Source organism: Corynebacterium pygosceleis (assembly GCF_016595275.2).
In the GTDB taxonomy this organism is placed as follows: domain Bacteria; phylum Actinomycetota; class Actinomycetes; order Mycobacteriales; family Mycobacteriaceae; genus Corynebacterium; species Corynebacterium pygosceleis.
This window is the reverse complement of sequence record NZ_JAENIQ020000003.1, coordinates 403,700-461,370: the sequence shown is the minus strand read 5'-3', so window position 1 is coordinate 461,370 and position 57,671 is coordinate 403,700. Positions and strand designations below refer to the sequence as shown.

Annotated in this window: 48 protein-coding genes and 4 tRNA genes (2 of these 52 running past the window's edge); 24 read left to right on the top strand and 28 right to left on the bottom strand. The window is 66.7% G+C overall.

Annotated elements, in window-relative coordinates:
• Positions 1–1,294, top strand: the 3' portion of a protein-coding gene (locus JIM94_RS08555) for a DUF2339 domain-containing protein (RefSeq protein WP_200252034.1). 734 nt of this gene lie to the left of the window's left edge; 1,294 of the gene's 2,028 nt are visible here — the last part of the coding sequence; its start codon lies beyond the left edge, outside the window; its stop codon occupies positions 1,292–1,294.
• A 19-nt stretch (positions 1,295–1,313) separates the two neighbouring features.
• On the opposite strand, the gene uvrA is transcribed toward JIM94_RS08555, so the two are convergent.
• A complete protein-coding gene (gene uvrA / locus JIM94_RS08550) occupies positions 1,314–4,175 on the bottom strand; it encodes an excinuclease ABC subunit UvrA (protein ID WP_200252031.1) in 2,862 nt (953 codons plus the stop codon).
• An 87-nt stretch (positions 4,176–4,262) separates the two neighbouring features.
• Here uvrA and JIM94_RS08545 point away from each other — a divergent pair, with 87 nt between their 5' ends.
• The 3 genes from JIM94_RS08545 (at position 4,263) to JIM94_RS08535 (ending at position 8,326) form a co-directional block, all read left to right on the top strand.
• Entirely contained in the window at positions 4,263–4,865 is a 603-nt protein-coding gene (locus JIM94_RS08545; protein ID WP_200252020.1) for an MBL fold metallo-hydrolase, read from the top strand.
• A 142-nt stretch (positions 4,866–5,007) separates the two neighbouring features.
• The gene (locus JIM94_RS08540) at positions 5,008–5,826 is read left to right on the top strand and encodes a DoxX family protein (RefSeq protein ID WP_200252018.1); all 819 of its coding nucleotides are present in this window, start codon (positions 5,008–5,010) and stop codon (positions 5,824–5,826) included.
• A gap of 292 nt (positions 5,827–6,118) precedes the next feature.
• Complete coding sequence (locus tag JIM94_RS08535) at positions 6,119–8,326, top strand: HelD family protein (protein ID WP_234039176.1); 2,208 nt, start codon at positions 6,119–6,121, stop codon at positions 8,324–8,326.
• Between the two features lie 33 nt (positions 8,327–8,359).
• Here the strand turns inward: JIM94_RS08535 and JIM94_RS08530 are convergent, their stop codons facing one another.
• A complete protein-coding gene (locus JIM94_RS08530; protein ID WP_200252013.1) occupies positions 8,360–8,800 on the bottom strand; it encodes a universal stress protein in 441 nt (146 codons plus the stop codon).
• 166 nt (positions 8,801–8,966) lie between these two features.
• Positions 8,967–11,072, bottom strand: a complete 2,106-nt coding sequence (gene uvrB, locus JIM94_RS08525) for an excinuclease ABC subunit UvrB (protein ID WP_200252011.1) — start codon at positions 11,070–11,072, stop codon at positions 8,967–8,969.
• Positions 11,073–11,186: 114 nt separating this feature from the next.
• Here uvrB and JIM94_RS08520 point away from each other — a divergent pair, with 114 nt between their 5' ends.
• A complete protein-coding gene (locus JIM94_RS08520; RefSeq protein WP_234039077.1) occupies positions 11,187–12,668 on the top strand; it encodes a DUF4185 domain-containing protein in 1,482 nt (493 codons plus the stop codon).
• Here the strand turns inward: JIM94_RS08520 and coaE are convergent.
• The 3 genes from coaE to rpsA form a co-directional block, all read right to left on the bottom strand.
• Positions 12,662–13,285, bottom strand: a complete 624-nt coding sequence (gene coaE / locus JIM94_RS08515; RefSeq protein WP_200252003.1) for a dephospho-CoA kinase — start codon at positions 13,283–13,285, stop codon at positions 12,662–12,664. The genes JIM94_RS08520 and coaE overlap by 7 nt on opposite strands.
• A gap of 148 nt (positions 13,286–13,433) precedes the next feature.
• Complete coding sequence (locus JIM94_RS08510; RefSeq protein WP_200251994.1) at positions 13,434–15,476, bottom strand: glucose PTS transporter subunit IIA; 2,043 nt, start codon at positions 15,474–15,476, stop codon at positions 13,434–13,436.
• Between the two features lie 810 nt (positions 15,477–16,286).
• Entirely contained in the window at positions 16,287–17,753 is a 1,467-nt protein-coding gene (gene rpsA / locus JIM94_RS08505) for a 30S ribosomal protein S1 (protein ID WP_200251991.1), read from the bottom strand.
• Positions 17,754–18,060: 307 nt separating this feature from the next.
• Here rpsA and JIM94_RS08500 point away from each other — a divergent pair, with 307 nt between their 5' ends.
• Positions 18,061–18,936, top strand: a complete 876-nt coding sequence (locus JIM94_RS08500; RefSeq protein ID WP_200251988.1) for a class I SAM-dependent methyltransferase — start codon at positions 18,061–18,063, stop codon at positions 18,934–18,936.
• An 11-nt stretch (positions 18,937–18,947) separates the two neighbouring features.
• On the opposite strand, the gene polA is transcribed toward JIM94_RS08500, so the two are convergent.
• The gene (gene polA / locus JIM94_RS08495) at positions 18,948–21,614 is read right to left on the bottom strand and encodes a DNA polymerase I (protein ID WP_200252195.1); all 2,667 of its coding nucleotides are present in this window, start codon (positions 21,612–21,614) and stop codon (positions 18,948–18,950) included.
• Positions 21,615–21,785: 171 nt separating this feature from the next.
• Here polA and JIM94_RS08490 point away from each other — a divergent pair.
• From JIM94_RS08490 to JIM94_RS08470, 5 genes are all read left to right on the top strand, one after another.
• A tRNA-Leu gene (locus JIM94_RS08490) sits at positions 21,786–21,862 on the top strand.
• Between the two features lie 354 nt (positions 21,863–22,216).
• Positions 22,217–23,167, top strand: a complete 951-nt coding sequence (locus tag JIM94_RS08485) for a DUF368 domain-containing protein (RefSeq protein ID WP_200251985.1) — start codon at positions 22,217–22,219, stop codon at positions 23,165–23,167.
• A 52-nt stretch (positions 23,168–23,219) separates the two neighbouring features.
• On the top strand, positions 23,220–24,137 hold the full coding sequence (locus JIM94_RS08480; RefSeq protein WP_200251983.1) for an ABC transporter substrate-binding protein: 918 nt from the start codon (positions 23,220–23,222) through the stop codon (positions 24,135–24,137).
• A 61-nt stretch (positions 24,138–24,198) separates the two neighbouring features.
• Complete coding sequence (locus JIM94_RS08475; RefSeq protein ID WP_200251973.1) at positions 24,199–25,122, top strand: amino acid ABC transporter permease; 924 nt, start codon at positions 24,199–24,201, stop codon at positions 25,120–25,122.
• Positions 25,123–25,131: 9 nt separating this feature from the next.
• Complete coding sequence (locus tag JIM94_RS08470) at positions 25,132–25,896, top strand: amino acid ABC transporter ATP-binding protein (protein ID WP_272493938.1); 765 nt, start codon at positions 25,132–25,134, stop codon at positions 25,894–25,896.
• Positions 25,897–26,152: 256 nt separating this feature from the next.
• Here JIM94_RS08470 and JIM94_RS08465 read toward each other — a convergent pair whose 3' ends face one another.
• The 4 genes from JIM94_RS08465 to JIM94_RS08450 all read right to left on the bottom strand — a co-directional run bounded on the left by JIM94_RS08465 (position 26,153) and on the right by JIM94_RS08450 (position 28,720).
• Entirely contained in the window at positions 26,153–26,908 is a 756-nt protein-coding gene (locus JIM94_RS08465; protein ID WP_200251970.1) for a sulfite exporter TauE/SafE family protein, read from the bottom strand.
• 450 nt (positions 26,909–27,358) lie between these two features.
• Complete coding sequence (gene coaD, locus JIM94_RS08460; protein ID WP_200252189.1) at positions 27,359–27,841, bottom strand: pantetheine-phosphate adenylyltransferase; 483 nt, start codon at positions 27,839–27,841, stop codon at positions 27,359–27,361.
• A 2-nt stretch (positions 27,842–27,843) separates the two neighbouring features.
• Positions 27,844–28,500, bottom strand: a complete 657-nt coding sequence (rsmD, locus tag JIM94_RS08455) for a 16S rRNA (guanine(966)-N(2))-methyltransferase RsmD (protein WP_200252187.1) — start codon at positions 28,498–28,500, stop codon at positions 27,844–27,846.
• A gap of 7 nt (positions 28,501–28,507) precedes the next feature.
• Positions 28,508–28,720, bottom strand: coding sequence for an acyl-CoA carboxylase biotin carboxyl carrier protein subunit (locus JIM94_RS08450; RefSeq protein ID WP_200251967.1), 213 nt, complete (start codon positions 28,718–28,720; stop codon positions 28,508–28,510).
• A gap of 576 nt (positions 28,721–29,296) precedes the next feature.
• Here JIM94_RS08450 and JIM94_RS08445 point away from each other — a divergent pair.
• The 3 genes from JIM94_RS08445 to pflA are packed head-to-tail and all read left to right on the top strand — an operon-like array spanning position 29,297 to position 32,636.
• Positions 29,297–31,417 carry a pyruvate formate lyase family protein gene (locus JIM94_RS08445; protein WP_200251965.1) on the top strand — a complete coding sequence of 707 codons (2,121 nt, stop codon included), beginning with the start codon at positions 29,297–29,299 and terminating at the stop codon, positions 31,415–31,417.
• A gap of 44 nt (positions 31,418–31,461) precedes the next feature.
• Entirely contained in the window at positions 31,462–31,713 is a 252-nt protein-coding gene (gene grcA2 / locus JIM94_RS11325) for an autonomous glycyl radical cofactor GrcA2 (protein ID WP_200251962.1), read from the top strand.
• Between the two features lie 44 nt (positions 31,714–31,757).
• A complete protein-coding gene (gene pflA / locus JIM94_RS08435; RefSeq protein WP_200251960.1) occupies positions 31,758–32,636 on the top strand; it encodes a pyruvate formate-lyase-activating protein in 879 nt (292 codons plus the stop codon).
• Positions 32,637–32,669: 33 nt separating this feature from the next.
• On the opposite strand, the gene JIM94_RS08430 is transcribed toward pflA, so the two are convergent.
• From JIM94_RS08430 to JIM94_RS08415, 4 genes are read right to left on the bottom strand one after another with little or no spacing between them, the layout of a single operon-like run.
• The gene (locus tag JIM94_RS08430; RefSeq protein WP_200251951.1) at positions 32,670–34,787 is read right to left on the bottom strand and encodes an ATP-dependent DNA helicase RecG; all 2,118 of its coding nucleotides are present in this window, start codon (positions 34,785–34,787) and stop codon (positions 32,670–32,672) included.
• Between the two features lie 4 nt (positions 34,788–34,791).
• Positions 34,792–36,462 (bottom strand): DAK2 domain-containing protein, encoded by a 1,671-nt coding sequence (locus JIM94_RS08425; protein ID WP_200251949.1) that lies wholly within the window; start codon positions 36,460–36,462, stop codon positions 34,792–34,794.
• Between the two features lie 11 nt (positions 36,463–36,473).
• A complete protein-coding gene (locus JIM94_RS08420; protein ID WP_410170968.1) occupies positions 36,474–37,178 on the bottom strand; it encodes a uracil-DNA glycosylase in 705 nt (234 codons plus the stop codon).
• Between the two features lie 13 nt (positions 37,179–37,191).
• Positions 37,192–38,199, bottom strand: coding sequence for a thiamine-phosphate kinase (locus tag JIM94_RS08415; RefSeq protein ID WP_248703007.1), 1,008 nt, complete (start codon positions 38,197–38,199; stop codon positions 37,192–37,194).
• Positions 38,200–38,272: 73 nt separating this feature from the next.
• Between JIM94_RS08415 and JIM94_RS08410 the strand changes: the two genes are divergently transcribed.
• Positions 38,273–39,244: a DUF3515 domain-containing protein gene (locus JIM94_RS08410; protein WP_200251945.1), complete on the top strand. Its 972-nt coding sequence runs from the start codon at positions 38,273–38,275 to the stop codon at positions 39,242–39,244.
• A gap of 55 nt (positions 39,245–39,299) precedes the next feature.
• Positions 39,300–40,280, top strand: a complete 981-nt coding sequence (locus tag JIM94_RS08405) for a hypothetical protein (RefSeq protein WP_200251942.1) — start codon at positions 39,300–39,302, stop codon at positions 40,278–40,280.
• Here JIM94_RS08405 and JIM94_RS08400 read toward each other — a convergent pair.
• Positions 40,273–41,418 carry a D-alanine--D-alanine ligase family protein gene (locus JIM94_RS08400; protein ID WP_248703006.1) on the bottom strand — a complete coding sequence of 382 codons (1,146 nt, stop codon included), beginning with the start codon at positions 41,416–41,418 and terminating at the stop codon, positions 40,273–40,275. The genes JIM94_RS08405 and JIM94_RS08400 overlap by 8 nt on opposite strands.
• Before the next feature lie 34 nt (positions 41,419–41,452).
• Positions 41,453–42,451: an NAD(P)H-dependent glycerol-3-phosphate dehydrogenase gene (locus tag JIM94_RS08395; RefSeq protein WP_200251936.1), complete on the bottom strand. Its 999-nt coding sequence runs from the start codon at positions 42,449–42,451 to the stop codon at positions 41,453–41,455.
• 255 nt (positions 42,452–42,706) lie between these two features.
• Between JIM94_RS08395 and JIM94_RS08390 the strand changes: the two genes are divergently transcribed.
• Positions 42,707–43,708, top strand: a complete 1,002-nt coding sequence (locus tag JIM94_RS08390) for an NUDIX hydrolase (protein WP_200251933.1) — start codon at positions 42,707–42,709, stop codon at positions 43,706–43,708.
• A gap of 57 nt (positions 43,709–43,765) precedes the next feature.
• Here JIM94_RS08390 and leuD read toward each other — a convergent pair whose 3' ends face one another.
• Positions 43,766–44,359, bottom strand: a complete 594-nt coding sequence (leuD, locus tag JIM94_RS08385) for a 3-isopropylmalate dehydratase small subunit (protein ID WP_200251929.1) — start codon at positions 44,357–44,359, stop codon at positions 43,766–43,768.
• 22 nt (positions 44,360–44,381) lie between these two features.
• Positions 44,382–45,866, bottom strand: coding sequence for a 3-isopropylmalate dehydratase large subunit (gene leuC / locus JIM94_RS08380; protein WP_200251913.1), 1,485 nt, complete (start codon positions 45,864–45,866; stop codon positions 44,382–44,384).
• Between the two features lie 101 nt (positions 45,867–45,967).
• Between leuC and JIM94_RS08375 the strand changes: the two genes are divergently transcribed.
• On the top strand, positions 45,968–46,690 hold the full coding sequence (locus JIM94_RS08375; RefSeq protein ID WP_200251910.1) for an IclR family transcriptional regulator: 723 nt from the start codon (positions 45,968–45,970) through the stop codon (positions 46,688–46,690).
• A 56-nt stretch (positions 46,691–46,746) separates the two neighbouring features.
• On the opposite strand, the gene JIM94_RS08370 is transcribed toward JIM94_RS08375, so the two are convergent.
• Positions 46,747–46,819, bottom strand: a tRNA-Glu gene (locus tag JIM94_RS08370).
• Between the two features lie 213 nt (positions 46,820–47,032).
• On the opposite strand from JIM94_RS08370, the gene JIM94_RS08365 reads away from it, so the two are divergent.
• The 4 genes from JIM94_RS08365 (at position 47,033) to JIM94_RS08350 (ending at position 50,166) form a co-directional block, all read left to right on the top strand.
• A complete protein-coding gene (locus JIM94_RS08365; RefSeq protein WP_200251907.1) occupies positions 47,033–48,040 on the top strand; it encodes an ATP-binding cassette domain-containing protein in 1,008 nt (335 codons plus the stop codon).
• A complete protein-coding gene (locus JIM94_RS08360; RefSeq protein WP_200251895.1) occupies positions 48,037–48,789 on the top strand; it encodes an ABC transporter permease in 753 nt (250 codons plus the stop codon). The genes JIM94_RS08365 and JIM94_RS08360 overlap by 4 nt, the downstream gene beginning before the upstream one ends.
• Positions 48,786–49,550 carry an ABC transporter permease gene (locus tag JIM94_RS08355; protein WP_200251878.1) on the top strand — a complete coding sequence of 255 codons (765 nt, stop codon included), beginning with the start codon at positions 48,786–48,788 and terminating at the stop codon, positions 49,548–49,550. Before JIM94_RS08360 ends, JIM94_RS08355 begins: the two co-directional genes overlap by 4 nt.
• A gap of 82 nt (positions 49,551–49,632) precedes the next feature.
• On the top strand, positions 49,633–50,166 hold the full coding sequence (locus JIM94_RS08350; RefSeq protein ID WP_200251874.1) for an ABC transporter permease family protein: 534 nt from the start codon (positions 49,633–49,635) through the stop codon (positions 50,164–50,166).
• A gap of 16 nt (positions 50,167–50,182) precedes the next feature.
• Here the strand turns inward: JIM94_RS08350 and JIM94_RS08345 are convergent, their stop codons facing one another.
• The 5 genes from JIM94_RS08345 to gltX form a co-directional block, all read right to left on the bottom strand.
• A complete protein-coding gene (locus JIM94_RS08345) occupies positions 50,183–50,728 on the bottom strand; it encodes a VanZ family protein (protein ID WP_200251865.1) in 546 nt (181 codons plus the stop codon).
• A gap of 158 nt (positions 50,729–50,886) precedes the next feature.
• Complete coding sequence (locus JIM94_RS08340; protein ID WP_200251858.1) at positions 50,887–51,684, bottom strand: histidine phosphatase family protein; 798 nt, start codon at positions 51,682–51,684, stop codon at positions 50,887–50,889.
• A 767-nt stretch (positions 51,685–52,451) separates the two neighbouring features.
• Positions 52,452–52,524, bottom strand: a tRNA-Glu gene (locus JIM94_RS08335).
• A gap of 26 nt (positions 52,525–52,550) precedes the next feature.
• Positions 52,551–52,622: transfer RNA gene (locus JIM94_RS08330), tRNA-Gln, on the bottom strand.
• Positions 52,623–52,780: 158 nt separating this feature from the next.
• Complete coding sequence (gltX, locus tag JIM94_RS08325; protein WP_200251855.1) at positions 52,781–54,265, bottom strand: glutamate--tRNA ligase; 1,485 nt, start codon at positions 54,263–54,265, stop codon at positions 52,781–52,783.
• A gap of 53 nt (positions 54,266–54,318) precedes the next feature.
• Between gltX and JIM94_RS08320 the strand changes: the two genes are divergently transcribed.
• The gene (locus JIM94_RS08320) at positions 54,319–55,440 is read left to right on the top strand and encodes an isochorismate synthase (RefSeq protein ID WP_200251851.1); all 1,122 of its coding nucleotides are present in this window, start codon (positions 54,319–54,321) and stop codon (positions 55,438–55,440) included.
• Here JIM94_RS08320 and JIM94_RS08315 read toward each other — a convergent pair.
• The 3 genes from JIM94_RS08315 to JIM94_RS08305 form a co-directional block, all read right to left on the bottom strand.
• A complete protein-coding gene (locus tag JIM94_RS08315; RefSeq protein WP_200251845.1) occupies positions 55,433–56,029 on the bottom strand; it encodes a class I SAM-dependent methyltransferase in 597 nt (198 codons plus the stop codon). The genes JIM94_RS08320 and JIM94_RS08315 overlap by 8 nt on opposite strands.
• 13 nt (positions 56,030–56,042) lie before the next feature.
• Positions 56,043–56,447, bottom strand: coding sequence for a hypothetical protein (locus JIM94_RS08310; protein ID WP_200251842.1), 405 nt, complete (start codon positions 56,445–56,447; stop codon positions 56,043–56,045).
• A 71-nt stretch (positions 56,448–56,518) separates the two neighbouring features.
• Complete coding sequence (locus JIM94_RS08305) at positions 56,519–57,316, bottom strand: fumarylacetoacetate hydrolase family protein (RefSeq protein WP_200251839.1); 798 nt, start codon at positions 57,314–57,316, stop codon at positions 56,519–56,521.
• A gap of 148 nt (positions 57,317–57,464) precedes the next feature.
• Between JIM94_RS08305 and JIM94_RS08300 the strand changes: the two genes are divergently transcribed.
• Positions 57,465–57,671, top strand: the 5' end (the start) of a protein-coding gene (locus tag JIM94_RS08300) for a sensor histidine kinase (RefSeq protein WP_200251836.1). The gene runs 873 nt beyond the window's last position; only the first 207 of its 1,080 coding nucleotides appear in the window; the start codon lies at positions 57,465–57,467; the stop codon falls past the right edge of the window.

Sequence of the window (57,671 nt, the reverse complement as noted above, 5' to 3'; positions counted from 1 at the left end):
CGTCGGCGTGACCCTGTTCATGATCGTGTGGAACTGGTCTCTCGTCGGGAACGACGTCACCGGGTTGGACCGGGCGTGGCCCGCAGGCGTCCCGGGTCTGCTCCTCCTCGTCACGACCGCAGGTCTCGGTTGGCGGCGGTCGAGGATCGTCGCCGCCGGATCGGCACTCGTCGCCACTGCACTCGTCTCGTGGACCCTCGTGTTGAGCCCGGAGAGTGTCGCGCTGGAATTCGCGGGGGCCGTCATCGTCGCGGTGATGTTCACGGCGGTGATCGTCAGGGACCCGGTGCCGACATCGGCCGGGGCCGAGAAGCTGGCTGCGGCGTGGGCTCCGGCACTGACCGTGCTCGTCATATTCATGAACCCGGTCGAGCACATGCCGCAGGTGGTGTACATGCTCCCCCTTCTCCTGGCGGTCGTGATGATGGCCGTCGGGCACAGGATCCGTTCGACCGGAGACACCGGGGCGGGCGTGTCCCCGGCCCGCTTCGTCGCACCGACGTTGATCGAGGTCGGCGCGGCTGCGGCCCCGCTGTCTTTCTTCATCATCACGGACATACTGCGGATTTCGTCGACGACGCCGTACGTCCCGTTCCTCCCCGCGTTCTTCCTGGCCGCCACCGTCCTCGCCGTCACCGTTCTGCCCCGGATTCTCCCCTCCCCCTGGCCGTGGATCACCTGGACGTTGGCGGTGCTGCTCTACACCCTGAACGTCTCGTTCATGGTGTGGTACCGGGACATCGCGGGGCTGCGGGAGAATCCACCGGCCGTCATGGGGTTGCTCATCATCGTCCTGATCGTCACGGTGCTGCTCACCCGGTCCCGTTTCACCGGGATACCGGTTCCGGGGAAGATCGTGCTCGCGGTGGTGGCTCTGCACCTGTCGGCTACCGCGGTGGTCGCCGTGTTCACCCGTGCCGGTGCCCTCACGGGGTCCCCCGAACTCGGTTTCCTGCTCGGACACGCCACGGTGTCGGTCCTCTGGATCGCACTCGCGGCCCACGTGCTCCTCCGTGCACGCGATCTCAGTCCACAGGCGTCACTGGGGGCGGGAACGCTCCTCGCCGCCGCAGGTACGGCGAAACTGATCCTCGTCGATCTGGGGACCATCAGTGGGGTACCCCGGGTGCTCGCGTTCCTGATTTCGGGCGTGGCCCTGCTCACCATCGCGACACTCCGTGCCCGTCGTGACCGGCCGGAACCGGTCGGTGACACCACCGTGCGGACGGAGCCACCGGTGCCGTCGTCCCGACCGGAGACGACCGGCGGTGACGGGGACGCGACGGGCCGGTGACCGGGTCACCGGCCGCCTGTCACCCGGAGGTGGTGAGCAGCGGGCGGAGGAACTGTCCGGTGTAGGACCCCTCCACCCCGGCGACGTCCTCCGGGGTTCCCTCCGCGACGACACGCCCGCCGCCGGCGCCTCCCTCGGGCCCCATGTCGACGATCCAGTCCGCCGCCTTGATCACGTCGAGATTGTGCTCGATGATCAGCACACTGTTGCCCTTGTCCACGAGGCCCTGGATCACCAGCATGAGCTTGCGGATGTCCTCGAAGTGCAGGCCGGTTGTCGGCTCGTCGAGGATGTAGATCGTCCGGCCGTTGGAACGCTTCTGCAGTTCACTCGCCAGTTTCACCCGCTGCGCCTCACCACCGGAGAGCGTCGTCGCGGACTGCCCGAGACGAACGTAACCGAGCCCGACATCGACCAGGGTGTTCAGGTACCGGTGGATCGAGGTGATCGGCCGGAAGAACTCCGCGGCCTCGCTGATCGGCATGTCGAGCACCTCCGCGATCGACCTGCCCTTGTATTTCACCTCGAGGGTCTCACGGTTGTACCGTGCCCCCTCGCACACCTCGCACGGGACGTACACGTCCGGGAGGAAGTTCATCTCGATCTTCAGGGTTCCGTCACCACGACACGCCTCACAGCGTCCCCCCTTGACGTTGAAGGAGAAACGGCCGGGCTTGTACCCGCGCACCTTGGCCTCGTTGGTTTCGGCGAACAGGGTCCGGATCTTGTCGAACACGCCGGTGTAGGTCGCGGGATTCGAGCGCGGCGTACGCCCGATCGGTGACTGGTCGACCTGCACGAGTTTGTCCAGGTGCTCGATACCGTCAACCCGCCTGGCTTTACCGGGCACCTGGCGGGCCTTGTTCAGCCGGTTCGCCAGAACCCTGGCGAGGATCTGGTTGATGAGTGTGGACTTGCCCGAACCCGACACTCCGGTGACACAGCACAGGACGCCGAGCGGCAGGCTCACGTCGACGTTGTCGAGGTTGTTCTCCCGCGCACCGACGACGGTGAGCATCCGTTCCCGGTCGATCGACCGACGTTCGTCCGGTACCCCGAGGACCCGCTCACCGGAGAGGTACTGACCGGTGAGGGATTCGGCGCAGGTCCGGATGCCGGCGGGTTCACCCTGGTAGACGATCTCGCCCCCGTACTCCCCGGCACGGGGACCGATGTCGACGAGCCAGTCCGCGGCGTTGATGGTGTCCTCGTCGTGCTCGACGACGATGAGGGTGTTGCCGATGTCCCGGAGGTGTTCGAGTGTGGTGATCAACCGTTGGTTGTCGCGCTGGTGGAGACCGATCGACGGTTCATCGAGGACGTAGAGGACGCCCGCCAGCCCGGATCCGATCTGGGTGGCCAACCGGATCCGCTGTGCCTCCCCGCCGGAGAGTGTCCCCGCGGCACGGTTGAGCGACAGGTAGTTCAGGCCCACGTCCAGGAGGAACTTCAGGCGTGCCTGGATCTCCCTCAGCACGGCCCCGGCGATCATCTGTTCCCTCTTTCCGAGGGTGAGTGTGTCGAGGAACTCGGCCGCGTCGGCGACCGACAGCTGGGTGAGTCCAGCGATGGACTGTTCGCCGTGACTGTCCGACGCCAACCTCACCGCGAGGATCTCGGGCTTGAGCCGGGTTCCGGAGCACGTCGGGCACGGGACCTCGCGCATGTAGGAGAGGATCCGGTCCTTCTGGCTGTCGGAATCCGTCTGGTCCAGCTTGCGCTGGAGGTACGGGAGCACGCCCTCGAAGGGGGCGGTGAAGTTCCGGATCCGACCGTAGCGGTTCTTGTAGCGGACACTCACCTGGTGTTTGCTGCCGTGCAGCACGGCGCGACGCTGCGCCGCCGTCAGTTCACTGAACGGTGTGTTCTCGCTGAAGTCCATCACCTGGGCGAGACCGGTGAGGAGTTTCCCGAAGTACTTGGTGTTGAAACCCGTGCTCCACGGCTGGATCGCCTCGATCAGGGGCACATCGGGATCCGGGACGACGAGGTCGATGTCGACCTCGAGTTTCGTCCCGAGGCCGTCGCAGGCGGGGCAGGCACCGTACGGGGAGTTGAAGGAGAAACTGCGGGGTTCGAGTTCATCGACACCGAGCGGATGCCCGTTCGGGCAGGCCATCTTCTCGGAGAACCGACGCGTCCGGTTCTCGTCCGCCTCGTCCAGCCCCACGAAGTCGAGGATGACGACCCCGTCGGCCAACCCGAGGGCCGTCTCCACCGAGTCGGTGAGACGTTGCTTCTGGCTCGACTTGACCTGCAGCCGGTCGACGACGACCTCGATGTCGTGTTTGACCTGCTTCTCCAGTTTCGGCGGATCGGAGAGCTGGTGCACCTCACCGTCGACGCGGACACGTGAGTACCCCTGGGCCGCGAGGTCCGCGAACAGGTCGACGAACTCGCCCTTGCGGGTACGGACCACCGGTGCGAGCACCTGGAACTTCAGTCCCTGCTCCATGTCGAGGACCTGATCGACGATCTGCTGCGGCGTCTGCCGCTCGATGACCGCGTCACACTCCGGGCAGTGGGCCGTTCCGGCCCGGGCGTAGAGCAGTCGGAGGTAGTCGTAGACCTCGGTGATGGTGCCGACGGTGGAACGGGGGTTCCGGTTCGTCGACTTCTGGTCGATGGACACGGCCGGGGACAACCCCTCGATGAAGTCCACATCGGGTTTGTCCATCTGCCCGAGGAACTGTCGGGCGTAGCTGGAGAGCGATTCGACGTAGCGCCGCTGTCCCTCCGCGAAGATCGTGTCGAAGGCCAGTGATGATTTCCCGGACCCCGACAGACCGGTGAACACGACCATGGTGTCCCGGGGCAGATCGATGTCGACCCCTTTGAGATTGTGTTCGCGCGCTCCGCGCACGATGAGCCGATCAGCCACTGGCTTCGGTACCTTCCGGTTGGGCGTGTAGAGGGCAAACTGTATCGAACATATCAACGACTGGGGTGTTTAGCTACTCTGGTCGGCATGTCCCACGATGTCACTCTGCGCTCCCTGTCCGTCTCCGAGATGGACAACAACTGCTACTTCCTCTTCGCCGGCGACCGGGCCCTGCTCATCGACGCGGCGGACGACGCCGACCGGTTGATCTCCTTCGCCGCCGACCACGGGGCGACGATCACCGGGGTCGTCACAACCCACCGGCACTGGGACCACGTCCGGGCACTCCCGGATGTCCTCGGGAAGACCGGCGCCACGCACTACTCATCCTCCCTCGACGCCCCGGCGCTACCCGCCGATGTGGACGTGGAACTCGAACACGGTGGAACGCTCGACTGGGAGGGACGGACGTTCTCGGTGGTGGTCCTGCGCGGGCACACCCCGGGGGGCCTCTGCGTCGAGGCGACCATCGACGGCACCACGCACCTGTTCGTCGGCGACAGTCTGTTCCCCGGCGGTGTCGGGAAGACCAACGGGGACGACGACTTCCGTCGCCTGCTCTGTGACGTGTCCACCCGTGTCTTCGACGTCTATCCCGATGACACGGTGATCCACCCGGGGCACGGCAAGGGGACGACCGTCGGCGAGGAACGTCCGAAGCTGCAGGAATGGAGCGAACGCGGCTGGTGACGGTCGTCTCCGGCATGTGCACGCACCAGCGGGAAACCGGTAGGATTGTCGGACAGTCGCACGTCTGGTCCCACCGGCCGATTTCTCCGGGCCCGGGACACGACGTGCCGGACCCGGTACTCAACCAAGGAGCCAGTAACCCATGATCCGCAAGCTCGCCCGACCGATGCTCGCTTCCGTGTACATCGCGGACGGCGTCGACACCCTCGCCAACACCGAGGCACACGTGGAAGGCACCGAGTCGGTCATCGACCGCCTGCGTACCGTTCTGCCCCGGCAGTACGCCTCTTTCGTCCCCACCGACCCGGAGCTCGTCGCCCGGGGCCTCGGCGCCACCAAGGTCGGTGCAGGCAGCATGCTGGCACTCGGCAAGTTCCCGCGTCTGTCCGCTCTGACCCTCGCGCTCGCATCCATCCCGACGATCCTCGCCCGCCACGCCTTCTGGGACGCCGAGGACGGTCAGGAGAAGAGCGCCCGCCGTTCCGGTTTCCTCACCTCGATCGCGCTGCTCGGCGGCCTGTTCATCACCACCGCCGACACCCAGGGTAAGCCCGGTATCGCCTGGCGGACGAAGCACGCCGCCAAGGTGACGAACAAGAAGGTCCAGAAGGCGCTGCCGACGAAGTCCGAGACCGAGAAGTTCGCCGAGAGCGCCTCCGAGCAGGCCTCCGCACTCGCCGAGTCCACCCGTGGTTTCCTCGGTGACGCGACCGAGAAGGCGTCCGGTTACCTGGAGGCCGCCCAGGACTACTTCGAGGACAACAAGGACGACTGGCTCAAGGCCGCGGAGTCCAACGCCCAGACGGCCCGGAAGCGCGCCGTGAAGCTCGCCAGCCAGGCCCAGGACCGCGCCGACGAGGCCCGCAAGAACGCGTCCAAGAACGCCGCGAAGTACCAGAAGCAGGCGGACAAGGCCGCGAAGAAGGCCAAGAAGAAGTGGGGCAAGAAACTGGACATCTGATCCGGTGTCACCCTCTTGACGCCCCGCCCACCGGTCACCGGTCGGCGGGGCTTCGTGTGTCCGTGTGTCCCCCGCGGCGCGGGACGTGGATGGACCCGTCCCGCACCGTGTCACTAGAGTTGGCCCCTACCGTTCTTTCACCGAGTTCCTTTCCCGAGCCACCGAGCGGATGTCCGCGGACGGCGCCTCGGGTTTCTCTCCAGGAGTGACCATCGTGCAGCATCATCCTCTCCCCCCGTCCCGTCCAGGCACCGGGGAAACGGAGATCGCCGCCGAGCAGGAGTACACGGACATGCTCTTCGCGCGGCTCGACGCGGAGGTCTCACAGTCCAATGAACGGTTGCGTCGGGTGATGAAGCGGGTCGATGCCGCGAATCCGGACGCCGAGGCGCTGGTGGAACGTGAAACCGAATACCACGCGCTCAACGCCCGCCTCGACCGGCTGAATCTCGCTCAGCTGGGACTGGTCTTCGGCCGCATCGATGTCGGGGATGCGGAGGCCGAGAACCCGGTCCCCGGGAACCCCGGTCTGGACCGTCGGTACATCGGACGAATGGGACTCGACGCGCGGGAGGAGGGGTACCGCACACTGCTGCTGGACTGGAGGGCCCCGATGGCCCGCCCCTTCTACCTGGCGACCACCGCCCAACCCGAGGGGGTGACGGTCCGCCGCCACATCCGGACCAGCGGCAGAACGGTCACGGGCATCGACGACGAGCACCTCTCCGTGTCCCCCGGTGACACCGACTCCGGGGCACCCCGGAGCGGCGTCGGGGGCGAATCCGCACTGTTGTCCGTCCTCACCGCCCCCCGCACCGGGCACATGGTCGACATCGTCGAGACGATCCAACGGGAGCAGGACGAGATCATCCGGGACCGGACCCGGGGCGTCATGGTCGTGGAGGGTGGGCCCGGTACCGGGAAAACGGCCGTGGCACTGCACCGGGTCGCGTGGCTGCTCTACACCTGGCGGGAGCAGTTGGCGGCGACCGGTGTCCTCATCATCGGTCCGAACCGGACCTTCCTCGACTACATCTCCCGGGTTCTTCCCGAGCTCGGTGAGACCGGGGTCGTGCTCTCCACCGTCGGCGAACTGTACCCGGGGGTCACCCCACGAGCCGTCGATCCGCTGCTCACGAGGGAGATCAAGGGCTCTGAGGAGATGGTCGTGATCCTCGCCGAAGCCGTCAAGGCGCGTCAGACGCTGCCCGATACCCCCGTGTCACTGAAGGTGGAGGGAATCGAACTCACCCTCACCCCCGCGATGGTGAAGAAGTCCAGGACGCGGGCCCGCCGGTCCCGCAGGCCGCACAATCTCGCGCAACCGGTGTTCCGGGATCATCTCATCGCTCAACTCGCCGACCAGATGGCGGAACGGATCGGGGCGGATCCTCTCGGGGGCCGGAATCTTCTCGGCGGCGGGGACGTGGCCCAGCTCCACGAGGACCTCACGGAGGAGAGGTCCGTGGTCGAGGCGGTGGACGCGTTCTGGCCCACGCTCGATCCGGAGTCGGTTCTGGAGGACCTGCTCACCGATGAGTCAGCCATAGCCCGGGCCGCCGCCGACTACGATGACGAGACCCGCTGTGCACTCCTCCGGGATCCGGGATCCCCGTGGACCACGTCGGATGCCGCGCTTCTCGATGAACTCGCGGAGCGACTCGGGATGCCGGACCCGGAGACCGCCCGTGAGGCCGCCGACCGGAAGTGGCGGGAACAGGTCGAGGACGCCCAGGAGGCCCTCGACATCCTCAGCTCCTCGGCGTCCTCCGATCTGGACGACGGCTTCGAGGCGGAGATCCTCTCCGCCCACGACGTCATCGACGCGGAGACCCTCGCCGAGCGTCAGCGCTTCCGGGACACCCGCACGACCGCGGAGCGCGCCCGCGCGGACCACACGTGGGCCTACGGCCACGTCATCGTCGACGAGGCACAGGAACTGTCACCGATGGAGTGGAGGATGGTCATGCGCCGGTGTCCGTCCCGGTGGATGACACTCGTCGGCGACACGGCGCAGACGGGTTCCCCGACGGGCGTGGATTCCTGGGCGGACACACTCGCGCCGTACGTCCGGGGCCGGTTCCACCGGCATGAGCTGACGGTGAACTACCGGACGCCCGGAGACATCGCGGAGGTGGCGAACCGCCTGCTGCCGATGATCGCGCCGGACCACGCACCCGCGACAGCGATCCGGGACACGGGACAGGGTGTGCGTGTCCTCCCCGCCGACACGGACCCCGAGGTGGTGCTCGGGGAACTCATGGAACGGGATCCGGAACGGACCGCGGTCATCATCGCCCCCGATGACGGCCAGGTACCGGGGAGTGTCACGGTGGACGGGATCAAGGGACTCGAGTTCGACCACGTCATCATCCTCAACCCGGACAACATCGTCGGACAGTCTCCCCAGGGATGGCAGGACCTCTATGTCGCGTACACCCGCGCCACCCAGTCCCTGACGGTGATCGGGCGGCCACCCCACGGTGACCCCGTGGAATGACCTCCCGCCGGCCGTCCGCCCCGCCGACCCCCGTCAGCTGACGGTGTGCACGATCATGACGTCACACTGGGACTGACGTGCGACATCCGCCGGAACGGAGCCGAGCAGTCGACCGGTGAGGGAATTGATGCCCCGGTTACCGACGACGAGCAGGTCCGCGTCGTGCTCGTTGACGATCGCCATGAGCGCCTCCACCGGGGTTCCGGGCTTGATGGCGGTCTCGACCTTCGAGCAACCGATCCCGCGCGCGGCCTCGGCGGCGGCATCGAGATTGCGCTGTGCCGGATCGTCACCGAGAACGGTGACGGAATCCTTGCGCAGGGTCTTCGAGGCCTGCTCCTCGGATTCGTAGTACGCGCAACCGACGATCAGAGTGGCGTCGAAGGCGGCGGCGATCGCCGCCGCCCGCTGGACCGCCAGCATCGACGACTTCGAGCCGTCCGTTCCGACGACGATCTTGGTGTAGTCACTCATGGTGAACCTTCCGGTGGGGTATCAGGGGTTGTGCTCCGGCCGGCCGCGTCCGGGGAACTCCTGGGAGCGCACCACGGATCGACCGGAACAGGGTCGTTCTCCGCGTCCATTGTAGGCAAAAGAACGCCGCCCCCGTGAACACCACCACGCGCACGGGCGGAAACCGTCAGATCCCGGCCTCCCTCATCCCCCGGAGTTCCTTCTTCAGGTCCGCGATCTCGTCACGGAGCCGTCCGGCGAGCTCGAACTTCAGCTCACGGGCTGCGGCCGACATCTGCGCGGTCAGGTCGTCGATGAGCGTCTGCACCTCCTGCCGTGGCATCGACGAGACATCGGGTCTGTCCACCAGTGCCGCGTCCCCGGTCGCGGAGGCACCCCGCTCCCCGTCGTCACCGGCGTTCTCGTACACCTGGTCCAGAATGTCGGCGATCTTCTTGCGCAGCGGCTGCGGATCGACACCGTGTTCCTCGTTGTACGCGATCTGCTTCTCCCGGCGACGTTCCGTCTCGTCGATCGCCCGTTGCATGGATTCGGTGACGCTGTCGGCGTACATGTGCACCTCACCGGCGACGTTACGGGCGGCACGCCCGATGGTCTGGATCAGGGACGTCGTCGAGCGGAGGAAGCCCTGCTTGTCGGCGTCGAGAATCGCCACCAGTGACACCTCGGGCAGGTCGAGTCCCTCCCGCAGGAGGTTGATGCCCACGAGAACGTCGTACTCCCCCAGCCGGAGCTGGCGCAGCAGTTCGACCCGTTGGAGGGTGTCGATGTCACTGTGCAGGTACCGGACGCGGATACCGTGCTCCAGGAGGTAGTCGGTGAGATCCTCCGCCATCCGTTTCGTCAGGGTGGTCACGAGCACCCGCTCCCGCCTCGCCGTGCGCTGGTTGACCTCGTCGATGAGATCGTCGATCTGTCCCCGCGTCGGTTTGACGACGATCTTCGGGTCCACCAGTCCGGTCGGGCGGATCACCTGCTCGACGAACTCACCGCCGGAGGCGGTCAGCTCGTAGGTGCCCGGTGTGGCGGACATGTAGACGCACTGGCCTTTCCGGGCGTCGAATTCCTCCCACGTCAGCGGTCGGTTGTCCAGGGCGCTGGGAAGCCGGAAGCCGAAGTCGACGAGGTTACGTTTCCGGGACATGTCGCCCTCGAACATGCCACCGATCTGCGGGACCGTGACGTGCGACTCGTCGATGATGGTGAGGAAGTCCTCCGGGAAGTAGTCGATCAGGGTGGCCGGTGCGGATCCCGCCGCGCGGCTGTCGATGTGCCTCGAGTAGTTCTCGATACCGGAACAGAACCCGACCTGCTCGATCATCTCCAGGTCGTACTCGGTGCGCATCCGCAGTCGCTGCGCCTCCAGCAGCTTGCCGCGGTTCTCCAGATCGGCGAGCCGCTCGGCGAGCTCCGCCTTGATCGCGGCGACCGCCTTCTCCATGCGTTCGGGGCCCGCCACGTAGTGCGTCGCCGGGAAGATCCGCAGTTCCCCGACGTTCCGCACCACATCTCCCGTCAGGGGGTGGATGTAGTACAGCGCGTCGATCTCGTCGCCGAAGAACTCGACCCGCACGGCGAGTTCCTCGTAGGCGGGGATGATGTCGACGGTGTCCCCCTTTGCCCGGAAGGTTCCCCGGGTGAAGGCGACGTCGTTGCGCGCGTACTGGATGTCGACCAGCAGCCGCAGGAAACGGTCACGGTCGATCTCGTCGCCCACCTTCAGGACCACGGACCGGTCCAGGTAGCTCTGCGGCGTACCCAGACCGTAGATGCACGACACCGAGCTCACCACGACGACGTCACGGCGCGACAGCAGGGCCGATGTCGCGGAGTGACGGAGACGTTCCACGTCCTCGTTGATGGACGAGTCCTTCTCGATGTAGGTGTCCGTCTGCGCGATGTACGCCTCGGGCTGGTAGTAGTCGTAGTAACTGACGAAGTACTCGACCGCGTTGTTCGGCAGCAGCTGCCGGAGCTCATTCGCCAACTGCGCCGCCAGGGTCTTGTTCGGGGCCATCACGAGGGTCGGCCGCTGCACCTGTTCGATCAACCACGCGGCCGTGGCCGATTTACCTGTACCGGTCGCACCCAGCAGCACGACATCGCGTTCCCCGTCCTCCAACCGTTTCTTCAGGGCGGCGATCGCCGCAGGCTGATCCCCGGCCGGTTCATAGTCCGAGATCACCTCGAAGGTGGCGGCGGTCCGCTCGATCTCCCCGACGGGTCGATGCTCGGAGTGGGACAGGACGGGTTGTTCAGCAGCGAAAGCCATGGTCACGATTCTACCCGGCGGGCCGATCCCGGCCCCGGACCGGAGGCTCCGACGAACGGGTCCGCACCTGGTGCGGGATTAGCGGGGTGCGCCGACACAGGCTAACTTGTAGTCATGAGTGAAGCTGCAGCCAGCCGCCGCCGACGGTATCTCGTGCCCCTGGCCCTGCTCGCGGTGACCGGCCCGTTCCTGGTTTTCGCCGCACCGGCGGCCGATGCGGCCGGCGGCCCCTGCGTGAACAACCACCGGCAGGAACCTCTGCGTCCGAGGTCCCCGGGGCTCCTCGGGGCCCTCTCCTCGGGATCATCCGGCGCGGAGGCTTCCCCGGGTGACGGGTCCCCGGACGAGGATGGCGCTGCACCACCGTGGATGAAGGGGCACCCGGGCCAGCTGCCGATCATCAGGGGCCACACCGAGGCCCTCCACCTGGTGACGGGCCCCGGTTCCCCAGGACGGACGGACCGTACCTTCGGTATCGCGGGAACGGATCTCGGTGTCGCTCTGCGGGGCACCGACGGCGGCCTCATGCTCGTCTTCGGTGACACCATGGCCTGTGACAGCACCTCGGACAACTGGCGCAGCAACACGATCGTGCGCACGGACGACGTGGATTACACGGACGGTCTGGAGATCCGGGAGGCACTCACCCGGCGGGGCTGGTCCACCCGTGGCCGTGCTGTCGAGTTCATTCCTTCACTCAAGCAGCCGGGCTACGAGCACACCACGATCCCGACCGCGGCGATCACCGTGAACGGTGTGCACTACGTCGACTACATGTCGGTCCGTTCCTGGGGTGCTCCCGGCGATTGGACGACGAACTACGCGGGGACGGTACGTTCACGGGACGGCGTCACGTGGACACCCGTGGAGGGGTCGGTCCGCACGAACAGCGGGGCGTCGTCACTGACCCGCCTGCACAATCTTCCCCGCTACCGGGAGGGGAACGAGAACCTTCAGATGTCCTCGTTCATCGAGCACGACGGTTTCGTCTACCGTTTCAGCACCCCCTCCGGCCGTGGCGGTGCCGCGGTCCTGGGGCGGGCACCGGTGGCCGATTTCCCCGACGAGGACGCCTTCACGTTCTTCGACGGTGAGAACTGGTTCTCCCCCGGGGACGCGAAGCCGCATTCCGGGGACGGTGCGTCCGCTCGATACGACGTCGGTGACGCGGTGCCCGTTCTCGAGCGACCGGTCTCCGAACTGTCCGTCACCTGGAACGGGTATCTCGGGAAGTTCATCACGCTGTACACCACCGACGGTGGGTTGGTGCTCCGCACGGCTGACGCGCTCACCGGCCCGTGGTCCGAGGAGCGCATGGTGGTCGACACCGGGACGGTCGGTGATCTCTACGGAGGGTTCGTCCTGCCCGGCGACACCGGGCGTGACCTCTATTTCGTCGCCACGACGTGGAGCAACTACAACGTCCTGTTGATGCGAACCAACCTGGACGAGCTTCTGGGCGTCCCGGGGAGAGCCGGGACCGGCGACGACCGTGTCGCACGCACGGATCCACGGCCCGCCGCGGGAGCCGGCTACGATCCCTCCGGTGACGACGGCCTCGAGGTCGTCGGGGTCGTCGACTACCGGGATCAGTGAACCGGGGAGCGTCGTCGTTCCGCGTCGATGAGTGGCCCGACGATGCTCTTCACCTGGGGTGCGAGGGCCGACAGGGGGCCGTTGTTGTCGATGATGATGTCCGCCCCGTTCCGTCGTTCCTCGTCCCCGATCTGCGCGGCCATCCTGCGTCGGGCGTCCGCGGCATCGATGCCACGGTGTTCGGTCAGTCTCCTGACGCGTTCCTCACTGTCGACGTCGACGACGATGACGGTGTCGAACTTGTCCGCCTGTCCCGTCTCGAAGAGCAGGGGCATGTCGTAGACCCCGGCGAGGGCGCCGTTCTCCTCGGCGGTGTCCAGCCGGTGCGCGGCTTCGGTGATGATCCGGGGGTGCATGATCGCGTTGAGTCGTTCGGTTGCGGCCGCATCACGAAACGCTCTCTCCGCCAGGAGTCCCCTGTCGAGGTGTCCGTCCTCCGAGACGATGTCGGAACCGAACTCGAGCGCCAGTTCGCCGAGTGCCGGCTGTCCCGGTCGAACGATGTCACGGGCGATCGCGTCGGCGTCGATGACGGTCACGCCGTCGATGTCAGCGAGTGCGGCGGCGACGGTGGACTTGCCGCTCCCGATTCCACCTGTTAATCCGATCCTCAACATATTCTCAAGTGTATCGGTGTCGCTCGTCCCGCCCGCAGGCGGGTCATACCGGGGTCACCCGACGGACGCGGAACGAGCCCCGTCGCTCCTGTTCCCAGGTGCGCGGGGCTCGTTCTCTCAGCCGGTCGTTGAATCCGACCGACGGGTGTTACTTCGCTGTCACGGTGATGATCGTCGAGTTGGCGTCGACGGAATCAGCGGTGTGCGCCTCGACGGAGGCGAACTTCCGGTGGTTCTGGACGACGACCGGGGTGATGATCGGCTTACCGGCGGCGGCGATGACCTCGGGATCGAAGGAGAGCAACGGGTCGCCTGCGCGGACGCGCTGCTTCTTCTCGACGTGGGAGGTGAAGCCCTTGCCCTCGAGCTCGACGGTGTCGAGGCCGACGTGGACCAGCAGTTCGATGCCGTTGTCCAGGCGGATGCCCACGGCGTGCGGGAACAGGGCGAGGATCTGACCGTCGCCGGGGGCGGTGACGGTGGTGCCGGTCGGGATGACGGCGAGCCCCTGTCCGACGTTGCCGCCGGAGAACATCGGGTCCGGGACCTCACTCAGCGGCACCGCACGGCCGGCCAGCGGTGAGCTGACCGTGGTGACGGCGCCGGGACGCAGGGCGGTCTTCTCGGTGGTGGCGGGAGCCGGTGCATCGGCGACCGCGACGGAACCGGCGGTACCGGCGGCTGCTGCGGCTGCGGGGGCAGCGGAGACGGTGGCGTCCGCCGCCGCTTCCTCGGCCATGCTGCGCTCGTACTCGGCGGACGCCTCGCGGGCGCTGATCTTCTCCTCGTCGGAGCGGTAGTCGAAGAAGACCACCAGGAAGAAGGAGGTGAAGAAGGCGACGGCGATACCGGCGACGTAGAGGCCGACGGAGTTGAAGGCCGGGATGGTCAGCAGTGAGGTGAACACGAAGGCGCTCGCGGTGACGGCGTCGACCGAGGGGATGATCATGGGTACGAGACCCATGACGAGGCCACCGGCGAAACAGCCCGGGAGCAGGCGGAGGTAAGACTTCTTGAACCGGAGCATCACGCCGTAGAGCGAGGGCTCGGAGATACCACCGAGCAGCCCTGCCATCATGCCGCCCAGGGAGACCTGACGCATCTGGCGGTCACGCTCCCGCATGGCGACGAACATGACACCGGTGACGGTGCCGAAGCAGGCGAAGTTCCAGGCACCCATGGGGCCCTGGATGATGTCGTAGCCCAGGGTCGCGATGTTCTGGATCATGATGGCGTTCAGCGGCCAGTGCAGACCCAGCGGCACGAGGAAGGGGTACAGCATCGGGATGATGATGGCGAGGATCAGCGGCGAGAACTCATTGACGGAGTTCAGCAGGTTCGAGATGCCGTTGCCGATGCCGATGCCGAAGGGGCCGAAGACGAAAGCCGTCGCCGGGATCATGATCAACAGCGAGAAGAACGGCACAAAGACCATGTGTACGGCGGAGGGGATGATCTTCTTCAGACCCTTCTCGACCCAGAACAGGGCGATCGCGGCGATCAGCGGCGGGAACACCTGGCCGGAGTAGCCGTTGAGGACCATCGGCAGGCCGAAGACCTGGACGACGTCGCCCGGCTCACCCATACCGATGAAGGTGGGGGTGAGGAGCGCACAGGGGATGGCCGCGCCGACCCACTCGTTCGCGCCGAGTTTACGGGCGGCACACGCACCGACCATGACGGGCAGGAAGTAGAACACCGACTGCCACATCGCGTGCATGAAGATGAAGGTGGAATCCGTGGGCTCACGGAAATCCTGGATATCGAAGGTATCGAAGAGCACCAGGAGGGTGATGATCAGCGACGCACCGAGCAGGGCCCAGAGGACCGGTCGGAAGGTGTCGGAGAGGAACTCGAAGCAGTAGTCGACCCAGGAGTACTTACCTCGGACGCCGTCGTACTGCTTCTTACCGTTGGAGGCCTTGGCACTCTCTCCCATACCCGGTTGGGTGATCAGAGCCTGGTAGTAGTCGGCGACGCCGCCGCCCATGACGACCTGGAGACCGGTCGTTCCCTGGGGAACGACTCCGAGAACGTCGGGGTTGGAGTCCAGCGCCTTCTGATCAGCCTTGGACTGGTCGTGCAGCTGGAAACGCAACCGTGTCGCGCAGTGGGTGAGGTTGGCGACGTTTTCAGCGCCGCCCACCTTCTCCAGGATGAACTCTGATGTCGTCATCGTTTTAGACGCCATGTACGAACCTTTCATACATCACCACCACGTGGTTTACACGGTGGTGAATCCTCATCCGGTTCAGGCTTATTCCTGACCGGCTCAACCGCGGTCATGCACCCGGTCCCCGACCGGAGAACCGCCACATGGCGATTGACCGAATCTGTGGGAAACCTGGGAGGCGGTGATATGTCTGCACAGTTTTTACTGTGTGGTGCAACAGTGATCGGGGCCATACATGTCCGAGTTTGCGGTGAGTCCCCACAATCATATGTCCATTGTCGTGGGCACTCCAACTTTCAATTGCCCGAACGGGACGGAAGTTCGCCCGTTTGCCGCTTATTTAAGTGGCATTTTGCCCGCTACGGGCGTTAACGCACCGCAGGGGCCAAACATTTGTAAGCTAGCTCACATCTTACCCGATTCCGGACCCGAAACACCAGAAAGCTGTGATTCCGTGCAGAATCCCGCACGGAGATCCCTCAGATTGCACACAGCTTGACACCGCACAAGCCGGACGGGAGCCCCCACCCGGACACACCGGTCCCGTGTGCCACCGACCGGAGGGACGCACCGCCACATCACAGGGGCGACCTGGGATGCCTCCACGTTCCCCGGAACACCGGGTTCTTCTCCCGGAGGATCGGGAGACGGACCCGTCAGACCCGACCCGTGACAGACGGAGAGGACCCGCACAACCACCCGAAAAGTGGTCGTGCGGGTCCTCTCCCTCGCTTACCCGGTACGTGGTGTTCCGGAGGGAACAGCCACGCCCCGTGTCCGTTTACCGGGGCCGAGGTTGATCCCCTTCAGCCCAGGTGCATGGGCGAACTAGTTACCGGCGAGCTTCTCGCGCAGTGCGGCGAGCTGCTCATCGGAGGCGAGTGAACCACCGGTGCTCTCGGCCTCGCCCGCCGCGGCAGCGGCCGGAGCGGCGTCGGAGGACTCGGAGGAGTAGTTCGTGGCACCGGCGACTGCGGCCTCCTCGGCGGCGGCACGGTGACGCTCGATCTGAGCGGTGTGCAGCTGGAAGCGACGCTCGGACTCCGCGTAGCGGGCCTCCCATGCCTGACGCTGCTCGTCGAAGCCCTCGAGCCACTCGTTCGTCTCCGGGTCGAAGCCCTCGGGGAAGATGTAGTTGCCCTGCTCGTCGTAGGAGTCGGCCATGCCGTACTTCGACGGGTCGAACTCCTCGGTGTAATCCTCGTCCGCCTGCTTCAGGGACAGGGAGATGCGGCGACGCTCGAGGTCGATGTCGATGACCTTGACCATGGCCTCTTCACCCACGGTGACGACCTGGTCCGGAACCTCGACGTGGCGCTCGGCCAGCTCGGAGATGTGGACGAGACCCTCGATGCCCTCTTCGACGCGGACGAACGCACCGAAGGGAACGAGCTTGGTGACCTTGCCCGGAACGATCTGGCCGACCGCGTGGGTACGGGCGAAGACGCGCCACGGATCCTCCATGGTGGCCTTCAGCGACAGAGAGACGCGCTCGCGGTCCAGATCGACGTCGAGAACCTCGACGGTGACCTCGTCACCGACGGTGACGACCTCGGACGGATGGTCGATGTGCTTCCAGGACAGCTCGGAGACGTGGACGAGTCCGTCGACGCCACCGAGATCCACGAAGGCACCGAAGTTGACGATCGAGGAGACGACGCCCTTGCGGACCTGGCCCTTCTGGAGCTGGTGCAGGAACTCGGAGCGAACCTCGGACTGGGTCTGCTCGAGCCAGGCACGACGGGACAGCACGACGTTGTTGCGGTGCTTGTCCAGCTCGATGATCTTGGCCTCGATCTCCTGGCCGATGTACGGATCCAGGTCCCGGACGCGACGCATCTCGACGAGGGAGGCGGGAAGGAAGCCACGCAGGCCGATGTCCAGGATGAGACCACCCTTGACGACCTCGATGACGGTACCGGTGACGGGCTCGTCCTTCTCCTTGAGCGCCTCGATGGCACCCCAGGCACGCTCGTACTGGGCGCGCTTCTTGGACAGGATCAGACGGCCTTCCTTGTCCTCCTTGGTGAGGACAAGTGCGTCGATTTCATCGCCGACGGCGACGACCTCGCCCGGATCGACATCATGCTTGATGGACAGCTCACGGGAGGGGATGACACCTTCCGTCTTGTAGCCGATGTCGAGCAGAACCTCGTCGCGATCGACCTTGACGACGGTACCTTCGACGATGTCACCGTCGTTGAAGTACTTGATGGTTGCGTCGACTGCGGCGAGGAAGTCCTCAGCGGAGCCGATGTCGTTGACGGCAACCTGAGGGGCGTTGTTGGTGGGCATATGTTTGAGTGCTCCGAAATGGATAGGAATCGAAAGTGGACAGGGAATGTGCGCCGCCCCTCTCCCCCGAACCCTGGACAGGGCCTCACGGTGTCCGCACCGGATGCGGACCGCCGCGAATCATGGACACGGCCGACGTACGAGGCGTTCCACGGGAGAACCGGGTGTTAACCGGAGGGGCCCGTAAGGACGTTTTCCCGACACCACCCTCCTATTGTGAGCGGTGTCCTGTCGTCTTTACAGACACACGAGACCAACAATAACGGTGATTGCAGGTCCAGGCAACCGGAGCCTCTACCATGACGGAATGGATGATTTCGAAACGGATCCGACGCCCGCCCCCGACGCCCGGAACGACACCCGGAACGTGAGCCCCGATCCACTCGCCTCGGCAGTGGTGACGGACGCCGAGTCAGCGGCCGCGAACCGCGCGTGGTGGGACTCGGACGCCGCGAACTACCACCGGGAGCACGCCACGTATCTGGGCACGGATTCCCCCGCCGGGGAGTTCCACTGGTGCCCGGAGATGCTCCACGAACGCAACGTCAGACTGCTCGGTGACGTCCGTTCATCCAGGGTCCTGGAGATCGGGTGCGGATCCGCCCCCTGCTCCCGATGGTTGGCCGCGGACGGTGTCGGTTTCATCACCGCCTTCGACCTCTCCCGGGGCATGCTCGACCGGTGCGGCTCCGGCGGCTCCGACGGTCACGGGGTCGCACTCGTCCAGGCCGACGCGATGCATCTGCCCTACCGGGACTCCTCCTTCGATGTGGCGTTCAGCGCCTTCGGTGCGATCCCGTTCGTCAGCGACAGCGCGGGACTCATGCGCGAGGTCGCCCGGGTGCTCACCCCCGGTGGACGGTTCGTGTTCGCGGTCAACCACCCGATGCGCTGGATCTTCCCCGATGACCCCGGTGAGGACGGGTTGACCGCCTACATCAGCTACTTCGACCGGTCCGGTTACGTCGAGCGCGACCCGGACACCCGCCGCGTGACCTACGCGGAACAGCACCGGACCATCGGCGACCGGATCAGGGAACTGGTCGGCGCCGGGTTCGTCCTGGATGACCTGATCGAACCTGAGTGGCCCGGGGACCTCACCGAGAACTGGGGACAGTGGTCCCCGCTGCGGGGGAGACTCTTCCCCGGCACCGCGATCTTCGTCGCACACCTTCCGGGGTAGGTCCGGCGGAATCAGTGCGCCGCGGCGTCCCAGTTCTCCCCTGAACCCGCCGAGACCTCGAGCGGGACATCGAGGGTGATGGCGCCGTCCATCTCCCGTTCGAGGATCTCCCGAACCCGGTCCAGTTCACCGTCCGCGATCTCGACGACGAGTTCGTCGTGCACCTGGAGCAGGACCCGGCTACGGACCCCCGCCCCACGGAGCGCCGCGTCGACACGCAGCATGGCCACCTTGATGATGTCGGCGGCCGTTCCCTGGATCGGCGCATTGAGGGCGGCACGCTCGGCGTTCTCCCGGGCGACACGGTTCGTGGAGGACAGCTCGGGGAGGTAGCGCCGCCGTCCGAAGAGGGTCGCGGTGTATCCGTCACGGCGGGCCGTGTCGACGACGGTGTCCAGGTACCGCTTCACCCCGCCGAAACGTTCGAAGTAGTTGCCCATGATGTGCTTCGCCTCACCCGCGGAGATGTCCAGCTGCTGGGAGAGACCGAATGCGCTGAGTCCGTACACCAGGCCGTAGGACATCGCCTTCACCCGCCGCCGGAGCTCCGGGGTGACCCGGTCCACGGGAACATCGAAGACCCGGGATCCGACGAAGTTGTGCAGGTCCTCCCCGTCCCGGTACGCCTGGATGAGCCCCGCATCGCCGGACAGATGGGCCATCACGCGCATCTCGATCTGTGAGTAGTCGGCGGTGAGCAGCGTGTCGTACCCGTCACCGACGACGAAGGCGCCACGGATCTCCCGACCCGCCGCCGTCCGCACGGGGATGTTCTGGAGGTTCGGTTCCGTCGAACTCAGTCGGCCGGTGGAGGTCACCGTCTGGTTGAACGTCGTGTGGATGCGACCGTCATCCCCGACGGCCTTGATCAGCCCGTCGAGGGTGGTCTTCATCTTCTGGTACTCACGGTGCGCGAGCAGATGGTCCAGGAACGGATGCGGATGCTTGACCGCCAGCGACTCGATCTCCTTCGCGGCGGTCGAGTAGCCGGTCTTGGTCTTCTTCGTCTTCGGCATGTCCAGCGTCTCGAAGAGCACGACCTGGAGCTGCTTGGGGCTGGACAGGTTCAGGGTGTCGTCGCCGGCGATCTCGCGTGCCGCGGTCTCCTCCGCCTCGACCTTCGCGATGAACCCGTCCCGCTGCTGTTCCAGTTTGTCGGTGTCCACGGCGATACCGACGTGCTCCATCCTCGCGAGAACCGGGATCAACGGCAGTTCCAGCTCACGGTACAGCGCGAAGGAGTTGATCTCCTCCAGCGCTGAGGTGAGGGCGACGGCGAGATCCGCGATGGCCTCCGCCTCCGCCAGCAGACCCGTGTGGTCCTCGTTCACGTCGAGGAGCGAGAGCTGGCCGGAACCGGTTGCCGCGTCACCGCCGTCATCGAGCTGGCGCTGCAGATGACGCTGCAGGACGTCGCCGAGGGCGTAGGTCCGCTGGCCGGGCCGCAGCAGGTAGGCCGCGATCGCCGTGTCATGTGCGATACCGGAAAGCTCCATGTTCCGACCCGCGAACATGTGCCACGCACTCTTGGCGTTGTGCAGGTACTTCGGTGCGTCTGAGCCGATCCACCCGGCCAGGGCCTTCTCCTCGGCGGGGGTCAGGTCCGCGACCTCGACCACCAGTGCGTGCCTCGCGGAATCGACGAACGCGACCGCCTCGACGTCCCCGCCACCCGGGGTCCCGGTACCGGCGACAGCCACCGCGAGACCACGGCCGGACCGCTCCCGGAGCCACGTGTCGAGGGGTTCCGCGTCGACGGTGAGTTCCGGACGGTCCCCGGCCGGGACGGAGTCCCCGGCGGGGACACCACCGTCGTGTTTCACCGCGCCGAGAATACGTTCGCGGAGATTCGTCCCGAACTGGAGCTCATCGAAACGCTCCGCGAGTCCGGAGACGTCCGCCGGCGCGAGTTCCAGCTGATCCGGACCGTAGGGCAGCTCCATGTCCTTGACCATCTCGGTCAATTCACGGTTCATCCGCACCTGGTCGAGCCGCTCACGGAAGTTGTCGCCGGCCTTCCCCCTGATCTCGTCCGCGTGGTCCAGCAGTTCGTCGAGGCTGCCGTACTGGGTGATCCACTTCGTCGCCGTCTTCTCCCCCACACCGGGGATGTTCGGGAGGTTGTCACTGGGATCCCCGCGCAGCGCGGCGAAATCGGGGTACTGGGCCGGGGTGAGGCCGTACTTCTCCTCCACCGCCGCGGGCGTGAACCGGTGCAGGTTGGAGACGCCACGCATCGGGTAGAGGACCGTCGTCGTCTCGTTGACCAACTGGAAGGAATCCCTGTCGCCCGTGACGATCGACGTCTCGAACCCGAGTGGCCGGGCCGCGACGGACAGCGTCGCGATGATGTCGTCCGCCTCGAAGTTCTCCTTTTCGATGGTGACGATCCCGAGCGTCTCCATGACCTGCTTGATCAGCCCCACCTGCCCCTTGAACTCCTCCGGGGTTGCGTCCCGCTGCGCCTTGTAGTCGGGGAACATCTCGCTCCGGAACGTCTGACGTCCCACGTCGAACGCGACGGCCACGTGCGTCGGCCGCTCCTCCTTCAGGAGGTTCGCCAGCATGGAGATGAAACCGTACACCGCGTTCGTGTGCTGTCCGCCCGTGGTGGAGAAATTCTCCGCGGGCAGGGCGAAGAACGCCCGGAACGCCATCGAGTGTCCGTCGATGAGCATCAGTCGCTTGGTCTGTCGGGGGGTATCTTCAGAGGCACTCACGGGATACGAGTGTACTGGTTGACGAACTCCCGCCGGTGCCCCGGACACCCGCCTCCACCGGGCCCGGTGACCGGACCCGGCCGGGCCGTTGTGAGCTCCCCACCACCGTCAGGTATCATCGTCACGCACGCCCCCGTAGCCCAATTGGCAGAGGCAACGGATTCAAAACCCGTCCAGTGTGAGTTCGAGTCTCACCGGGGGCACCACGACGGATCCACCGGACCGCACCCCGTGCGTCCGTGGAAAAGCAGAGGGAACGACCACCCGCACGGGTGGTCGTTCCCTTTTCACCGGTTACCCCCCGGACAGTGGACGTCCGTTCCGTCGTTGAGGTCACTGCGTTCGACTTCCACCGGTGACCGAATCCACCGTCCCCGGGGCAGACACTCTCCCCGTCGGTCACCGCCGCCACCTCTCTCCCGCCGCGACGGAAATCCGGACACGTCCACCGACGGACCTCAGGGAAAACACGTCCGACGCGTGTAGTCTTTCCCCGGACACCGCTCCCCCAGGGACCGGTCGACACGACCGTCCAACTCTCCTAAGGAACAACGAGAACCATGAGTCAGCTCTCCTCCACCGAACGCACCAGGCCGGGTGTCGGCGAAATCCTGCTCAACGTGATCCGCGGCGGCCTCATCGCCCTCGCCGAACTCGTCCCCGGTATCTCCGGGGGGACCGTCGCACTCGTCGTCGGCGTCTACGAGCGTGCCCTCGACGCGGGCAACGACCTCATCACCCTGGCGCGGTCCGTCGTCACCGACCGGGGAAACGTCCGCAAGAACGCACGGGCGGTCGACTGGGGTCTCATCCTCCCGGTCGGTATCGGCATGCTGGTCACCGTCTTCGCACTCGCCGGCGTGATGAAGAGCTTCGTCGAGAATCAGCCGCAGATCTCCCGCGCGCTGTTCCTCGGCATGGTCGCCGCGTCCATCGTGGTCCCGCTCCAGATGGTCGACAGGGTGGACCTGAGGAACAGGCGGGTGACGGCCGGAGCGTTGTTCGCCGTCGCCGCCGTCTGCACGTTCTTCCTCACCGGATTCACCGCCGCGGAGAACACCTCCCCCGCGCTCCCCGTGATCTTCATCGCCGCCGCTTTCGCGGTCTGCGCACTCGTCCTGCCCGGGGTGTCCGGATCCTTCCTCCTCCTGGCTCTCGGTCTCTACGGTTTCGTCCTCGGTGCCGTCCATGACCGGAATCTGACGGTCATCGCGGTGTTCGTGGCCGGCGCCGGAACGGGAATCATCCTGTTCATCCGTCTGCTCGGATATCTCATGCACCACCACCGCACGCTCACCCTGGTGACCATGGCGGGACTGATGCTGGGTTCCCTGCGCGCCCTGTGGCCCTGGCAGACGGAGGACGCCGAACTGCTCGCACCGTCGGGACATGTCGTCCTTTCAGTTCTGTTCACGGTCCTCGGGATCGGTGCCGTGGCCGCCACCCTGTGGGCCGAGAGCATGACCCGGCGCCGGGAGCGCCAGATCAGGGCGATCCGGAACCTGAACTGAGTTTCCGCACCGCGGAACTAAGCAACCGTTAAGCATGGGTTAGAATCGCTTCATGCTTTCCCTTTTTCTCCGCTCCGGACGTACCCGGGCCGGTGTCGTCACGGTTCTGACGGCCTCTGCCATGGTGCTCACGGCCTGCGTGACCAACGAAGAGACCGGCCATCCCGACGGATGGGAGGAGCTCGACATCGCCGCCGTCCCCGAGATCGCGGCGATGGTGCCCCCGCAGATATCCGAACGGGGCACGATCACGGTCGGAACGAACGTTCCCTACGCCCCCGCCGAGTTCAAGGACTCCGACGGTGAGATCATCGGCTTCGACATCGATCTCGCGCGCGCCGTCGCGCAGGTCATGGGTCTGGAACTAGAACTGGCGGACCAGGACTTCTCGCTGATCCTGCCCTCGGTGAGTGCGGGAACGGTGGACTTCGGTGCATCCAGCTTCACCGACAACGAGGAACGCCGTGAGAGCTACGACTTCGTCGACTACCTCTACGCCGGAATCCAGTGGACCGCTCAGACCGGGCACCCCGTGGACCCGGATGATCCGTGTGGCCTGACCGTCTCCGTGCAGAGAACCACCGTCAGCGAAACCGACGACATCAACCCCAAGTCGGAGGCCTGTGTCCGGGCCGGCCGTGAACCCATCACTAAACTCGCCTACGATTCCTCCGACGGAGCGGCGACCGCTCTCGTCCTCGGCCGGGCGGACGCCATGTCGAGTGACTCCCCTGTCGCAGCCTTCGCCGTCGCGCGCGCCGACGGAAAGATCGAGACCGCCGGGGAACTCTTCGACGCCTCGCCCTACGGTTGGCCCGTCCCGAAGGAATCCCCGCTAGGCCCCGCACTCGCCGCGGCCCTCCAGCATCTGATCGATTCCGGCGACTACGCCCGGATCCTCGGTTTCTGGGGGATCGAGCACGGCCTCATCGAGACCGCCCAGATCAACGGCGAGCCGTACCGTCCCTGACACACCCGTCACCGCACCCGTCCCACTTCTCACGGACCCCAGAGAGACACAGAGGATCCACATGTCACACACCACCGCCACGGCGCCGAAGCCGATCGAGGCGAAGCAGCTGCGCCATCCGGGCCGCTGGATCGCATCCGCCCTCCTACTCCTCCTCGCCGCAGGTGTCCTGTACTCGGTAGCCACCAACGAGGCGTTCTCCTGGGACGTCTACCGCAGTTACGTCTTCGACACGCGCATTCTCACCGCCGCGGGACGGACCATCCTCCTGACGGTCCTCGCCATGATCATCGGTGTCGTCCTCGGCGCGATCACGGCCGTTCTCCGGATGTCGCCGAACCCGGTCATGCGCTACGTGTCCTGGCTCTACCTCTGGATCTTCCGGGGGACCCCGGTGTACGTTCAGCTGGTGTTCTGGGGGCTCCTCGGCACGCTGTACCAGACGGTGAACGTCGGTTTCACCGAGATCGACGTCGCGACGCTCCTCCAGAACACGTTCTTCCTGGCCGTCATCGGCCTCGGACTCAACGAATCCGCGTACATGGCGGAGATCGTCCGTGCCGGTATCCAGGCGGTGCCAGAGGGACAGACCGAGGCCTCGAAGGCGCTCGGCATGAGCTGGTGGCAGACGATCCGACGGACGATCCTCCCGCAGGCGATGCGCATCATCATCCCGCCGACGGGCAACGAACTCATCTCCATGCTGAAGACGACGTCACTCGTCGTCGCGGTGCCCTACACGCTGGAGCTCTTCGGCCGCTCCATGGACATCGCCAACAGTCTCTTCCAGCCGGTCCCCATGCTCATGGTCGCGGCGACCTGGTACCTCGTCATCACCTCGGTGCTCATGGTCGGCCAGTACTACCTCGAGCGGCATTTCGCCCGGGGATCCTCGCGGGAACTGTCGTCCCGTCAGCTCGCGGCACTCGCCGACGCCGAGGGCGTCCCGCCCAGCAACATCACCGTCTCCCCGAACACGAAGTAGGACTACCCCATGACTGACCTCATGATCGACGCGCAGCAGGTGTGCAAGAGCTTCGGACAGCTCCAGGTGCTCAAGGGCATTGATCTCCAGGTACCCAGAGGATCCGTGACCTGCCTCATCGGCCCCTCCGGCTCCGGTAAATCAACGATGCTGCGGTGTGTGAACCACCTGGAGAAGTTCAACGCGGGTCGCCTCTACGTCGACGGTGAACTCATCGGCTACCGCGAACGGGACGGTGTCCTCCACGAGATCTCCGAGAAGGAGGCCGCCCGCCAACGTGCCGACATCGGTATGGTGTTCCAGAGCTTCAACCTCTTCCCCCACCGCACCGTCATCGAGAACATCATCGAGGCTCCCATCCAGGTCAAGGGCGTCCCTGCGGCGCAGGCCCGGAAGAAGGCACTCGAACTGCTCGATCAGGTGGGCCTCGTCCACAAGGCCGACGCCTACCCCGTCCAGCTCTCCGGTGGACAGCAGCAGCGGGTCGCCATCGCCCGTGCGGTCGCGATGGATCCGAAGCTGATGCTCTTCGACGAGCCGACCTCCGCGCTCGACCCCGAACTCGTCGGTGAGGTTCTCGGGGTGATGAAACAGCTCGCCGCCGACGGCATGACCATGCTCGTCGTCACACACGAGATGGGATTCGCCCGCGAGGTGGCCGATCAGGTCGCGTTCATGGACGCGGGTGTCGTCGTCGAGGCCGGGCCGCCCTCCCAGGTGATCTCGAACCCGCAGCACGAACGTACGCAGGCTTTCCTCTCCTCACTTCTCTGATCGACCGGGGCCGCGTTCGGCCCGGCACGGGCGAGGGCCCCACGAAAACGTTCGACGGGGTCAGACACGGGCCCCACCAGGTCCCGTGGTGCCCCTCTCCCGTGTGTTCCCCCGGATGCCTCCGTCGGTCAACCTCGGATTCGGTGCACGGGGCACTCCCGCACCGGCTTCCCGGCGTGGCCCCGCCCGACAGACACCGCCCCGTCCGTGTGGTCACGGAGCCCGGGCCCGGACACCGGCCCGGCGGCCATCGGGATCAGGACCCCAGAGAGGTGATTCCCTGGATGATCGCGGTGACTCCCCCGAGACCGGCGACGGTCAACGCGATCCGACGGGCGACCTCACGGGGAATGACCCGGGACAGCATCGTCCCGCCGAAAATGCCGACGAGCATACCGACGAAGGCCACCGGCCAGAGAACCGGGGGAACCGCGGTGACGGAACTCGCCCCGAGGATGATCTTCAGGATGAAGGACAGTCCGCCCGAGATCACGAAAATCGGTTGCAGGGTCGCAGCGAGCATCTGGTGCTGCCACCGGGCCGCCTGTGCGTAGACGGTGACCGCAGGGCCCGCCGCGCCTGCGAGGGTGTTCATGAAACCGGCGATGACACCCGCACCGAAAAGGCTCCCGTTCCCGGAGACCTCGGGGATGCGCCGACCTCCCCCGAGCACCACGGCGAGTGCCACGAGGAGGAGAACACCGACGATGATCTGCAACGGTGCGGCGTTGATCGCCCGGATGAGGAACACACCCGGGAACGCACCGAGGAGAAGCGGGAGAGCCAGGAGCCTGACCCTCCTCCAGTCGACGTATTCCCGCACCGTCCAGGTCGTCAGCGCGGCGTTCACCGCGGCGAGTGCGTTGACCACGAGGACACCGTCGGCGGGTCCGAGGAGCATCGCGAGGACGGGGACGACGAGCAGACCGAATCCCATGCCCGAGATCCGCTGCAGACAGGACCCCAGGATCACAATGGTCACCGTGATCGAGACGGTGGCGAGAACACTCATGCGGGGAATGCTACAGCCACGCCGGTGAATCTCCGCGTCCGGCACCGGACCGAACCCTCTTACACCGTTGTGCAGCCCCCGTACGCTGCGACTATTCCTCGGAGTCCGATACCGGGAACGGCGTCCGGCGGCACCGGCGATTCCCCCATCAGGGGTGGAACCCAGGCCCCCGCGCCACTGATTCAACGGAGAAACGCCCGTTCCTGTCCGGTCTCACGGCGCACGACCGGAGATCCGCACCCCCGGTCCGGATGAGATCCTCCGGACGCGACCCGACACCACCGCCACCGGTCCACACAGCCGTGACACAGCATGAGGAGGCCTCCGACGATCCGTTCCGTCGGCAGCGCGCCGGGGAGACCTCACGAGCGACACCGTGACCTCCGGAGTCGGGACGGTCCCCACCGGACCGTTGACGGCAACCCGGGCACACCGGCCCCGGACGTCCGCTCAGCTCACGTCGCCGGCGAACTTCGCCCGGATCTCGGTGGCGACGTTCGGCGGGAGGATGCCCGAGACGTCACCTCCGTGGCGCGCCACCTCCTTGCAGAGGGTGGAGGAGATGTAACCGTACTTCGGGTCGGTGAGGAGGAAGAAGGTGTCCACGCCGGACAACCGGCGGTTGATCTGCGCCATCGGCAGCTCGTACTCGTAGTCGATCCCGGAACGCAGGCCCTTGACCAGGGCCGTGACACCGTTTCGGGTGGTGTAGTCGACGAGCAGACCGGACCAGGTGTCCACCGTGATGCCGGGCATCCCGTCCACGGCTTCCTCGATGAGCCGGACGCGTTCCTCCATGCTGAACAGACCCTGTTTCTTCGGGTTGACGGTGACGAGCACCGTCACCTCACCGAACTGGTCCGCGGCACGACGGAAGATGTCCAGGTGGCCCATGGTGACCGGATCGAAGGAGCCGGGGCAGACGACACGCACGGTCACTCGCCCTCCCCGTGGTCCACGGCCTCCGCACCGGTGCCGGCCCCCGGCGCGCCCGCGGAACCGTCGGCGCCGGTGCCGGTGTCGACGAGATCGGCGTGGAACACCGCCATGTCCATTCTCGCCCGACCGTAGGTCCTCTTCTTCAGTTTCTGCGTCGTGGGCACGTAGCAGTCCGGCCAGGCGGTCTCCGGAGAATCGGTGTGCCGTTCGACGACGACGGCGGCACCGTCGGCGAGCGCGGGAACCAGAGCGGTCAGCATCTCCACGACCGCTTCATCGGCGAGATCGTAGGGGGGATCCGCGAGAACCATGTCGAAGTGACCCCGCGGAGCGCCGGAGACGTACACGGACGCCTTCATCTCCGCGACGGTGACGTTCGGGTGACCGACCACCGTCGCGTTGTGCCGGATCGTGTCCGCTGCGGCCCGGTTGTTCTCGACGAGGACGACCTCCTCCGCACCGCGTGAGGCGGCTTCGAGCCCCAGCGCACCCGAGCCCGCGAACAGGTCCAGGACCCGTTTCCCGGCGAAACCGAATCTCACCTGCAACGAGGAGAAGAGCCCCTCCCGGGCCCGGTCACTGGTCGGCCGTGTCCCGGCCGGCGGTACCTTGATCCTGCGTCCCCGGGCTTCGCCGGAAATGATGCGGGTCAGACCCATGTCAGTTCTCCTCCAGTTCGAGTAGCACGTCCCCGCCGGTCACGTCCGCGAAGTCAGGGAACCTCCGCGCACGCACGACACCGGGCCCCGGGGCCACGACGGGTGCCTCAAGTTTGACCGTCTCGACGACGGCGACGGGATGCCCGGTGTCCACGCGGTCACCGTCCGCGACCGTGTAACGGACGATCCCGGCGAACGGAGCACAGATTCTCATGGCGTTCAGCCTATCGCACCCCGGGAGACGGATGATCGGGTGTGAGTCGATCTGCGGTGTGGTCGGGTCCGAGGCCCCTCCGGCGGGGAGCGGACGGCACGCGGGTTCCCTCCCCCGCCCCGTCCCACCGTGGACGGTTTCACGCTCACCCGCACACGGGGGATCCCCGGGGAGCGCTCACCGGAACGATGTTCGGACCCCCTTGAACAGGGGTGGTCAGCTGCGTCACAGGTCACCATCTCCGGTGATGACCACCACAGGTGAACGGTCACACCGCCAGGAAAAAAGGGCTCCACAGGCCATCTGCCTGCCGTTTTCCCGGTGTGACAGGTACAGGAGAAGCACGCACCGTATCCGCACCTCCGACACGGCCTGCGTCGCATCCCGTCCCGGCGTAGCGTCGACGATGAGGACGCGATGAGCTCACCATTGGCGGATCGTGGTCCGCTCCCACCGCGCAGTCGGGGGGACGGACACGGTCGAACGTGACGGAACGGTCACCAGCTGTGCACCAACTGGATGGGGCTCGTTCGCGTGAGTGAACCTGATACCCGGATCATTGCGGATCCACCAGTCATGGAAAGGTCTGAAGCGATCGTGACCACCTTCGCCCCGGCAAGCACCGACACCGATTCCGCCTGGGAGGGCTTCGAGCCCGGTCCCTGGTGTGACACCATCGACATCCGCGACTTCGTCCAGCGGAACTACACCCCCTACACCGGTGACGCCGGATTTCTGTCCGGTCCCACCGCCAAGACACTGCGGATCTGGGACACCCTGGAGAAGGACTACCTCGCCGAGGAACGCAGGCGGCGGGTGTACGACGTCGACACGCACACCCCCGCCGACATCGACGCCTTCCCCGCCGGCTACATCTCCGACGACGACGATGTCGTCGTCGGCCTGCAGACGGACGTCCCGCTCAAACGCGCGATGATGCCCAACGGCGGCTGGCGGATGGTGGAACAGGCCATCCGTGAGGCGGGCAAGGAACCCGACGAGCGGATCAGGGAGATCTTCACCCGCTACCGCAAGACCCACAACGACGCCGTCTTCGAGATCTACACCCCGCGTATCCGCGCGGCCCGGTCCTCCCACATCGTCACCGGGCTCCCGGACGCCTACGGGCGCGGCCGCATCATCGGTGACTACCGTCGTGTCGCTCTCTACGGGGTCGACCGCCTCATCGAGGACAAGGAGGCCGCGAAGCACGCGGTGGGATCGAACCCGTTCAGCGAGCACTGGTGCCGCTACCGCGAGGAACACTCCGAACAGATCAAGGCCCTGAAGAAGCTGAAGAAGATGGCGGCGGACTACGGGTTCGACATCTCCCGGCCCGCCACCACGGCACAGGAGGCCGTGCAGTGGACCTACTTCGGCTACCTCGCCTCGGTGAAGAGCCAGGACGGTGCCGCGATGTCCTTCGGTCGCCTGTCGCCGTTCTTCGACATCTACGTCGAACGTGACCTGGCCGCGGGTCGGATCACCGAGGAGGACGCGCAGGAGCTCATCGACCAGCTCGTCCTGAAACTGCGGATCGTCCGGTTCCTGCGCACCATCGACTACGACCAGATCTTCTCCGGCGACCCCTACTGGGCCACCTGGTCCGACGCCGGGTTCGGTGAGGACGGTCGGCCCCTGGTCACGAAGACCGCGTTCCGTCTGCTCCAGACCCTGCGCAATCTCGGCCCGGCACCCGAGCCGAACATCACGGTGTTCTGGGATCCGGCACTGCCTGAGGGGTACAAGGAGTTCTGCGCGGCGATCTCCATCGAGACCTCCTCGATCCAGTACGAGTCGGACGAACAGATCCGCTCCCACTGGGGTGACGACGCCGCGATCGCCTGCTGCGTGTCCCCCATGACCGTCGGCAAGCAGATGCAGTTCTTCGGAGCCCGCGTCAACGCCGCCAAGGCACTGCTCTACGCCATGAACGGCGGCCGGGACGAGGTCTCCGGCAAACAGATCGTCGACGGTTTCTCCCCCGTCGAAGGTGACGGACCGCTCGATTTCGACGAGGTGTGGCACAAGTACGAGGACATGCTGGACTGGGTGATCGGCACCTACGTCGAGGCCCTGAACATCATCCACTACTGCCACGACCGCTACGCCTACGAGGCGGTGGAGATGGCCCTGCACGACTCGGACATCCAGCGCACGATGGGTTGCGGCATCGCCGGCCTGTCCATCGTCGCGGACTCACTCTCCGCGATCAGGTACGCGAAGGTCTACCCCGTCCGGGACGAGACCGGGCTGATCGTCGACTACCGCACCGAGGGAGACTTCCCGATCTACGGCAACGACGACGACCGGGCCGACGACATCGCGGCGACGATCGTGCACACCGTCATGGCGAAGATCAAGGAGATCCCGATGTACCGGGACGCCATCCCGACCCAGTCGGTGCTGACGATCACCTCGAACGTCGTGTACGGCAAGGCGACGGGTTCCTTCCCCTCCGGGCACAAGGCCGGTACGCCGTTCTCCCCGGGAGCGAACCCGGAGAACGCCCTCGACTCGCACGGCATGGTCGCCTCGATGCTGTCGGTCGGCAAGCTCGACTACAACGACGCCCTGGACGGCATCTCCCTGACCAACACCATCACGCCCTCCGGTCTCGGCCGGACCCCCGATGAACGCATCCGGAATCTCGTCGGTGTCCTCGACGCCGGATTCATCATCGATGACAACGACTGACCCACAGCCCCCCCCAACCACCACAACGTAAAGGAGCACCACCCATGTCCTCACTCTCCTTCGACGAACGTCTCGCCGACATGAAGTCCAACCGGGCCGCGACCCACTCCGGTTCCGGTCTCTACCACGCCAACATCAACGTCCTCGACCGCTCGACCCTCGAGGACGCGGTGGAGAACCCCGAGAAGTACCCGAACCTCACCGTCCGGGTGTCCGGATACGCCGTGAACTTCGTGAAGTTGACGAAGGAGCAGCAGCTCGACGTCATCTCCCGGACGTTCCACGAGGGCGCCTGACGCACCACAACCCGCTGAGGAACGGACGTACGGAAAGGAGCACCATGTCCGACGGCATCAACTCCCCCGTCGTCGTCGCCCCCTCCGAGGGGCCGAGGATACGGGGAACCGCCGAGGGCATCGGTGGTGACCATTCCGTTCTGCCCGACGACGCCGAGGGCCGCGGCAAGCTGTTCGCGGCCCGGCGCACGGGTGATGTCGGCCTGGTCCACTCCTGGGAGCTGGTGACCGCGGTCGACGGTCCGGGAACCCGGATGACGCTGTTCCTCTCCGGTTGCCCGTTGCGGTGCCGGTACTGCCACAATCCGGACACGATGGAGATGCGGACCGGCACCCTGGAGACCGCCGAGGACATCATCGCCAAGGTGAAGCGCTACCGGGCGGTGTTCCGGGCCTCCGGCGGTGGGCTGACCATCTCGGGCGGCGAACCGCTGTTCCAGATCGCGTTCGCCCGGCGGGTGTTCACAGCCTGTCACGACGCCGGGATCCACGTCGCCGTGGACACCTCCGGATACCTCGGTTCACGGTTGACCGACACCGACCTCGACTCGATCGACCTGTTCCTCCTCGACGTGAAGTCGGGGGACCCGGACACCTACCGTCGCGTGACCGGCCGGGAACTTCAGCCGACCATCGACTTCGGTGACCGCCTCGCGGCACACGGAAAGAAGATCTGGATCCGGTTCGTTCTCGTGCCCGGACTCACCGACGACCCCGACAACGTGGACAAGGTGTGCGACATCGTCTCCCGGTGGAGTGACTCGGTGGAGCGGGTCGAGGTGCTGCCGTTCCACAACATGGGCCGGGACAAGTGGCACGAACTCGGCATGCACTACAGCCTGGAGGACACGAAACCCCCGTCCCCCGAAGCGACGGAGGCCGTGCGGGAGAAGTTCCGGGCCCGTGGTCTGACCGTGTACTAGACCGCCACCGGGTGCACCGCCGTGCGGGCCGCCCTATGTCTTGTCGATGAATTCCTGTTCCTCGATCTCGACGTCACTGACCAGCTGTTCGGCGAGCACACGGTTCCGGGCGACGATGTCCGTCGCATCCTGCGCCGCACGTTCGATCATCGGGGCGTCGTCGATGAGGTCGAGGAGCCGGACGTGGCGTCGCCCGCCGGACTGCGCCGTCCCCAGGACGTCACCCTCCCGGCGGGACCGCAGATCGAGTTCCGCCAACCGGAATCCGTCGGTCGTCGCCGCGACGGCACGGACCCTCGCGAAGGAATCGGAGTCCTCGGGTTGGTCCGTGTGCAGGAGACAGAGTGAGGCGTGTCCGCCACGTCCGACCCGGCCCCGCAGCTGGTGCAGCTGACTCACACCGAAGTTCTCGGCCTCACGGATGTACATGACCGTGGCGTTGGGTACGTCGATACCGACCTCGATGACGGTGGTGGACACGAGGATGTCGACGCCCCCTGCGGCGAAGTCGGACATCACCCGGTCCTTCTCCTCGGCGTGCATCCGGCCGTGGAGCAGTCCGACGGTGAGTTCGGGGAAGATCCGGTCCCGGAGGATCCCGAAGGTCTCGGTGACACCGCCCTCGCCATCGATCCGTGGGCAGACGACGAACGCCTGACGCCCCGCCCCCACCTCCTCACGGATGCGTTCCCACGCCCGCTTCACCCACGCGGGCCGGGCACCCGGCACCACCGCACTGGTGATCGGGCGTCTGCCACCCGGGAGTTCGCGGAGGGTGGAGACCCTGAGATCACCGAATGCGGTCATCGCCACGGTGCGGGGAATGGGTGTGGCCGTCATGACGAGGAGATGGGGGGTCATGCCGTCGCGGCCCGCGCCACGCAGACGATCACGCTGTTCGACACCGAATCGGTGCTGCTCGTCGACGACAACCAGGCCGAGGTCGAAGAACTCCACTCCGTCCTGGATCAGGGCGTGGGTGCCGACGACGATGTCCGTCTGACCGGACACGGTGTCGAGGAGTGCCCGTCGACGCGCTGCCGTGGTCATCGATCCGGTCAGGACGGTCACGGTGGCGGGCACGCCGGCCGCCATGAGGGTTGCGGTGATGCTGCGGGCGTGTTGGACGGCGAGCACCTCGGTGGGGGCGAGCAGCGCGCACTGCCTGCCGGAGTCGACGACCTGGAGCATGGCCAGAAGTGCGACGATCGTCTTACCGGAACCGACCTCCCCCTGGAGCAGCCTGCTCATCGGCACAGGGGCCGCGAGTTCCCCGGTGATGTCGGCACCGACCCCCCGCTGGCCGTCCGTCAGCGGGAACGGCAGGTTGGCGAGCATCGTCGCCTTCTGTCCGTCCGGATCCTCGGGGCAGGCGGGTGCGACGCGGGCGGCGGCGTCCGCCCGCCGCAGGGCCATGACGAGCGCCAACGACAGTGCCTCGTTGTATTTCAGACGCTCGATGAAGGGCTCCGGGCCACGCCCGTCCGGTTGGTGGATTCCGCGGATCGCCTCATCGAATCCGACCATGTCGTCGGGCACGGTGTCGAGGGGCTCGGGAATCACCGGGGTCTCGGCGAGCACGGCGTTCACGGCACCGAGCAGCGCCCAACTGGTCACCCCCTTCTTCCCGGGGTAGACCGCGAGGTACTCCAGCTGGGACAGCAGTTCCTCGAGTTCCTCCGGGGAACCGAAGTCTCCGAGGGTACGCAGGGAACCGGTGGCGAACTGTCTCCGACCGGGTTCCGGGAGGATGACGTACGCGGGGTGGGAGATCTCGGCCTGACCGCGGAACACCCGGAGTTTGCCGGAGAACATGGCGCGGACCCCGGCCTTCAGCTGTCTGGCGGGGAGTCTGGCCTGGAAGAAGGTGGCCGAGAGCGTGTTCGCACCGTCGCTGATCGTGATGCGGTGCATCTGTTTACCCGTGGAGGTGTACCCCGTTTTCGCCGTGATGACGGTACCCACGCAGGTGACCGTGTCGCCGGGTTCCGCATCGTCGACGTTGACCCCGGCACCGTGGTGCGACCAGGCCCGGGGGAAGTGCAGCAGCAGTTCATCGACGGTGGTGTACCCGAAGGCCTTCTTCAACGCTGTGGCGTTCTTCTTGGGGATCAGATCGTCGATTCTCCGGGGGTCACGCCAACCGAGCATCGCCCTACTCCACCCCGATCTCGGCGAGGTGGGCGAGCCCTTCCGCCGGGTAGACCATCACCTCGACATCCGCACCGCCCTCGATGGAACCGGTGGCCCCGGGAAGATGGTCGGTGAACCGGGCGAGATCGATCTCGGAGGCCGCCTCGTCGGTCAACAGGAGGGTGACGAGTTCGCCTCCCCTGCCGAGCAACCGGGTACAGGTCTGTTCGAGTGCCGTCTGGAGGTCATCGGCGACGAGGAGGACACCGGTTCCGCTGGTGACGAGGACGTCCCCCCTGGAACACGGACCGGCGAGGGTGAGTGCCGCCTTCTCCGCGCGCTGGAGGACGGCGGTGCGCATGGAACCGGCGGCTTCGGCCATGGCGTAGGAGTCCACCGCGACCGGCTGATCGGGGTCGTGGACGGCGAGTGCGGCGATTCCGCTGACGAGTCGGGCGGTGGGAAGGATCGTCATCGTGCGTTCGGCTGCGTGGGCCGCGAGTTCGGCGGAGACCATCTCCCTGCGGCTGAGCAGACCGTTCGGGAGGAGGATGACCTCGCCGATGCCGTGGGTACGGAGTTCCGCGAGGATCTTGGAGACGGTGTCGGTGTCGTCGGGGCGGTCCCCGGAGGGCACCGGGGTGACGACGATCGCGCCGGCCTGGCGGTAGAGTTCCGCGAGCGGACCGTCGGGGGCGACGGCCATCACCGCACGGTGACGTGTCTCGACCTGCGGACTTCCGGGCAGGACCTCCAGGCGGAGGTCCGTGACCTCACCGGCGTGGAACAGTTCCTCGATCACCGGCCCGGGGGTGGCACTGTGGATGTGGACCGTCACGGCGCGGACCGGCCCGTCGGGGTCGGTGTCGACGGGGGCGAGCACGAGACTGTCGCCCCCGTCCGCCAGCGAGTCGCGCAGGGTCTCCAGGGTCGTGTCTCCGGTGAGCCGGAGGAAGCACATGATCTCGAGCTGGTTGGTGCGCCCGTGCCGGGTCTCACAGCCGGTGCTCCCCAGGCTGGCGGCGGGACGTGCGCCCGGTTCCCCGAAGGAATCGACGACACCGTCCTCCCTGGAGATTCCCTCGATCTCGTCGAGCAGGGACTGGAGCAGGACGACGAGTCCGGCCCCTCCCGCGTCGACGACGCCGGCGGATCTCAGCACCTCGAGCTGGGAGGGGGTCTTCATCAGCGCGGTACGGGCCGCTTCGACGGCGGCGGCCGCGGTCTCCCGTAGTCCGTCACCGGCCTGCCCCGCAGCCACGGCGGTCGCCCGCAGAACGGTCACGACCGTTCCCTCGACAGGTTCGGTGATGGCCCTGTCGACGAGCCGCACGGCGATGGACAGGGAGTTCTTCAGGCAACCGCCGTCCAGACTGCCGCTGGCGGCCGCCTGCGCCATGCCGCTGATGACCTGGCTGAGGACCACTCCCGAGTTTCCCCTGGCCCCACGAACGGAACCGGCGGCGAGGGCTGCGGCGACCGCGTGCGCGCTCTTCTTCTCCCCGTCATCCAGTTTGGCGGCCTCCGCGAGCGCGGCCTCCATCGTGTAGGTCATGTTCGATCCGGTGTCCGCGTCCGGGACCGGGAAGACGTTCAGCCCGTTGATCTCCTCCCTCCGGGTGGAGAGAGCGTCCACCGCCCGTTCCGCCCAGGAGAGGAGGGCGGTTCCGTCGAGGGATACGTCAGAGGCCATGGTCGACAAGTCTACAGCCGCCAGTCCACGGGCTGCGCGCCCTGTGCCTCGAGCATCTCGTTGGCGCGACTGAACGGCCGGGAGCCGAAGAAACCACGGTGGGCGGAGAGCGGTGAGGGGTGCGGCGAACAGATGCAGGGCGTGTCACCGAGGAACCGCTGCGTGTTCTGCGCGTCGCGGCCCCACAGTATCGCGACCAGCGGGCGGTTCCGCTGCGCCAGGGCGGTGATGGCGGCCTCGGTGATCTCCTCCCATCCCTTACCCCGGTGTGAGGCGGCGGCTCCGGGACGCACGGTGAGCACCCGGTTGAACAGGGCCACCCCCTGCTCCGACCACGGGGTGAGATCACCGTCGACGGGCGCCGGGAGTCCGAGGTCACCGGAGTATTCACGGAAGATGTTGGCCAGGGACTTCGGGAGGGGACGAACCCCCGGCTGGGTGGAGAAGGACAGCCCCATCGCGTGTCCCGGGGTCGGATACGGATCCTGTCCGACGATGAGCACCTTCACCCGGTCGAAAGGGTAGGTGAACGCCCTCAGCACGTCGGTTCCGGCGGGTAGATAGCCGCGACCTGCGGCGTTCTCGGCCCGGAGGAAGTCACCCATGCGGTGGATGGCGGGCGTGACCGGGTCGAGGACCCGGCGCCAGCCCTCCTCCACGGGGAGTGGCCCGGTGTGGTCGGCGGACATCTGTACGGGGTTGTCTGTGTCACTCATGGCGCCTCCGAGTCTAGGGTGACGGCACCCGGCGCGGGAAACTGTCCCAGCCCGTGCTGTGGGCGGGAGGTTCGGAATCGACGGTGACCGCCGGTCCGGTTCCGGGGCGGTTGCGGTGGACCGCCCCGATCACCCGGAATCCGCTGGGGGCGTCCTTCGAGGTGGTTCCCATGAGCGTGTGGTCCTCTCCCCCGGTGAGGACCCAGGTCCAGGGGTCGATTCCGAGGTGCCTGCCGGCCGCGGTGAGGAGCTCGTCGGGGGCGATGGCGACTCCGGCGAGGTCGATGCCGACGCCGCTGCGGCGTGCGAGGGTCTCCAGGTCGGTGATGAGGCCGTCGGAGTTGTCGGTCATCGATGACGCACCGGCCGCCCGGGCGATCACTCCCCTGCCCGGTGCGGTGGCGGGGATGAGGTGGGCCCGGACCAGCTCCGTGAACTCGGCCGGGACGTCGTCTCTGCCGTATCTCCGGAGAAGGGCGAGCCCGGCTGCGGAGTATCCGATGCGTCCGGCGGCGACGACCGCCTGGCCGGGGCGGGCGCCGTCGAGGGTGAGGGCGGGCATGCTGCCGCCGAGGTGGCCGATGGCGCTGACGCTCACCACGAGGTGTTCGCCCCCGGTGAGGTCGCCTCCCGCGAGATCCGCGCTGTAGTCGGCGACGCGTTCTCCGATACCCCGGGCCAGTTCGGTGATGAAGTCGACCGGGGTGTGTCCCGGGGCGGAGAGGGCGAGGACGACGGCGACGGGGCGGGCGCCCATGGCCTCGATGTCGGCGAAGTTCTGGACCACGGCCTTGTGTCCGATCTCCGCGGCGCGGGACCAGTCGAGGCGGAAATGCCGACCTTCGACGAGCATGTCCGTGGTGACGACGGTACGGGTGTTGGGGTTCGGCATCGGGAGTACCGCCGCGTCATCCCCGTTGCGGTGCGAGGGGGCTGCGTCGAGGATCGCGCGGATCGTGGCGTGCTCCCCGATCTCGGCGACGGTCAGACCTGTGTAGCGGTCGGGGTATTCGGTGGCCACGGCGTCGATCACTCTTTTTCCGGTGGGTGGGTGCGGGCGGGGGCGGGCCGCCCGGTGGCTAGGATGGGGTCCCATGACCACCGAGCAGTCCACTCCATTTAACCGTGTTCCGTTGTACATCGCCCTCGGGCTCTCCGTGACACTGGTGATCGGGACGCTGATCGGGGCGAAGATCGTCTACCGGAAAGCCGCGCTCCAGCCGGTCTCCATGGCGACGATCGATTCTCCGGACGCCGGTTCACCGGAGTGCGGGCGTTTCCTCGGGGCTCTCCCGGGGGAGCTGCTCGGGCATCCCCGCGCGGAATTGGCCGACCCGGCCCCGGAGGGGGCCGCGGCGTGGCGTTCGGATTCGTTGAGCCGGATCACCCTGCGTTGCGGGGTCTCGCTCCCGTTGCAGTACACGACGCTGTCCGGTGTGACGGAGGTCGACGGTACGTCCTGGATCCGCGTGGACGACGCGACAACGGGTTCCAGTCTGCGGACCTGGTTCGCGGTGAACCGCTTCCCCGTGGTCGCGGTGACCGCGGACGACCGCTCCGTGGACGGGGACGACTCCCCGGTGGGGGAACTCTCCGGGGCTCTCGGTTCCCTGGACCGCACGGAGAACACCCCGGCCCCGGCACCGCTCGCGGATCTGGTGCCGGGGGATTCCGATGAGGGCTGTGACAGGTTGCTCCCCGCGCTTCCGGAGACGCTCGGGGGCACGGCGGGGTACACCCGGGTCAGTGCGGAGCGGATCGGTGCCGCCGGCCTCCCCGCCGGATCGGCGGCGTGGACCGCCGAAGGTGCGGAGCCCGTGGTTCTCCGGTGCGGGGTCGCGGACGCCCCCTCCTATGAACCTGGTGTGCAGGTTCAGCAGGTCAATGACGTCGCCTGGTTCAATGACACCGCTCTCGCCAACGGGACGACGTCCGGCACCTGGTACGCCCTCGGTCGGACGTCCACTGTCGCGGTGTCGATGCCGCAGGCCGCGGGAAACACCGCGATCGTCACCCTCGGTGACGCGATCGCACGTAACATCCCGGGGAAACCGGGCGCCCGGTGAGGTACGCCGTCACCGCTGTCCGTGCCTCACCCAGTCAGTCCCAGGAAGGACCACCATGACCATCGTCCACGGCGGGACTCCGGATCTCCCCGGTTTCGACCGCGTCGCCGGCATCTGCTCCGGCGCAGACTGGTGTCGGTTCGTCGATTCGGACGCACGGTCCGAACCACGGTACCTCTCCGACGGGAACGGGGCGTTCCTCGTGGCGCACCATTGCCCGGGTGAACCGGAACCCCACTACCCGGCCGGACTGGTCCTCGGAGGGCGGGCGGGGCGTGTGTCCCGGTTGCTTCTCGACGACGGTGCGTCCCCGGAGCAGTTGCCCGCGCTGATCGACGCTGCGGTGGAGATGTTCCCGTCCTCGTGCGGCGGGTGGTCGTGGCCGTTCCTCACCGGGGACGACTCCCGGCGGTTGATCCGGGCGCTCGGCGTGGGTGCCTCGGGTCTCCGGCTCGCCGGCGCGGACTGCACCGTGGAGGTCACCGGGGGCGGTGTCGAGGCGCACGTCGCCACCTCCCTCCAGTCACGTGAGCGCAGGGCGGACGTCCGGGAGGAGCTCGCGTCCTTCAGCCGGGGCCGTGTGCGGGTCACCGCGACGTCCGCCGCGTCCGGTGACTGCCCCTCCCCGGAGCTGCTGGGGCCTCTCCTCGCCACCGTCGAACGCGCCCACGGACGCTCCGTCACCGATGCCGGGGCGATCGATCTGCTGCACCGTCGGAACCGTTTCCTGGCGGATTCGTCGACGGTGTTCACGGCGACGGATCCGGGTGGCCGGATCACCGGTTTCAGTGTGCTCCGGCGGGTCGGTGACGAGGCCACCGTCGACGTGGTCGGTCTCCGTGATCCGTCGCGGGACTCCGTGACGGGTCCTCTCCACGCGCATCTCGCACTGTGGGAGCCGCTGGCGTGGTGCGCCGGACCGGGTCGTGGTGTCAGGACGCTGCACCTCGGGATGCAGGCGTTCGAGGCGAAGACCCGGCGGGGTGCGGCGATGCGGTCCCTGTGGACGGTCACCGTACCCGCACGGGTCAGCTGAGCGGTGTCCTTCCGCGCAGTGCACGGGCGACGAGAATGTCGAGCAGTTCACCGTAGGCGACCCCGGACGCGGCCAGTACCTGCGGATACATGGAGATAGGCGTGAATCCGGGCAGGGTGTTCACCTCGTTGATGACGGGGCCGTCGGCGGTGGCGAAGAAATCCACGCGGGCGAGACCGTCGGCGTTGACGGCGCGGAACGCCTCGATCGCCATCCGGCGTATCTCCTCCGTCGTCGCCTCGTCGAGGGGCGCAGGGATCTGCGGGGTGACGGCGTCGTCGAGGTACTTCGTGTCGAAACCGTAGAACCCCTCGTCGCCGGAATCCGTTCCCTGGAGCTGCGCCGGAACGGAGGCGAACAGGGTCCCGTCCGGGTACTGGAGGACCCCCACCTCGACCTCCGGACCGGAGATCTGCGATTCGACGATGACCTTGTCGTCCTCGGAGAAGGCGGTGTCGAGGGCGTCCGCGAAGTCGGCCCAGTCGGTCACCCGGGACACCCCGATCGAGGACCCTCCCTGTGCGGGTTTCACGAACACCGGCAGCCCGAGACGGTCCCGCTCGGCGGGGTCGAGGTCCCTGTGTTCCCGGAGGATGATCTCCGGTGCGACGGCGAGACCTGACGCGGCGAGCAGTTTCTTCGTGTATTCCTTGTCCATGCAGCACGCGGAAGCCAGGACACCGCAACCGACGTAGGGCACACCGGACAGCTCGAACATCCCCTGGATGGTGCCGTCCTCGCCGAACCGCCCGTGCAGCGCGGGGAGGATCACATCGACCTCGGCGTGCATCTGTCCGGCGCGCTCCCCGTCCAGGATGAGGAACCGACCCCGGTGTTCCGGGTCGATCGACAGCTGGAGACGCTCGCGCGGTGTCACCTCCGGCATCGTGCGCCCCGAGATGGTCAGCCGGCCCGGGTCTGATTCCCCGACGGTCCACACACCGTCACGGGTGATCCCGACGGGCAGGATCTCGTAGCGTCCCGGATCGAGGTGGGACATGATCGCCCCGGCGGTCACACAGGACACGGAGTGCTCGGAGCTGCGGCCACCGTAGACGACCGCGACGCGGAGACGGTGTCCGGGGGCGGGGACGGTGGGGACGGCGGGGACGGTACTGGGGTCAACGGGTGAAGTCACGACCGTCATCGTACCGAGCGTACCGCCCGACGTGTCATTCAGCTTTCGTGGAGCGCCCCATCAGAGCCCGGATCATCGTGTCGACGTCCATCCCGCCGTGACACACCCCGACGACGGCCTGGGTGATGGGCATCTCGACGCCGTGTTCCTGTGCGAGCTGCCAGACGGACTGCGAGGAGATGACCCCCTCAGCGACCTGACCGTGGGTCGCCCGGGCGGCGTCGGCGAGGGAGTCCCCCCTGCCGAGGCACTTGCCGAAGGACCGGTTCCGGGACAGCGGTGAGGAGCAGGTGGCGATGAGGTCCCCGATCCCGGCGAGCCCCGCGAAGGTCCGGGCGTCGGCCCCGAGCGCCTCCCCGAGCCGTGATATCTCCGCCAGCCCCCGGGTCATCAACGACGCCAACGAGTTCTCCCCCAGCCCCTTGCCGGTGGCCATGCCGCAGGCCAGTGCGATGACGTTCTTGCAGGCGCCGCCGATCTCGCACCCGATGACGTCATCATTGGTGTACGGCCGGAAGTACGGGGCCGCGAGCGCCGCCTGAACGGCCTGTGCCCGGTCTTCATCGGTGCACGCGATGACCGTCGCCGCGGGTTGTTCGAGGGCGATCTCGCGGGCGAGGTTGGGCCCGGAGAGGACCGCGATGCGGCTCGGGTCAACTCCGGCGACCTCAGAGATCACCTCCGTCATCCGCAGGTGCGTCCCCTTCTCGATACCCTTCGCCAGGCTCAGGAGTGTGGCGTCCGCCGGGATCAGGTCCCGCCACTCGGACAGGTTCTCCCGGAGAGTCTGGCTGGGCACGGCGAGAACCACGATGTCGGCGTCCTGCATCGCCCTCGCCGGTTCCGGAGTCGCCCAGATCTCCCTCGGGAGCACGAGACCGGGAAGATAGTCGGTGTTCTCCCGGCTGATCTGGATGGTGCGGGCGACCTCACTGCGGCGGGCCCACAGGGTGACCGCACTGCCCGCGTCCGCGAACACCTTGGCGAGGGTGGTGCCCCAGGAACCGGCCCCCATGACTGCGACTCTGACCATCATCGTTCTCCTCGTCGTCGGTGTCCGGTGAGGCGACCCTCTCCACCCGGTGGTCACCGGAGTTGTTCCGGGGACGTTTCCCCGATTCTAACGTGTGTGACCTGATCCCCTCCCACCCCCACCGGTGGACGCGGGCACACCCGTGCCGGGAACCGACGCGGTTTCCGCACCCCCGGTTTCACCCCACCCACCCGCCACGGTGGACAATGATGGTGACAAGACCCCGTCGAACCAGCCAAGGAGAGTGGGCGCCAGATGGCCAGAAGATCGAGCGAGTCCGACAAGGACCGCAGCAACGCGCTGAACGTCACGGGGCGCTTCCAGTCCATCCCCACCCGTCCCGCCGACGAGTTCCGCCGCTGCACACTCGCGGCGGGAGCCGTCCTGTGGCGTGGTGATCCCGCCGAACCCGACTCCGTCGAGGTGGCGCTCATCCACAGGCCCCGCTACGACGACTGGTCACTGGCGAAGGGCAAGGTCGATCCGGGTGAGTCACTTCCACAGACGGCGGCACGTGAGATCCTCGAGGAAACCGGCCACGAGGTTCGCCTGGGCAAGCTCCTCGGCCGGGTGACGTACCCGGTCACGGACCGCACGAAGGTCGTGTACTACTTCACCGCGAAGGTCACCGGCGGTGAATTCACCGCCAACGACGAGGTGGATGAGATCCGCTGGCTGCCGTTCACCGATGCGCGTGGTCTGCTCAGTTACGACGTCGACCGGCAGGTGCTGGACAAGGCCGCGAAGCGACTGGCGGTTCCGGTGGGCACCCGACTGCTCCTGGTCCGGCACGCACACGCCTTCGCCCGCCGCACCTGGTCCGGCAACGATGACGTCCGGCCACTGGACAAGAAGGGCCGTCGCCAGGCGACCGCACTGACGGATCTGCTCGCACCGTATCGTCCCGACCGCATCTATTCGGCGAAACCCGACCGGTGCGTCGCCACCGCCGAACCTCTCGCGGCACGCCTGGGACTGGGCATCGAATCCGATGTGCTGCTCGGGGACGAGGGCTGGACCTCCGCGATGAAGGAATCGAAGAAGAAGTACCGGGGGATCATCGCCGACGGCGGTACCCCGGTGGTGGTCTCCCAGGGGTTGACGATCCCCGATGTCATCGCCTGGTTGTCCGCCGAGGGCCGGTTGCCGCTGCACGAGCCGGAGGCGAAGAAGGCGTCGGTGTGGGTACTGACCTTCACCACCGACGGTGAACTCACCGGAGCGGACTATCTGGCCAGCCCGCTGCCGGTGAAGTAGCTTCCTCCGTACCACCCCGTTCCTCCCCGGCGGGGAGACTCCGGGTGGCCGCCGTGGTCACCTCCGGCGGGTCACCGGGCGGAAGGTCGGACGTGCCGCCTCGAAACGACTGATGGCGGGCTCGTCCCGCAGGGTCAGACCGATGTCATCCAGCCCCTCGAGCAGCCGCCAGCGCGTGTAGTCGTCGACGGTGAAGGGCAGGACGTGGGATCCTGCGGTCACGGTTCGCCCGAACAGGTCGACGGTGAGCTCCATACCGGGATCGGCGTCCATGAGTTTCCAGAGCAGCTCGATGTCGCTCTGTTCCATCTGGGCGGCGAGCAGACCGGATTTACCGGCGTTACCACGGAAGATGTCGGCGAACCGGGAGGAGAACACGACGCGGAACCCGTAGTCGATAAGCGCCCACACGGCATGTTCCCGGGACGAGCCGGTGCCGAAGTCCGGGCCGGCGACGAGGATCGACCCGTCCCGGAACGCGTCCTGGTTGAGAACGAACTCCGGGTCCCTGCGCCAGCCCTCGAACAGTGCGTCCTCGAACCCGGTGCGGGTGACCCGTTTCAGGTAGACGGCGGGCAGGATCTGGTCGGTGTCGACGTTGGACCGTTTCAGTGGGACACCGACACCGGTGAACTCGGTGAACTTCTCCACGGTTTCTCTCCTCCTGCGCCGCTCAGGCGCTCACGAGTGCGGACACGGGGCCGAGGTCGGACGGTGCCGCGAGGTGCCCCGACACGGCGGTCGCCGCGGCGACCTGCGGAGACACGAGATGGGTGCGCCCACCGGGGCCCTGCCTGCCCTCGAAGTTCCGGTTCGAGGTCGATGCGGCGCGCTCGCCGGGTTGCAGTTTGTCCGGGTTCATGGCCAGGCACATCGAACATCCGGGCTGACGCCAGTCGGCGCCCGCCGCTCGGATGATGGCGTCCAGTCCCTCGGCCTCCGCCTGGGCCCGGACCGCCGCAGAACCGGGGACGACGAGCATGCGGACGCCGTCGGCGACACGCCGCCCCTCGAGCACCCCGGCGACGGCCCGGATGTCCTCAATCCTGCCGTTGGTGCAGGACCCGACGAACACGGTGTCCACGGTGATCTCCCGCAGCGGTGTGCCGGGCACGAGATCCATGTAGGACAACGCCTTCTCCGCCGCGATACGTTCGGTCTCGTCGGTGAAGTCCTCCGGGGACGGGACACGGCCGTCGAGCGGCAGCCCCTGCCCCGGGTTGGTGCCCCAGGTGACGTAGGGGGTGAGCGCGGAACCGTCGATCTCGACGACGGTGTCGAACTCGGCGCCGTCATCGGTCCGGAGGCTGCGCCAGTAGTCGACGGCGGCGTCCCAGTCCGCACCGGTCGGCGCGTGCCGGCGGCCCTTCAGGTATTCGAAGGTGACGTCATCGGGGGCGATCATGCCGGCCCGGGCGCCCGCCTCGATGGACATGTTGCACACCGTCATGCGTGCCTCCATCGAGAGGTTCCCGATGGCTTCACCGCGGTACTCGATGATGTGTCCCTGCCCACCACCGGTACCTATCCGCGCGATGATCGCGAGGATCAGGTCCTTGGCGGTGACATCCTCCCGCAGGGTCCCCGAGACGTTGACGGCCATGGTCTTGAACGGCCTCAGTGAGAGCGTCTGCGTCGCCATGACGTGCTCGACCTCGGAGGTTCCGATTCCGAATGCGATCGCACCGAACGCTCCGTGGGTCGCGGTGTGACTGTCACCGCAGACCACCGTCATCCCGGGCTGCGTGAGCCCCAGTTGAGGACCGGCCACGTGCACGATCCCCTGTTCCTCGGTGCCCATGGGGTAGATGGGCACCCCGAACTCCGCGCAGTTCCTCCGCAGGGTGTCCACCTGGGTACGGGAGATGAGATCGGCGATCTCGATGACCGCGCCGGTGGTGATTCCGGAGGTGGGGACGTTGTGGTCCTCCGTCGCGAGGGTGAGGTCCGGCCGGCGGAGGGAGCGACCGGCGAGCCTGAGGCCGTCGAAGGCCTGGGGGGAGGTCACCTCGTGCAGCAGGTGCAGATCGATGTAGACCAGATCCGGGTCGTCCCCGTCACCTTTCGCGACGATGTGGTCCGACCAGACCTTCTCCGCGAGCGTGCGGGGTCCGTCCGCTGCGACACCGGTGTCGGCGACATCGTTCGGGCCGGTCATGGTTGAACTCCTCCGTGTGCGGATCAACTGCGGGAACTCACAGGGGAAGGCGTCACGCAACGCCCTCGCTTTCCCACAACATGGGATGTTAATATCAGAATATGGGACAGTATAGCTCACCGGACGCGAACGAAGGAAGCGGGATCAAGGTCCTCGACCGTGCCGTGCTCATCCTCTCCACGGTCGCGGAACAACCCCGCTCACTGGCGGAACTCTGCGAGTCGACCGGACTCCCCCGGGCCACGGCCCACCGGCTCGCCACCGCCCTTGAGGTGCACAACATGCTCACCCGCACCGGTGACGGCCGGTGGTGCGTCGGCCGGACCCTGACCACGCTCGGCGCGGGCGCCTCCGACAAACTCATCGACGCCGCACGCCCCGTGATGGGCACCCTGATGGAGACCACCGGCGAATCCGTCCAGTTGTACCGCCTGACCGGAACGACCCGCACCTGCATCGCCTCCCTCGAACCACCATCCGGCCTCCAGAACACCGTGCCGGTGGGGTCCCGGATGTCGCTCACCGCGGGTTCCGCCGCCCGGGTCTTCATGGCCTACGCCTCCCCGCAGCTCCGTGGGGTGATCCTGCCCGATGCCGCGTTCACCACCGACGACCTCGAGCGGGTCCGGCGGCTGGGTTACGCGGAGTCCGTGAGCGAGCGCGAGGCGGGCCTCGCCTCACTGAGCGCCCCGGTGTTCGAGGACGCGGCCATGGTGGCGGCCCTGTCCGTCTCCGGGCCCGCGGAGCGCCTGCGCCCCCACCCCGGGCAGAAGTGGGGTGTGGAGCTCGCCCGCGCCGCCCGCGAACTGTCCGCGATGCTCTGATCCGGGACAGCGCACGAAAAAGCGCCCGAACCTTGACGGTTCGGGCGCTTTCCTCGTACCCCGTACGGGATTTGAACCCGTGTTACCGCCGTGAGAGGGCGGCGTCCTAGGCCCCTAGACGAACGGGGCATGCCTTGCGGACTCGCATCACTTTATGCGACCGGAACGGGACGGACAAATCGCCTGCTCACAGTGCCTGTTACGACGCCGGGAAACACGTGATCCGAATATCCGACGGCCGGAAAACGAAAAAGGTTCCGGACCGCCCTTGCCCCAATATAGAACGGAATGCTAAATTGACGTCACTGATACACAAGGGTCAACTAACCGAAGGATTCGCACATGGCTCCCCCAGGTCACATCCCCGTCCCTCCGAGCATCCTCGATGTCCGGGACCTCCACTGCCGACGGGGTGGCAATGATGTCCTCAGGGGCGTCGATCTGACGATCCCGCCCGGCGGGATCCTCGCCGTTCTCGGCGCCAACGGTGCCGGCAAGACGACCCTCATCAACGTCCTGAGCACACTGATCCCCTTCACCTCCGGGTCCGTGACCGTCGCCGGCCGTGATCTGGCCACCGATGCCGCGGGCGTCCGGAGTTCCATCTCACTCACGGGCCAGTTCGCCGCGGTCGACAATGATCTGACGGGCATGGAGAACCTCGTCTTCTTCGGCCGTCTCGCCGGACTGTCCGGACGTGCCGCACGGGACCGTGCGGTGGAGTTGCTCGACGAGTTCAATCTCCGTGACGCAGCGGACAAACGCCTGTCCGACTACTCCGGGGGCATGCGCCGCAGGTTGGACATCGCCGTCTCACTCGTCGTTCCACCGGCACTGCTGTTCCTCGACGAGCCGTCGACCGGACTCGATCCGGAATCCAGGGAGGCCCTGTGGTCACAGATCCTCGATCTGCGCAACCACGGGACATCCATACTCCTGACGACCCAGTATCTCGAGGAGGCGGATCGCCTGGCGGACCGTGTCGCCGTCCTCCGGGACGGTCGGATCATAGCGGTGGACACACCCCGGAACCTGAAATCGGAGTACGGACGGTACCGGTGCTCCGTCACCTTCCAGGACCATGCCTCGGCCACCACCGCAGGGGAACTTCTCGCGGATCACGGGTACACCACCCGGGACGACGATCTCGCCGTCCGCGACGGCGGTGTCGTGGAGCTGCTCGTCCGTGGGGGATTCACCGAGCTGAACCCCCTCCTCCAGGCGATCGACCGGGCGGGGCTCAGCATCACCGACGTCGGTATGACACCCCCCTCGCTCGATGACGTGTACTTCGCGCTCGCGCGTGCGGACGGGGATCCCGCCTCCGATAGCGACGGGGGACGCCGGTGAACACGCTCACGGCATTGTGGAACCGGGGTACCGTGCGGTTCCTCCGGAATCGCGCGGCGTTGATCTCGGCGCTGTTCGTCCCGGGCATCTTCCTCACCTGCTTCTACAGCGTCTTCTCCGACGCGACGGCCATTTTCGGCGTCGATTACGCCACCTTCCTCTATCCTGCCGCGATGATGCAGGTCATCGTGTTCGCGGCCGGGGGCTCGGCACTCGATGTGGCACTCGACCGGGAGAACGGCATCCATTCACGTCTCGCGACACTGTCCGTCAGCCCGGGCCGGATCGTCGCGGGCCGGCTCCTCGCCGATATCACCCGGATCCTCATCTCCGGTGGTGTCGTCACCGTCATCGGGGTTCTCCTCGGCACCCGCGTCCACGACGGAATATGGCGGTTCGGTGCGGTGGCCCTGATATTCCTGCTGCTGTCGCTGACCTTCTGCGCCGGGTTCTGCGGCCTGAGCCTGCTCGGCCGGAAACCGACGTCCACGGCGTTGCTGATCCAGTCCCTGGTCATGCCCTTCATTCTGTTCTCCACGGCATTCATCCCCGCCGAGGCGATGTCCTCCACCGTCCGGCCCGTCATCACCCACATGCCGTTGTCCCCGATCCTCGACACCGTCCGCGCACTCATGACCGGGTCCGGGTTCGACCGGGGTACGGCCATCGAGGCCGCGGCCTGGCTGATCGCACTCACGGTCGCCGCCATCGCCGGTTTCTCGGCCGCATTCTCCAGGGAGCGCACATGACCACGACCATCATCTCCCCCGCCCTCACACACGCCCGCAGGCTCCTCCTCGACTGGCGGCGCAACTCCTCCGCCATCGTCAACACCCTCGGTGTACCGATCTTCATGACGCTGATCACCCGGGCCATGTTCGGTGATCTCATCCGCGCCGTCCATCCGGACGGTGAACTCGACCTCCTGCCGTTGACGGTCATGATGATCTTCGCCGTGGAATTCATGATCGCGATCCCGGCCGCAGCGGAGATGATCCGCGAGAAACGCCTCGGGATGGCAGCCAGATTCGCCACCACACCGGCCGGGACAGGTGCCTACGTCACCGGAACCCTGCTCTTCACCACGGCCCGGATGATCGCCGGCGGGATACTCGTCGTCGCGGTGGCGATCCCCTGTGGACTGCGGATCCACACCGTCGCCGCCGGTCTCTGGCTGGCGTCGTTCATCGTGCTCGCCGCACTCACCGCAGGGGCACTGTCCATTCTCATCGGCTCCGCGTTCAGCACCCCCGAATCGGCGATGGTCGCGGCCCCTCTGGTGATGATCATGCAGTTCTTCAACGAGGGACTCATGCCGGCGGACAGATTCGTGACGGCGGTCCGCCCCCTCGCCGTGAACTCGCCGGTCAGCCACGCCGTCCGGACGGCGACCGGCCTGAATGACGGAACCGGTACCGGGGACTCACTGGTGTTCAGCCTCCTCTGGTTCGGTGGACTGCTGGTCGTCTTCGCGTGGGGGGCACTGAGAGCCTCGAAACGGAGTACCTGACAGCTGCCGCTCAACCACCGCCACCCCCTGAACGTGGTGGCACCGTGTTCCCCCGGCTGGCCGTGCCGGTAGCCTCGGCACCATGTTGACCTACCCCTTCGAACATTTCCTCTGGATCACGTTCATCTTCGCGGCCGTCCCGTCGGCCGTGTGGGTCACGATTCTCGCGGTCCTCGCCCGGCGGTTCCCCAATGACCGTTCCACGTCCGGACCGGGGCTGTGGCTGACCGGGCTCATCGGGTTCGTCTTCGGCGTTCTGGCGGCCGTCGGCTGGTTGAGCTGGTCGGCGGACGACCACGGAGGAATCACGGCCCCCGGGTTCCCGCCGCCGACCAACTTCCCCTCCTGGCAGATCGCGGCCTGCGCCCTCACGGTCGGTGTCTTCTGGTTCCTGGTTGCCCGGTTGTCCGCGTGGCGGAAGCTCGGCGGGTTCAGCGCCGCGATCGGGGTGACCGCAGGGCTCGTCACCGCGTTCTGCATCGCGGCCGCGACCGACACCACGGGCCAGTCGGGGGTCGGTGCCCTGTTCCTCGGCGCCGGCGCCAGTGTCTCACTGGCGTTCTGCGCCGGCATCCGGGCAACCTTTTCGGGCAGGTCGCGGGATACCTCAGCGTAGCGTCAGACTTGCCGGATCAGCGTAGTTCGACGATCTTCTCCGGGTCGCCGAGGCGGTCCCCGAGCCCCACGAGCACGAGGAACACGGCTCCGAGGAGGAACGACAGGCCGACCCACCATCTGTGGAACCTCGGTCCGCAGAGCCGGGCGAACCCTGCGCCGAGAAACGCACCCAGCGTGTTGAACAGGATGTCGGTGACGTCGGAGTGCCCGAGGGCGAAAACGTACTGCAGCATCTCGATGCCCAGGCTCACCGCCGCACCCACGAGGGTCACCCTGCGAAGCGGGTTCGACTCCGATCCGACGACGATGTACAGCAGCACGCCGAAAGGAACGAAGAACGCGACGTTACCGATCCCGTCGAACAACGGCGCGAACCAGCTCGATCCCCGGAACGCCTCCGCGAAGGGCACGAGTTCCAGGGACCGGATGCGTTGATTCTCCGGACGCCAGAGGTGACCGATGACGAAGAACGCCTTGAGCATGGTCAGTGTGAGCATCACCCCGGTGTAGACGAACAAGGCGACCCACGCGCTTCTTCCCACGAATCCTGCACCGTCCATTCCGCCACCTCCGACACCCGCTCACATTCGGGGAAGATGCCACCAGATGTACCATACTCACCACACGGCAAAGGACCGGTGCGCCATTCCGTGACGGATTGGCGCACCGGTCCTTCAGCCGGAACTGGAGCACTCCTGCCCGGGGCAGGTGATCGCTATCAGTTGGTGAGTGAGGACCACTCGTCAGCGGGGATCCGGGTCAGGACCTCGAAGCTGTCACCGCCCTCGGGCTTGACGATGTACGCGGTGCCCTGCGGCTCCGGGTAGATACCGGTGGCGGCGTCGAAGACGTCATCATGACCGACGACCACATTGTTCATGCCTTCAGCAGGCATGGTGGCGAGGAACGGCGTGATGTTGTTCTTCATCGTCTCGATCTGCTCAGCCGTGTACTCCTCAGCGGGCTGGAAGTTCAGCTTCGCGGTCTTCTCGTAGCGCCCGAACGCCAGGTCCGCGGTATTGTACGCGCGGCAGTACTCACTGGAGACGACCTCGCCGACCGGGATCTCGAGCTTCTTGAAGGCCTCGCCGATCTCCTTGGCCTGCTTCTTGCCCAGGTCATCGAGCTGACGCTGGGTCGAGCAGTCATCGAGCTTCATGTTGGGGTCGGCCTGATCGGCGTAGTCCTTGGCGGTGTGGCCGTGACGGATGAACACGACGTAGCCACCACCCTTCAGGTCCTCGACGATCTCCTCGGCGGACACGACGTTCTCGAACTTCGCCTCATCGTCGGAGTCATCATCACTCTCGGCCGCTGCACTGGCCGTGGTGGACGATTCCTTCGTGGACTCCTTGGTGGACTCCTTCGCCTCATCCACTGCGGACTCAGCGGCGGAGGTCGCCTCCGACGCCTTCTCTTCAACCTTGTCGGAGCTACAGCCCGACAGTGAACCGGCGGCGACCATGACGCTCGCGGCGGTGATCAGGGTGAGACGACGAATTTTGGAAATCTTCATGTTTTACTGCTCCTTGATTTAGTGAATGCTCATTTAGCCTAGCCTATCCCCTTGGCTAAAGCACAGGGGTCAGCACGCCACACACGTCCACCCTGCCGTGAAGCAGCGGACCGGAAGAGACCGGTGAGCGGAGAAAAGTCGGCCATGGGGCCCGAAAATAGGCGTCAAGCAGTGACTATAAAACGAAACGAAATCCGCGGACGAACCTGAACACCATTAAGTGAACGACTAAAAGAGAGATGCATCACTCATACTTTCGGAGGGGGCCATCACAGGAATGAACCAGACCCGACCCAGCCGTAGGGTGCCTCTCTCACGGCGGACGACCGCGGCCACGGGGAACACACCCCCCAGCCAGCACCGGCACACCGCACCGGGCCACGACCACCCCGGAGAACGTGCGCAACCGACAAGTCGCCGCACCATTCACAATGAGTTCTCCACGACCCGGTAACCGGACTCTCACGACCGACGGGACGGCATCGGACTCCGCACCATCCCCCTCTCCCCAAGAAGCACCCCGGGACACAACAGAGGGCTCCCGTTCCCGTAGCCCGCAACCACCGTCCCGTCCCCAGAAGCCGGGGACAGCTCCGCGAAAGAACCCCGGACAGAGAACCTGCGCGCATCCCGCGACACCGGGCTCCCCCACCCGGCACGACTGACACTGCCGCGAATGAACGGACACCAGAAACCAGGCGGGGCATCAGTGGATCTTTCACTGATGCCCCGCCTGGTTTCACACGTGGTACGTGACCACTTATTTGTACCCCGTACGGGATTTGAACCCGTGCTACCGCCGTGAGAGGGCGGCGTCCTAGGCCGCTAGACGAACGGGGCATAAAGGACGCGGAATGTATCCGCTGCTGGCCTACCAGGACTCGAACCTAGAACGACGGTACCAGAAACCGCTGTGTTGCCAATTACACCATAGGCCATCGTCCCACATGCAGCGGAACGGCTTTTCACCGCAGCCCGCGCTGTGCAACGAGGAATACTATAACCTCATTCTCCGATTTCGGACAAATCAGCAGGTGGAACACGCTTCCCGCAGGTCGCCCACCTGCCTCCCACCTGTCTCCGCGTGCCCGGGAACCTACTGTGCGGCCGGTGCCACCGGGGTGATCGCACGGGCGGCACGCAGACGTGCCAGGGTGGAGTCCCTCCCGAGGAGCTCCATGGACTCGAACAACGGCGGGGAGACCTGGCGGCCCGACACCGCGACCCGCAGCGGCGTGAACGCCTTGCGGGGCTTGAGTTCGAGCTCCTCGATCAGGGCCTTCTGGAGTGTCTCCTCGATGGCCGGGGTCGTCCAGTCCCCGACGGCGTCGAGGGCACCGATCGCGGCGTCGAGCGGTGCGACCGCGTCGTCCTTGAGGTTCTTCCGTGCGGCCTTCTCGTCCAGCTCAAGCTCATCGTCGGAGACCACGAGGAATTCGAGCAGATCCCAGGCGTCACCCAGGGTCTTGATACGGGTCTGCACCTGCTCGGCGGCGAAGGCGAACTTGTCCGCCGGGTAGTCGGCCGGGAAACCCTTGTACTCCTCCAGGTAGTTGCGCAGCCGGTCCCGGAAGTCCTCCGGGTCGAGCAGACGGATGTGGTCGGCGTTGATGGCCTCCAGCTTCTTCTGGTCGAAGCGGGCCGGGTTGGCGAGGACGTCGGTGACGTCGAAGTTTGCGATGAGGTCGTCGACACCGAAGATGTCGCGGTCCTTGGACAGTGACCAGCCGAGCAGCGCCAGGTAGTTGAGCATCCCCTCGGGGATGATGCCCGCGTCCCGGTGGTTGAAGAGGTTGGACTGCGGGTCCCGCTTGGACAGCTTCTTGTTGCCCTCCCCCATCACGAAGGGCAGGTGGCCGAACTCGGGCGTCCGTTCGGCCACACCGATGCGCTCGAGCGCGGCGTAGAGCGCGAGCTGACGCGGGGTCGAGGGCAGCAGGTCCTCACCGCGCAGGACGTGGGTGATGCCCATGAGCGCGTCGTCGACGGGGTTGACCAGCGTGTAGAGGGGCGCTCCGTTGGAGCGGGCGACGACGAAGTCGGGCTGGGTCGATCCCTTGAACTCGATTTCACCGCGCACGAGGTCGTTCCAGGACCAGTCCCGATCGGGCATCCGCAGCCGCCAGACGGGCTTGCGTCCCTCGGCCTCGAACGCGGCGATCTGCTCCTCGGTGAGGTCCCGGTCGTAGTTGTCGTAGCCGAGCTTCGGGTCGCGGCCCGCCGCACGGTGACGCTCCTCGACCTCCTCGGCGGTGGAGTACGCCGGGTAGATCTCACCGGCCTCCTTCAGCTTCTCCAGCACGTCGAGGTAGATGTCCATCCGTCGGCTCTGCCGGTAGGGCTCGTGGGGACCGCCGACGACAACGCCCTCATCCCAGCCGAGTCCGAGCCATTCGAGGGAGTCGATGATCGCCTGGTACGACTCCTCGGAGTCGCGGGCGGCATCGGTGTCCTCGATGCGGAAGATCAGTTTTCCGCCCGTGTGCCGGGCGTGCGCCCAGTTGAACAGGGCGGTGCGGACCATACCGACGTGCGGGGTCCCGGTGGGCGATGGGCAGAAGCGAACGCGTACATCAGACATGGTTCCCCATGGTAGTCCAGAGCCGCCACAGCTCCCCGGTAGACTGTTGCCCCATGCCCACTTCCCGCCCGGTGACCGCCCCAGACTTCCTGCTCTCCCGGGCGCACGGTTCGGTTCGCACCCAGGGCAGCCGCGACATCTTCGATGATCCGTGGGATGCGGTCTCCGCGCTCCGCGCAGGCCGCCACGACATAATCGTCGGTGCGCTCCCCTTCGACCCCGAGGCGCCGTGCGCGCTCACCGTCCCGAAATCGGCCATCCGTTCGGATTCCCCACTGGAACCGCACTCCCACTACCGTTTCGGCCCGGGCAGCGAACTGAACGCCCGACTCATCGGCGTCGACCCGGACGAGAAGACGCACCTGTCCCGGGTGTCGGCTGCGGTACGCACCATCGCCCGCACCCCCTTGGAGAAGGTCGTTCTGGCCAGGGCGGTCGACATCGCCTTCGATCCCCCGGTCGATCCTCTCCTGGTGGCGGCGAGGCTCATCGACCACTCCGCGAACCGGGACGGATTCATCGCCGATCTGACTCCGGCGGGAGGCCGGTTCACCGGTCGGATGCTCGTCGGTTCGTCACCGGAGGTGCTCATCCGCAGACACGGATCCACGGTGAGCGCCTACCCGTTGGCCGGTTCGGCGGCGCGGGTCCCCGACCGTGACCGGGACAGTCTCGCCGGGCAGCAGCTGCGGTCGTCGAGGAAGGATCTCGAGGAACACCGTTTCGTGGTGGACGCGATCACCGCCGCACTGACCCCGCTGTGTTCCTCACTCTCGGTGCCCGCACACCCGGAGCTGACACGCACGAACGAGATGTGGCACCTGGCGACACCGATCACGGGTGAGCTGAGGGACGCGCGCACGACCGCTCTGGAACTCGCCCTGTCGGTGCATCCGACACCCGCGATCTGCGGCACACCGGAGGAGGCGGCGCGCGCAGTCATCGAGTCCGCGGAGGCGGACCGCGGATTCTATGCCGGTGCCGTCGGGTGGTGCGACTCCACCGGCGACGGCGAGTACATGGTCGCGATCCGGTGCGCGGAGGTCTCCGCCGACGGGGCGACGGCTCGCGCGTGGGCCGGCGGGGGCATCGTCGGTGACTCCAATCCGCGGGCGGAACTCGAGGAGACCACCGCGAAACTGCGGACCGTCCTCCGGGCCCTCGGGATCAGTTGAGCGTCCGACGCGCCCTGAGCACCTGATCGGGATTGTCGGCGTGTGCCCCGCCACCGGGGACGGTGCCGGATTCCTCCACCGTGAAACAGCAGTCCGACAGCAGCTGCACGATCTCCGGAGGACGGAGCAGATCCGACACATCGACACCCAACCGGGCCGCCTGTTTCGAGGCGTCGGTGTGGTGTACGACGATGAGCGTCCCCTCGGGCGCGACGAGCGCGAGGAGATCGTCGAGGTCGTCGGTACCGCGCCGCAGCGGCACGTAGAAGCAGGTCACCAGGTCGAACACCCGACCGGTCACCGCCCGCATGCCACCGGTGATCACCTCCACCTCGACTCCCGCGGCCGCCGCGGCTCCTGCGGCACGACGGGTGGCGGTGGGCACGACGTCGACACCGGTGACCCGCCACCCGTGCTCGGCGAGCCAGACGCAGTCCGCGCCCTCCCCGCAGCCGACGTCGAGGGCCGTCCCCGGGCGTAGTCCGGCGGCGAGATGGGTCAGGGCGTAGTTCGGGCGTCCGCTCCAGCGGCGGGCCCGACCGGTGTAGAGGTGTTCCTCCCCCGAGTTGGCGTTGGGGTGGTCGGCCATTCGTGGATCCTTCTCAGTTTGTCGCGGGCAGCCGCTTGCGCCGCTGCACGACGGGGACGTACACCGCGATCGCCACCGCGGCGTCGACGACGTTGACGATGAAACGGCTCAGGGCGTCGTCGATGAACCCGGACCAGGTCACTGCGGTGAGCGCCAGCATCACGAGGGTGACCAGGACGGGTGTCCGCATACCGCGGTGCGGGAAGTGCATCTCGACGCAGATCCCGGAGAACACCGCCGACACGACCGCCAGCACCAGAAACACAAGATGCAGCCCGGAGAACGACGGCGCGTGATCGGGGCTGAAGAAGGGACCGAATGCTCCGGCGTACCAGAAGATCGGGGTGAGGCTGATCACGAGCGCCTGCCAGCCCGACAGACGGAGAACCGGGAAGAATCGACGTTGAGTTTCAGTCATGAACGTCAAGAGTAACGGGGACGGGAAGACCCCGCCCCTTCATGCGGAGGCGGGGCCGGGAGGACGGTGGATCAGGCCCGTTCGACGGGGTTCCCGAGCCGCCCGATACCGGGTATCTCGATCTCGATGAAGTCGCCCGGTTCCATCGGTGCGGTACCGGCCGGGGAACCCGTGCAGATCACGTCGCCGGGCAGCAGCGTGATGGACGCGGTGATGAACTCGATGATCTCACCGATGTTCATGATCATCTGGTTGGAGTTGGAGTCCTGCTTGGTCTCCGTCGACCCGTCACGGGTGAGGTGCGCCTTGATCGGCAGGTTGGTGGTGTCGATGGAGTCGAGGTCCGTCTCCATCCAGGGGCCGAGCGGGCAGAAGGTGTCGATGCCCTTGGCGCGGGCCCACTGGCCGTCGGCGAACTGGAGGTCACGGGAGGACACGTCATTGACGATGGTGAATCCGCGGATCACGGACTTCCAGTCGTCCGCACTGATGTTCTTGCAGGGCTTGCCGACGACGAGAGCCAGCTCACCCTCGAACTCGACGTTGGTGGCGAACTCGGGGATACGGATGGGGGCACCCGGGCCGATGACGGCGGTGTTCGGCTTGATGAACAGGGTCGGCGGCAGCGATTCCGCGGACTTCTTGAACACCTCGGCGACGTGGTCGGCGTAGTTGCGGCCGATGGCCACGACCTTCGACGGGAGCGAGGGTGCCAGCAGACGGACCTCCTTCAGGGGCCACTGGCGGCCGGTAAAGGAGGGCTCGGTGAATGGGGTGCCCTCGATCTCGCGGCACACCGTTGCATCGCCGTCGCCCTCCACGACCGCGAAGCACAGACCATCAGGGGTGGCAATTCGTCCAAAACGCATGCGGACGATTCTAGCCTTACGGACAACGGGGGGAGATATCGGGGCCGCACCCGTGCTGTCCACGGTTCCCCGGGCCCGCGACAACGGATCACCGCACCCGTGACATATGACAGTGTCCGTACGGTGCGACCTACCGTTTAGTGGGTGCATGAACGATACGGATCCGTGCGCCACCCAGACTGTCCCCCACTCACCGGAGGCCACCCCCGTGACGACAACAGATGAACGTGCCCGATCGAACGCGATCACCGCCGCGCCGGCACTGCTGACGCTCATACCGGGCGTCGTCTACGGTCCGGAATATCGCCCGTACACGCTCAGTCCCTGGATCCTCCATCCCTGCGTCATCGCGCTC

What these genes read in the sequence shown, in the direction of transcription:
- JIM94_RS08445 (WP_200251965.1), top strand. Translation starts at nt 29,297, where the DNA reads ATGGAAAGGTCTGAAGCGATCGTGACCACCTTCGCCCCGGCAAGCACC.
- JIM94_RS08535 (WP_234039176.1), top strand. Translation starts at nt 6,119, where the DNA reads ATGCTCTTCGCGCGGCTCGACGCGGAGGTCTCACAGTCCAATGAACGG.
- JIM94_RS08430 (WP_200251951.1), bottom strand. Translation starts at nt 34,787, where the DNA reads ATGCTCGGTTGGCGTGACCCCCGGAGAATCGACGATCTGATCCCCAAG.
- uvrB (WP_200252011.1), bottom strand. Translation starts at nt 11,072, where the DNA reads ATGGCTTTCGCTGCTGAACAACCCGTCCTGTCCCACTCCGAGCATCGA.
- JIM94_RS08340 (WP_200251858.1), bottom strand. Translation starts at nt 51,684, where the DNA reads ATGAAGATTTCCAAAATTCGTCGTCTCACCCTGATCACCGCCGCGAGC.
- leuC (WP_200251913.1), bottom strand. Translation starts at nt 45,866, where the DNA reads ATGACCGGCCCGAACGATGTCGCCGACACCGGTGTCGCAGCGGACGGA.
- JIM94_RS08365 (WP_200251907.1), top strand. Translation starts at nt 47,033, where the DNA reads ATGGCTCCCCCAGGTCACATCCCCGTCCCTCCGAGCATCCTCGATGTC.
- JIM94_RS08390 (WP_200251933.1), top strand. Translation starts at nt 42,707, where the DNA reads ATGGCCAGAAGATCGAGCGAGTCCGACAAGGACCGCAGCAACGCGCTG.
- JIM94_RS08375 (WP_200251910.1), top strand. Translation starts at nt 45,968, where the DNA reads ATGGGACAGTATAGCTCACCGGACGCGAACGAAGGAAGCGGGATCAAG.
- JIM94_RS08305 (WP_200251839.1), bottom strand. Translation starts at nt 57,316, where the DNA reads ATGCGTTTTGGACGAATTGCCACCCCTGATGGTCTGTGCTTCGCGGTC.
- gltX (WP_200251855.1), bottom strand. Translation starts at nt 54,265, where the DNA reads ATGTCTGATGTACGCGTTCGCTTCTGCCCATCGCCCACCGGGACCCCG.
- JIM94_RS08395 (WP_200251936.1), bottom strand. Translation starts at nt 42,451, where the DNA reads ATGGTCAGAGTCGCAGTCATGGGGGCCGGTTCCTGGGGCACCACCCTC.
- JIM94_RS08420 (WP_410170968.1), bottom strand. Translation starts at nt 37,178, where the DNA reads ATGAGTGACACAGACAACCCCGTACAGATGTCCGCCGACCACACCGGG.
- JIM94_RS08425 (WP_200251949.1), bottom strand. Translation starts at nt 36,462, where the DNA reads ATGGCCTCTGACGTATCCCTCGACGGAACCGCCCTCCTCTCCTGGGCG.
- JIM94_RS08320 (WP_200251851.1), top strand. Translation starts at nt 54,319, where the DNA reads ATGCCCACTTCCCGCCCGGTGACCGCCCCAGACTTCCTGCTCTCCCGG.
- JIM94_RS08470 (WP_272493938.1), top strand. Translation starts at nt 25,132, where the DNA reads ATGACTGACCTCATGATCGACGCGCAGCAGGTGTGCAAGAGCTTCGGA.
- JIM94_RS08520 (WP_234039077.1), top strand. Translation starts at nt 11,187, where the DNA reads ATGAGTGAAGCTGCAGCCAGCCGCCGCCGACGGTATCTCGTGCCCCTG.
- coaE (WP_200252003.1), bottom strand. Translation starts at nt 13,285, where the DNA reads ATGTTGAGGATCGGATTAACAGGTGGAATCGGGAGCGGCAAGTCCACC.
- JIM94_RS08315 (WP_200251845.1), bottom strand. Translation starts at nt 56,029, where the DNA reads ATGGCCGACCACCCCAACGCCAACTCGGGGGAGGAACACCTCTACACC.
- JIM94_RS08480 (WP_200251983.1), top strand. Translation starts at nt 23,220, where the DNA reads ATGCTTTCCCTTTTTCTCCGCTCCGGACGTACCCGGGCCGGTGTCGTC.
- JIM94_RS08350 (WP_200251874.1), top strand. Translation starts at nt 49,633, where the DNA reads ATGTTGACCTACCCCTTCGAACATTTCCTCTGGATCACGTTCATCTTC.
- polA (WP_200252195.1), bottom strand. Translation starts at nt 21,614, where the DNA reads ATGCTCATCGACGGACACTCGATGGCGTTCCGGGCGTTCTTCGCCCTG.
- JIM94_RS08500 (WP_200251988.1), top strand. Translation starts at nt 18,061, where the DNA reads ATGGATGATTTCGAAACGGATCCGACGCCCGCCCCCGACGCCCGGAAC.
- JIM94_RS08465 (WP_200251970.1), bottom strand. Translation starts at nt 26,908, where the DNA reads ATGAGTGTTCTCGCCACCGTCTCGATCACGGTGACCATTGTGATCCTG.
- JIM94_RS08485 (WP_200251985.1), top strand. Translation starts at nt 22,217, where the DNA reads ATGAGTCAGCTCTCCTCCACCGAACGCACCAGGCCGGGTGTCGGCGAA.
- JIM94_RS08545 (WP_200252020.1), top strand. Translation starts at nt 4,263, where the DNA reads ATGTCCCACGATGTCACTCTGCGCTCCCTGTCCGTCTCCGAGATGGAC.
- JIM94_RS08510 (WP_200251994.1), bottom strand. Translation starts at nt 15,476, where the DNA reads ATGGCGTCTAAAACGATGACGACATCAGAGTTCATCCTGGAGAAGGTG.
- grcA2 (WP_200251962.1), top strand. Translation starts at nt 31,462, where the DNA reads ATGTCCTCACTCTCCTTCGACGAACGTCTCGCCGACATGAAGTCCAAC.
- JIM94_RS08355 (WP_200251878.1), top strand. Translation starts at nt 48,786, where the DNA reads ATGACCACGACCATCATCTCCCCCGCCCTCACACACGCCCGCAGGCTC.
- JIM94_RS08345 (WP_200251865.1), bottom strand. Translation starts at nt 50,728, where the DNA reads ATGGACGGTGCAGGATTCGTGGGAAGAAGCGCGTGGGTCGCCTTGTTC.
- JIM94_RS08405 (WP_200251942.1), top strand. Translation starts at nt 39,300, where the DNA reads ATGACCATCGTCCACGGCGGGACTCCGGATCTCCCCGGTTTCGACCGC.
- JIM94_RS08530 (WP_200252013.1), bottom strand. Translation starts at nt 8,800, where the DNA reads ATGAGTGACTACACCAAGATCGTCGTCGGAACGGACGGCTCGAAGTCG.
- JIM94_RS08310 (WP_200251842.1), bottom strand. Translation starts at nt 56,447, where the DNA reads ATGACTGAAACTCAACGTCGATTCTTCCCGGTTCTCCGTCTGTCGGGC.
- JIM94_RS08475 (WP_200251973.1), top strand. Translation starts at nt 24,199, where the DNA reads ATGTCACACACCACCGCCACGGCGCCGAAGCCGATCGAGGCGAAGCAG.
- JIM94_RS08450 (WP_200251967.1), bottom strand. Translation starts at nt 28,720, where the DNA reads ATGAGAATCTGTGCTCCGTTCGCCGGGATCGTCCGTTACACGGTCGCG.
- JIM94_RS08540 (WP_200252018.1), top strand. Translation starts at nt 5,008, where the DNA reads ATGATCCGCAAGCTCGCCCGACCGATGCTCGCTTCCGTGTACATCGCG.
- JIM94_RS08410 (WP_200251945.1), top strand. Translation starts at nt 38,273, where the DNA reads ATGACCACCGAGCAGTCCACTCCATTTAACCGTGTTCCGTTGTACATC.
- rpsA (WP_200251991.1), bottom strand. Translation starts at nt 17,753, where the DNA reads ATGCCCACCAACAACGCCCCTCAGGTTGCCGTCAACGACATCGGCTCC.
- pflA (WP_200251960.1), top strand. Translation starts at nt 31,758, where the DNA reads ATGTCCGACGGCATCAACTCCCCCGTCGTCGTCGCCCCCTCCGAGGGG.